Consider the following 57,671-nt stretch of genomic DNA (forward strand, 5'->3'; position numbering starts at 1 on the left):
GAGGAGGCCAGGACCACGCTCGGTGTCGACGCGCCGCGCACCTGGCAGCTCTCCGCGGAGCGCCTGGCCGGTGCTCTCACGATCAGGATCGGCGTGGCCGGGGCCGGCGGCTCGGCCTCGCTGGAGGCGGACGGGCTGGGCACGGTGGTGCGGCGCAGCCCGGCCCGTTGAGGGCGCGCGGCAGCGGTGGTCGTGGTGCTGCGGGCTGGTGGAGCGGCGGGCCGGGGTGGTGCGGGCGGGTGGAGCGACGGGGTCGGAACGGCAGGAGGGACGGGCGATGGGGTGGCACGGGTACCTGGCGGTGTGGTGCGGGGTGCTGGGCGCGGTGGCGCTGGTGGGGTACGGCAGGTCGCTGGCCGGGATGACGCGCGCGCAGCGGGCGGTGCGGGTCCCGGGACGGATCGAACAGGTGCGGGTGCCCCGGAACGGCGGCTCCCGGCGCGGGGGAATCCCGGTGGTGGTGTCCTACCGCGAGCCGTCCAGCGGCGCGCGGGTCGTGGTGACGAACGACGGGGAGCACGGCGAGCAGGGTGAGACGATCACCGCCGCGTGGACGGGCCGGGAGATCGGGGTGTGCTACCCGCGCGGCAGGCCGCACGACTACCGGTTCACCGCGGACCCGCAGGCGGGCGGTCGCGGGCTGGGCCTGCCGAACACGGCGCTGTTCCTGCTGTACGCCGGCCTGGTGGTCGCCGCCGCGGTCGACCGCGGCTGGCCGTGGGCGTTGATCGGCGTCTGCGGGCCGTGGGCCCTCGTCGGCGTCTGCTACCTGCCGGGGAACGTGCGCGACACCAGGCACCGCCGTGAGCGGCTGGCATCGATGATCGCCGCCGAAGGCCGGATCGTCGCGGTACTGCGGGACGTCACCACCGACGCCGAGGGCAGTACCTCCACCACGGTCACACCGGTGGTGGCGTTCACGACCCGCGAGGGCGCGGCCGTCACCGCGCACTGCGACGCGGGGGTGCCGGATCCGGCCGACTCGTACGGGCGGCACCTGACGGTCCACTACCCCGCCGACGACCCCGCCGGATTCGTCCTCGACCACGCGGCCCAGCAGCGTTCGGTACGCTCCGACATCGCGGTCAACGTGGTGTTCCTGGTTCTCGTCGCGGCAGCGGCCGTCACGGGCGTCCTCCTGCTCTGACCCGGGGTCGGGACCGGGTCGTCCGACAGCTCCGCAGGAGTCGGCTCCCTCGGAGCCGGTTCAGCAAGGCCGGTCTCGACCGTGAGCGAGCCGGAACCGGGCCCGCTCAGGCAGCCCTGCGGGGCATCACCCGGCAGGTGAAGACCAGGTTGACCACGATGACGGCCACTGCGGGGATGTCGCCGATCATCAGCAGGAAGAGCGGGAACAGGTGCGCCAGCACCGCGAGGGCGCAGCGGGCGTCGCGGCCCCGGGCGGCCCACGGGGCCACCATGAGCAGGGCCACGACGACGGGGCCGCCGATGGCCGACGCGGAGAGGGCGAACAGCGTCAACAGTGACTCGCTGGAGGTCCAGGTGCCGCCGTAGGCCGCCGTGATGGCCAGGCCGACCAGGTCGAGGAGCAGGACGGTGGGCGCCAGGAACCGGAGTACGTAACGGGTGGCGGCGCGCAGGAACCAGCGCAGGGCCGCCCCGCCGTGGTCCGCCCAGCCGCGCGCGCCGATGGCGAACGGGAGGAGCAGGAGCGGCAGCCCGCACAGGAGGTACATCGCCGGGTCCCCACCGGGGTAGCCGTCGTCGAGTTCGAACACCAGGAGGTAGGCCGCGGGCAGGAGAGCGAGCAGGGTGACGGTGAGGGAGTACGCGGTGTCGCACGGAACACCGCGCACCTTTCCCCCAGTCTGTCCCCCGCCCGTCGCAGTTGTCACCGGTCCGGAGTTCCGCTTCATTCCCACGCCCCCTCCACGAGATTGAACGCGTTCAAAGTAGGGCCCGGTGCCTCCGTCGGTCAATCTCCTGGACCGTGCCGATAGGCCGTCGGGCCCGGCGCCCGGGACAGGAAACAACCGTCGACGGCCTGAATCTCGACGGTCGAGGGGGGCAGAACGGGACGCCGCCCCGGTCGCGGGGCGGCGCCGGCCGTGTCGTGGTTCCTCCGCCGCCCGCACCCGGCCTGCGCCCCGGTGTCAGGACCGTACGCGGGTGCGCCTCTCGGCCCGGTCCACCGTCCCCTCCCCCGGAGCTTCGGGCCCCAGCCGTCGGCGCAGCAGCACGGCGGCCAGTGCCGCCAACGCGAACGCCGCTCCCACCCAGGGGAGTTGGCGCGCCCCGGCGGTTGCGACCGCCAGGCCGCCGGCGGCGCTGCCGATCGTGATGCCGAGGTTGGAGAAGGAGATGAAGAGGCTGTTGCCGAACTCCGGGGCGTCCCGGGCGTCCCGGGCCAGCCAGGTCTGGCTGACGACGAGTCCGCCCGAGTGGACCGCGCCCCACAGGAGCACGGCGAGGACGGTGGGACCGGCCCACGGGGCGACGGTGCGAAGGAGGACGTAGAGCAGCGCGTAGAGGACGGGGAAGGCGGTCACCGTCCGGACCGGGTCGCGTTCCAGCAGTCGGCCGAAGAGGAGGTTGCCGAGGACCATCACGACCCCGAAGGCCATCAGCAGGGCACCGATCGTCGATCCGCCGAGGTGCGTGACGCGTTCCAGGTACTCGGCGAAGTAGCCGTAGACCGAGAACATCGCCGCGAAGACGAACACCACGGCCGACAGGGACAACCACAGCCGGGGGCGGTTCAGAATGCCCAACTGGTCCCCGTAGGAGAGACGTTGCCCGGCGGGCATGGACGGGAAGAGGGCCAGGATCCCGACCAGGGCGAGCAGGTTGGCGCCGGCGCCGAACCAGAACGCGGCCGCGAGGGAGAAGTGTTCGGCGAGATAGGAGGTTGCCGGCACACCGAACGCGAAGCCCAGCGTCACCCCGGCGAAGACGGTGGTGGCGGCCCTGGTGGCCTTCTCCGGCGGCACGAGCCGGGTGGCGGCGGTCAGCGCCACCGCGAAGAACACCGGATGGAAGAGCGCCGGCACGATCCGGAAGACGAGCATCACCGGGAAACTGTCGGTGAGCGCGTAGACGGCGTTGGAGGCCGCGAACACCGCGAGCGCCGCCGCCAGGACGGCCTTGCGCCGAACCCCGGAGGCCAGCAGTGTCGCGAACGGGCCGGCCGCGGCGACCACGAGCGCGAACACCCCCACCAGCCACCCGGCTGTCGCCGTCGGCACGCCGAGTTCCTCGGAGATCCGGGGCAGGACGCCGACGACGCCCATCTCCGTGGTGATGATGCCGAACACCCCCAGGGAGAGGGTCAGGACAACAGGACCGGTCTTTCCCATGACTGCCTTCCGCCGTCGGCCGGGCGCGGGCACGGCTGCGCCGCCCCGTCGGACCGAGCTACAAATCTAGATAGTTAGATGGGTTTGCGCGCGAAAAGGGCGCACCCCTCCCCCGCGCCGACCCGGGAACGAGCGTCAGAGCTCGTCGCGCACGTACGCCGCGAAGGCGGCGATCGTCTCCTCGTTGCGCCGGTAGAACGTCCACTTGCCGACCCGCTCCGACACCAGCAGCCCGGCGTCCCGCAGAATCTGCAGGTAGCCGGAGACCACCGACTGGGCCAACCCGGAACGCTCCCGGATCTCCGTCACGCACACGCCGATGTGGAAGCCGACACCGCGCTCGCGGTAGTACTCCTCGTCCCAGTAGAGCTCCGGCGTCTTCAGCCAGCGCAGGAACTCCGCCCGCGCGGGATTGGCGAGCGCCTTGTGGACGGCCAGTGGATCCACCGCACACCCCTTTCGCGAGCCGGACCTCCCGGGACGTATCTAATATTCTCGATACGAAGAAACGTGTCAACCCGGAACCCCGGTTCGCGGCCGTCGCACCGCGCCCCCGCTCAACCGCCGGGGCGCGGCCGGAGTGCCCGCGCGACGCCCCAGCCCGTGGCCGCCAGGCCGGCCAGGGCGATCGGGCGCGACCACTCCCCCGCCCCGGTCGGCGCGAACGCGACGGACAGGACCAGCCCGGACGCGGCGAGGGCGGCCAGCACGTGCGCGGGCCGGGCGCGGTCGCGCTGCGGGCCGAGGACGTCGACCAGCAGCAGATAGCCGATCAGGAGCGCGGCCACCGCCGCGATCCGCCCGAACGGGGGCTCGCCCAGCGCGGCCAGCAGGACGCTCCCGGCCGCCAGCACGGTACTGCGTGACCCGGCGAGCCGGCCGGGCCAGCTGTGCGGGCGGTGCGGCGGCTCCTCGAGCGGCGGGGCGGCCCAGAGGGCGAAGGCCGCGGCGGCCACCACGGTGGCGGGCCCGAAGCGGTCCGCCGCACCGTCGGCGGCGCCGGCCCCGGCGGCGGTGAGCGCGAGGGCGACACCGGTACAGCGCAGCGCGGCCCGCTCGGCCCACCGCGACCACGGGGCCGCAGGGGCGGTCGGGGCGGTCGGGGCCGCGGCAGGAATCGGGGCCGCCACAGGAACCGGGGCCGAGGTCGGGACGGGGTCGGGCGTGGTCATCGGGCTCCTCCTCCGATCCGGCGGCGCAGCAGTGGTGCGAGCGCCAGGTCGAGCGCCTCGCCCGGGGTGTAGCGGGCCACCGGGATGCCCCGGGCGCGCAGTGCCGACCGCATCGCCTCGCGTTCGGCGTGCCAGAGGCGCAGGGCCACGGCGTCGATCTCGTCACCGGGCTCCACCGCGGGCTCGCCGGCCGGGATCTCCACCACGACCAGCGGGTTTCCGAGGTCGCGGACCCGGCCGAGCACGTCCAGGATCCGCTGGTCGGCGAGCGGGGTGAACGCGTACACCAGCGCGTGCCGGGGCAGTGCCGCCACCGGGAGCCGGGGTGCGAGGAGCCCGCGGTAGCCGCGGTCCTGACGGACCTCCAGCACACTCTCCACCATCCGGTAGGACTGCCGCTCCCCGCTGCCCGCGGTGAGCCAGCGCAGCTTCCCGCCGACCGCGATCAGACCGACCCGGTCGTGCCGGCGCAGGTAGGCACGAGTCAGCCCGGTGGCCGCGCGCAGTGTCTCGTCGAGGCTGGAGCGGCCGGTGGCCGCGTCCCGGAAGTCGGCCAGCGTGTCCATCAGGACGACCGCGTCGGCGGCCCGCTCCGCCGCGAACTGGTTGATCTGGACGGCGTCGCGGCGGGTGGTCGACGGCCAGTGGATGCGCCGCTGGCGCTCACCGGGCACGTACGGGCGCACGCCCACCACCTCGACACCGGTGCCCTCGTGCGCGGTGGTGTGCTCGCCGATGCGTTCGGGCAAGCGCACCGGGATCGGGGTGAGGCGGGCCGCGCTCGGCTCCGGGAAGACGTCCATCGTGCCGAGGTCGGTGCGAACCGTCCGGCGGGTCAGACCGCCGGCGTCGTAGACGTCGATGTCGACGCTGCCCAGGGTCCAGCGGCCCCACCGTTCGGCCCGGAGCACGAGGTCGACCTCGTTGGTGCCTACGGTCACCGCCGTCAGGGTGACGCCCGGGCCGAGGGCGGCGGTCGGGTCGAGCCGGCCGATCCGTCCGTCGTGGCGGACGGTGATCCGTACGGTGATCGGCTCGCCCTCCAGGCAGCGGCGGGGCGTGACGGTGTTCTCGGCGTCCAGCCGGGACGGCCGGTCGTTGCCCGTGGCCGCCAGGGCGAGCAGGACGGCCGGGCCCGCCGCCAGCGCGAGCAGCCAGGGACGACCGGTGGCCAGTGCGGCGACGGCCGCGACGGTGGCCACCGTGAGCAGGCGCAGGGCCCGCTCGCCGGGCCGCCAGTGCGGGGAGGGCGGCGTGGTGGGCAGGCCGGCCAGTGTGGCTCTGGTGCTGCGGGCGACCAGGCGCGCGGCGGCCCGCTCCGGGCCCCGCGGGCCTGTCCGAGGACCTGGACGACGGCCTGGACGACGGCCGGTGCGCGCGCCGCTCGGGGTACCGGTGGGGGTGCCGGTGGGGCCGGTCGGGCTGCCGACCGGGCCGGCGAGCCGGCGGACCGGACGCGCGCCGAGCGCGGCGCTCTGGGCGACGAGCCGGCGGGCCCGCTCCGCGCGCCAGTGGTCGGCGGCGGGCTCGGGGCTCACCGGGCGGCGCCCGGGGCGTCCACCGGACCGCTCTCCGGACGGCTCTCCGAGCCGCCGGCCGCGCGCGGCAGGGTCCGCGGTGCCGGAACGGTGGCCACCAGGCGCGCCAGGACCTCGTCCGCCTCGACCTGGCGCACCCACAACTCCGGTGTCAGGGTGATCCGGTGGGCCAGCGCCGGGGCGGCGAGCGCCTTCACGTCCTCCGGCGTCAGGTAGTCGCGCCCCTCCAGCATCGCGCGGGCCCGCGCCAGTTGGACCAGCGCGAGACCGCCCCGCGGCGAGGCGCCGACCTGGATCTGCGCGTCGTTGCGGGTGGCGTGGACCAGCGCGATCACGTACTCGACCAGGTCGTCGTCGACCTCGACCCGCTCCAACGCCGCCCGCATCGCGAGCAGTTCGGCCGGGCTGCTGACGGTCTCCAGGTCCGGCTCGGGCGTCGCGCGGTCCAGGCGGGCCCGGAGCATCGAGGCCTCCAGGCCGGTGGAGAGGTAGCCCATCCGCACCCGGAGCAGGAAGCGGTCGAGCTGCGCCTCGGGCAGGGAGTAGGTGCCCTCGTACTCGATCGGGTTGGCGGTGGCGATCACCAGGAAGGGCTGCGGCAGCCGGCGGGTGGCGCCGTCGACGGAGACCTGGCCCTCGGCCATCGCCTCCAGCAGCGCGGCCTGGGTCTTCGGCGGGGTCCGGTTGATCTCGTCGGCCAGCAGGAGCTGGGTGAAGAGCGGCCCGGGGCGGAACACCATCTCGCCGCTGCGCCGGTCGTAGAACGGCGCGCCGGTGACGTCCGAGGGCAGCAGGTCGGGGGTGAACTGGATCCGGCGGAAGTCCAGGCCGAGGGCGGTGGCGAAGGAGCGTGCCAGCAGCGTCTTGCCGAGCCCCGGTAGATCCTCGATCAGCGTGTGGCCGCCGGCCAGCACGCCGAGCATCACCAGACGGACGGCCTCGGACTTGCCGACCACGGCGCGTTCGATCTCCTCCACCACCGCGCGGGCGCGGCGGCCGGCCTCCTGCGGCGTCAGCACGGCGGCCTCGGCGGGGCGGCCCGGGCCCGCCTCGGCCACCCGGGCCTGCTCGGTGTCCGGGGCGGGGGCCTGGGGAACGGCGGTCATGGCTCTCCTGGAGGACGCGTCGGTCGGCCGATTCGTCGGAACCGGCGGTGAGTTCGGGAAGTGCGGTAAGCGCGGAACATGCGGGAAGTGCGGGAAACGAGCGAAGTACGGGGAGCGGTGGACACCCCGCGGCGCCGCTAGCCGGACGTCGGCGACGTCGGGCCGGGCGGTTGCAGGGCCTCGAGCCGGTCGACGAGCGCAAGGAGAACGGCCGCCGGCACGGCCCCGTCCCGGTCCGCGGCCTCCGGATCGATCCACGGCCACAGCCGGGGCCCGATCAGTTCGACGGCCCGGTCGCGGTCGGCGGCGAGCGAGACACCGTGGGTCTCGGACAGGCGTGCCGCGTACAGCCGCCGAAGGCGACCGCGCAACGGCCCGGCGTCGCCCTGCGGGTCGAGACCCTCGCGGACGGTCCAGCGCCAGTCACCGAGGCCCGGCTCGCGGGAGTCCATCACCCGCTGCCGACTGCGCAGACCGATGTCGAGGAAACCCGCGCCGGCCACGTACCGGGCGGTGACCAGGGCGCCGACCGCCAGCAGGACCGCTCCCGCAGCTGCCGCGGGAGCTCCGCCGACCAGCGCGAACAGCACCTCGGCCAGCACCGCCGTCCCGGCCAGCTCGATCAGGCTGTGCCGGACGGAGCCGGGCGCGGCGAGACCGTGACCGGTCGGGGGGGTCGGGTCGGCCGGGTCGGCGGACGCGGTGGGGCCGGCTGTGCGCCGGTTCGGGCGGACGCTCATCGGTGGCCTCCGTCGGCCCGGTCGACGGCGCCGGACGCCCCCACCGCCACCGTCACCGGCTCCGGCGGCGGGGCGGTCTGCTCCGCCAGTCGCCCGGCCAGGGCATCCAGGGCGGTCCGCGCCCGGCTCACATGGCTCTCGTCCATCGGGTGGGTGGAGTACCTGGCCTCCCGGAACAGTGCGGTCAGAGCCCGCGCGTGGACCGGGTCGACGCGGTCGTCGGCCATCGCGCGCTCCAGCAGCTCGGTCGGGCTGTCAGGAGCTCGGAGGGACAGCCCGGAGGCGGCCAGCGAGGTCTCCATCGCGGCGTAGCAGGCGATCACCGCCGCCCGCGCGTCGGCGCCGCTGAGGGCTCGTCGCCCCGTCACCACCGCGGCCGCCAAGGCGTCCTCGGTCCGGGCCGGCGCGGCGGGCAGCGGCGTCGGCGGTCGCCGCCGGACGATCCGTAGCCGCAGCAGCAGGACGACGCCGACGACCACCGCGATCACCAGCACGGCCAGGAGCGCGCCGAACAGCACCTGGATCACGCCCGACAGTGAGCTGCCGGGCACCGGTTCGCCGGGCTCGGGCGGCGACACCGTGGGCAGCGGGGGCAGATCGAGGTCCGGCAGTGGCCGCGCCCGGTGCGGCCCGTCCGGTCCGGTGTCCGCCCGGTTGTGGAAGAGGAACATCAGCACCGGCACCGCCACGGCGGCCCCGGGCAGCAGGACGGCGGCGGCCTCCCGCAGGCGCTCGGCCCACGGCGTGGGCCCGACCAGGTGGCGGACCTCCGCACGGAAGCGCAGCGCGAACCGGCCGACCGCGATCAGCCAGCCGAGCGCGAGCAATAGGACGAACCCGAGGGCCTGGACCGGCACCTTGGCGAGCGGCGCACCGAGCAGTCCGCCGTCCGGCCGCAGCGCCGAGGCCGCGAGCAGCAGGCCCGCCAAGGTCACCAGGACGCCCGCGATCCGGCCGCCCGACCTGCGGGCGGGCTCCCCCGCGCTGTCGTCCGGTGCGTCGCGGCCGTCGTGCCGAGGCCCGATCGGCTGCGCTTCGTCGTTCATGCGGCCACCCCTGGTTCCCCCGCAGCGCGGATAGCACCGCGCGAGCTGCAGCGTCGCACACCAACAATCGGATTGTCACCCCGCATTGCGGTCCACCGCCGTGCTCCCTGACCGAAGGGCGGCGTGCGCCCCGCGCGGCCTGCGGTCACAGTCCCCCGTTGACCGCCGCCACCCGGGCCGCACCGGCACTGACGTTCCACTTCGCGAGGATCGCGTCGTACGTGCCATTGCGCATCAGCTCGTCCAGCCCCTTCGCCACCGCGTCACGCAGCGCGGTGTCGGACTTGTTCACCGCGATCCCGTACGGGCTGGACTGCGACAGCGCGCCCGTGACCTCCAGGCTGTTGCCGTTGTCGGTGGTCCTGGCCGCGTAGGCAGCCACCGGGAGGTCGTTGAAGTCCGCCACCGCCTTGCCGGCCGCCACCTCGGCGAGGGCCACGGTGTCGTCGTCGAAGCGGTGGACCTGCAAGGGCTTGCCCGTCCGTTCGCACGCGCCGACCTGGCGGGTGACGATCTCGTCCTGGGTCGTACCGCGCTGCACGGCGACCGTGCGGCCGCAGAGGTCGTCCAGCGTCCGGATGCCCTTCGGGTTGCCCTTCTGCACGATGATCGAGGTCCAGGCGATGAAGTAGTCCACGAAGTCCACGCCCGGCTTGCCCGTCGGCATGCCGTTGTCGCCGAGCGCGTTGCGGCGCGCGGGTGTGTCGCTGATGCCCGACATCGCCAGGTCGAACTGCTTGCCGTCGATACCGGGTATCAGCTTGTCGAACGGCGTGTCGACGATCTCGATCCGCAGGCCGAGGACCTTCCCCAGGGCGTCGGCCAGGTCCGGGTCGAGACCGGCGGGCTTGCCGTCCGAGCCGCGGAACGCGACCGGCGGGTAGTTCAGGTCGGACCCGATCCGCAGGACCCCGGCGGCGCGCTGCGCGCTCGGGACCGCCGCCCGGGCCTTGTCCTCGACGCTCACCGGGGCCTGCGACCCGCCGCAGGCGGTGAGCAGCAGGGCCGACGCGGTGGTGAGGGCCGCCGGCAGGGCTCGGCGGTGGGGGAACGAGCCGGGGAGATGGACCACGATGGCGCTCCTGTGTGGGGCAGGGTGGCGCGACCGGCATCCACGAGGGAGCGGCAGCGACCGGGAGGCGGAATCCTGCCATCCGTTTCCGGTTCGACAGTCGGTGGGCATGTCACGATCTGCTATCGGGTTCACGCGCTCCCCCGAGTCCGCGCTGCCCCTCCTCGGAACGGGCCGGACAGGAGGAGGCCTGGCGGGGCGGGGCAAGGCCAGAGGGCCGCGAAGCGGCTCGGCGACGCGCGGCGAAGCCGGGCGCACGAGCGCGGGCAGGGCGGTACGAGGGACCCGTACGACGGGCCCGCACGTCGCCCCGCGACCGTCCACGTGGTGGACTCGATCGTGCCCGAATCCGGTGGTGGCGGCGCCGTCGGGCCCGAACCGATCGAGACCCGTGCACGGCTCGGAGGAGCGCGGGGCAGGGTGCGCCAGGCCCGGGGCGCGCTCGCCACCATGGCACTGCCAGGTCGCAGGCCCGCGGGACGGCTGCGGGCCCCCGTCGCGTCCTTCGCACCCGTCGCCGGTCCGTCCCGTTGGCGCCCTCCGTCGACCTGTCAACGGCACCCGCATATGCTGATCCGTGCTCGAACGGGTCAACGACCGTCCGTCCGGGCCGCGGGCCGGGATGCCGGAGGGGGCAGGCCTGCGGGAGACGCATACGCAGGGGGACAAGGACATGCGGGACGCAGGGGAACCCGACGGGTACCAGGGGTACGCCGGGCACACCGAGCTCGACGGGTACGACATCGAGTACGGGGACAGGAACGGGGACGAGGACGAGGCGGGCGCACCGCGCCGCTCCGGCGCCCGGAAGGCCGTCCTGACCGCCGTCGGAGGAGTGTTCGCCGCGCTGCTGGCGGTCGGCGGGTACGGCCTCTACAACATCGTGACCGCCGTACAGGGCGGATCGTCGAACGGCGGCAGCGGCGGCGGCGCCCAGGCGTCCGAGAGCGCGGCGAAGACCCCGCAGGCGCCGCCGACCACCGAGGAGGCCGCTGCGGTGGCCACGGACTTTCTGGCGGCGTGGGGCCGCGGGGACGTCACGGCCGCATCGGCGCTGACCGACCGGCCCGAGACGGCCCGCACGGCGCTGGCCGCCTTCCAGGAGAACGTGCCGGCCCGCACGCTCGCGCTGGCCGCCACGGGCCCGGCGACCACCGGCACGAACGGGGAACCGGTGGTCGGGTTCCGGGCGAAGGCCGAGTTCGAGGGCGCGACCGGTGCCTGGGAGTACGACAGCACGCTCGGCGTCGTCCGGGGCGGGAGCGGCAGGGCCGTCGTGCACTGGGCGCCGACCGTGCTCCACCCGCGCCTCGCCCAGGGCGGGACGATAGCCGTGAAGGCTCTGCCCGACCCGGTCTCCAAGCCGACCGACCGCAACGGCAAGTCGCTCGAGGGCTTCCCCTCGCTGGCCGCCGTGCTGCCCAGGATCACGCCGGCCGACGGCGGGACCGTCGTCAGTGGTCGGGCCGTGGTGCTCTCCGCGGCCGGGACGGAGCCCGAGCAGTTGTACGTGCTCACCCCGCCGAGCGCGCCGCAGGTCAAGCTGACGCTGGACGCCGAGCTCCAGCGGGTGGCCGAGGAGGCGGTCAAGCAGCAGGCCGCGGGCGGCAAGCCGGCCTCCCTGGTGGCGATCCAGCCGAGCACCGGCCACATCCTGGCGATGGCCTACTCGCCGACCGGACACAACCGCGCCGTCTCGGCCGGCCAGGCTCCCGGCTCCACGATGAAGGTGATCACCTCGGCGGCCCTGCTGGAGGCCGGGGTGACCCCGGACACCGTGGTGCCCTGCAAGGACACCACCAACTCGCCTCGGCAGTGGCACAACGACGAACGCGGTGACTTCCCGTCGTACACGCTCGCCGACGACTTCAGCCACTCCTGCAACACCGGCTTCATCGACAAGGGCCTGGAGAAGCTGCAGCCCGGAACGCTCACCAAGGTGGCCCGCGAGCAGTTCGGCCTCGGCCTGGAGTGGCACATCGGCATCGACAGCCGGGACGCCACGATCCCGGTGCCGCGCACCAATGACGAGGCCGCCGCGGCGTACATCGGCCAGGGCACGATCCAGGTCAACTCGCTGGCGATGGCCTCGGTCGCCGCCACCGTGCAGAGCGGAAAGTTCCGCCAGCCCGTCCTGCGGGACGACGCCAAGCGCGTCACCGCCCCGGGCTCACTGCCCGCCGGCGTCGCCAGGGACCTGCGCGCCATGATGGCCAGGACCGCCACCCAGGGCACCGCCCGCACGCCGATGGCCGGCCTCACCGGCCAGATCGGCGCGAAGACCGGCACCGCGGAATCCGGCGGAACAGCCACCAACAGCTGGTTCATCGCCTACCGCGGGGACCTCGCCGTCGCCGCCGAGGTCGACGGCGGCGGCCACGGCTTCGCCGCGGCCGGCGTGGCCGCGGCCCAGGTCCTCAAGGCCGGCGGCAAGGGCTGACGGCCTCCAGCGCGCCGTCGGGCCGGAATCGGGGCCGCCCCCTGGACAGCCTGGACGGGTTGTTCGGCCTGCCGCGGGCCGGCAACGCCCGCGCCGCCGGCCGGTGGCACGCGCGCGCGGACCGCGTCGCCGAGAGGTTCGGGAGCACCGGTCCAGCCCCGCTGGCCGCTGGACCGCCGCCGACACCGGCCTCGGGTGTGCCCGCTGCCCGGACCGGCTCGCCGAGCACCCGGCCGTGTACCTCGACCGGGACGCCGACGAGGCTCTCGCCGCCGGCCGGCCGACCGCCACCCTGCAGGCGCGCGACCGGCCGGGGGTTACGGGGCATTGGCGTGGAAGGGGTGGGAGGAGGCATGGTGGCACCATGTCCGAACGTCGCGACCGTCGTCGTCTTCACGCCCGTGCCCGAGCTCTCGGGGTATCCGTCGACCAGGTCGGCCGTCGAAACTCCCCGCGTCGGCACGGGCTGCCGGTCGCGGAGCCCGCGTGGCCGCGCACCGCGGTGCCGGACCGGGACGAAGCCCCTGTCATCGTCCGGGCGACGCCTCCGGAACCGGCGGTGTGCTGCACGGTCTCGCTCGAGCGGCAGCTCACGGACGGCGGGACCGTGGTGATGCTGACCCGCCACACGGCCGACTGCCCGATCTGGTCGGCCCGCTGACCGCACGCCCGGCCGACGGGTCGGCCACAGGATGGAGGACGATGTGACCACCGAGCGGGACGAGCCGGCCGACAAGGGCGCGACCGGCGCCGCGCAGACCTTCGCGGCGCTGCCGGAACGGACCGGCGACGACACCTCGACGTTCCACCGGGCCCTGGCCGAGGTCTCCAGGATCCCGGGGCTGGAGCCGGTGCCCGAGCCGGCCGACGGCGACACCTGGACCTGGGCCAACACCGTCCGACGGGCGCTCCGCGAAGCCGGGGAGCGGGGGCTGGTGCTCTCCGAGGCGTCCTTCGAGGCCCTGCTGGAGGCTGCCGTCCAGGATCCGAACCCGAGCTTCAACCGGTGGTTCGTCGAGCCCGCGCTGAACGCCTACGGCTACCGGCGGGTCCGCGCCGGCCTGCTCGATCGCCTGCGCGGTGGCACCGCCGCCCAGCGCGCCGGGGCGGCCCGGGCCTGGTACTGGACGGCGCTCCCCCTCGAACCCGACGGGGCCTCGGCGGAGCACCCCGGTGCCCTGGAGCCGGACGGGGCCACCGACCGGTCCGTCCCGGTCCGCGAATGGAACGAGGCCGCCCTGCGGGAGTTCGTCAGCAACGAGGACCTCGACGTACGGCGCTGCATCCTCCCGGGCCTCCCGCTGCGCACGTCGGCCTACTCACCGGAGGTGCACCACCTGGTGGAGGCCGCGACGGCGATCGCCCGGGCGCACCCGGACGGCTACATCAGGCACCGGGTGGAGATCCAGGTCAGTACCTGACGGCCGGCCAGAAGGACGGGTCCTCACCGTGGGACGACCTGGTACGGCCGCAAGGCCACGAAGCCAGGAGTTGTCCGGCCGATCACGTGAGCGCCTCGGCTGGTGATCGACGGGATTCTGCCGCGGGTGCGGATTCGGGCGACGGCCTCGGCCTTTCGCATCCGAGGCGGCCCCACGATGATGCAGGACATGGATCTTGTTGAAGACGTTGTGGCCGTGGTGGCGCGCCTGCGGGAGGAACATCAGAACGAGCCGTGGGACCGCAGGTGGAACGGCCTCGAGGTGGCGGGCGTCGATCTGGTGTCGCTCGACACCAGGCTGGGCGGCTGTACCTACACATGGGTCGCCAACGGCGGTTCCCTCCACGAGCGGGGAATGGCGACCGTGGAACTCCTCCTCGGCCAGCTCGAGACGATCCTTCCCGAGCTCACCGAGAACGACGGCCCGTATGTGTGGCATCGGTTGCACCTGATGGCTCAGCTCATCATGGCTCACAACACCCGACCGGCCGAGGCGAGTTCTTGAGGACCCGCCCACCCGATCATGCGGCTGTCGGGCTCCCGGGTCGTTGTTCCGGGCATGGGGCGGGGTGATCCCACGGATGCCGAGCGGGAACGGCTGCGGCCGTTCCCGCCGGTCAGCGACAGGCGTTGTGGCCGTGGCGGGACCACCGGCAGGTGATCGACGGGATTCTGGCCCGGGTGCGGACCGGTGTTCACCGGCGTGCCCTGCCCGAGCGGTTCGGTCCGTGGAAGACGGTCCATGAGCGCCGTCGGCTGCGGTCGGCCGACGGGACCCGGGAGCGTCTGCTCCAGCAGGTCCGGACGGAGGCGGACGCAGCCGGGGACCATCGCTGTCAGGGCCGCAGCAATGCGGGCGGCCGTCGTTCGGGCGGTTGCCCGCGCCCCCGTGGGTGCTGCCGCGCCCCCTACCTCTGCGGGGGCGGGTCGGTCAGGATGGCCGGGTTGGTGTCCCCGGCACGAAAGAGGAACCGGTCGATGGGATCGCACGAGAAGCCGCCGCCGGAGCTGGGCAAGGGCGAGGCTCCGCCGGGGAATGCCGACGGGCAGGTGCCGAAGTCGGATCCGGGCAGCGACGGGAAGCACCGCGGCAAGCCGAAGAAGGACTGACCGGTGGACCTGGCGAAGCGGCGCGCGGTCCTAAACGACGCCATGGCCGCGCGCGGGGACTGGCCGGAGCGCTCCCCGTGGCTGCGGGAGGCCGTGGCCGCGCTGCCGAGGGAGATGTTCGCGCCGGAGCGGCTGTGGCGGTGGGACGGGCAGCGGTACCGGGCCGCCGACCGGCACGCGGACGCGGAGGGCTGGGCCGCCGTGCTGTACGCCGGGCCGGACGCGGCCGCGGTGACCCAGGTGACCGGCGGGCTGCCGTCCTCCAGCATCTCCGCGCCGGGCGTGGTGGTCGACATGCTGGACTCGCTGCGGCTGGAACCCGGTCACCGGGTGTGGGACATCGGCGGCGGGCAGGGCTGGAACGCGGCCCTGGCCGCGTGGCGGGCCGGTCCCGGGCGGGTGGTGTCCACCGAGATCGACACGGGTCTCGCCGACTTCGCCCGCCGAAGGCTGGCGGCCGCCGGCCTGGAGGTCGAGGTGCTCACCGGGGACGCCACCACCACCGGCCCCGGTGGCAGAGCGTTCGATCGGGTGATCGCCACCTACGCGGTCGAACGGGTGCCGTGGACGTGGGTGGAGGCGTGCCGGCCGGGCGGACGGATCGTCTACCCGTGGGGACAGCTCGGGCACGTCGCCCTCACCGTGGCCGACGACGGCCGCTCGGCGTCCGGCTGGGTCCAGGGGTTGGCGCAGTTCATGGCGGACCGCACCGGCCCGGTGCCGCCGACGGCCGACCGGGCCGGGTACACCGCGGTGCGCGGGGGCGGCCCGGCCGCGACCGAGCGGCGGATCGGGCGCGACCTCGCGCCGCTCGAAGGGGATTGGAACCTTCGCTTCGCCCTGCGGGTCGCGGTGCCGGACGCGACGGTCACGACCGGCCGCGACGAGGACGGCCTCAACGCCTGGGTCCACGACGGCCGCACGTCGTGGGCGTCGTTCTCCGCGGTCGGGGACGGCACGACCGTGCTGTACCAGGGCGGGGAGCGGCGGATCGGCGACGAACTGACGACCGCCTGGAGGGTGTGGGAGGGACTCGGCCGGCCCGAGCCGTACGACTTCGGCGTCACCGTCACCCCCGACCGCCAATGGGTGTGGCTGAACACCCCGGACACCGACGGGCCCCGGTGGCCGATCGGCGGCGCGACGCCCGCCGCGTCGCGCTGAAGCAGCCCGGCGGCAGCAGCCCGGCGGCCGTCCACCCCGACCGCGTCCGCGTCGGCCCCGGTGGCGGCCGAGGTCGTGAACAGTTCGGTGACCCGTCTCGAGGAGGTTCGACGGCGCCTCGGCGAGCTTCGGCCGAGCCCTGCGGCCGAGCGCTTCAGTCAGCGGGTCGAGTGTTCGGTGTCGATCGCGGTGTCGGGTCGCCGACGCGGCTGTCGAACGATGGCGTGGGCGCCGGTGGCACCGAGACCGTCCGCCTCCAGTCCGTCCGGCCCGGGGTCCCGCCACGCAGGCCGTCCGGGGCCGGCCAGGTGGCCACCAGATCGTGGTGACCGGCGAAACGTGAGCCTGGGACTGTGTCGTGCATCGGTTCGCCGTTCAGCCAGCAGATCTGCCAGGTCTCCCTTTCGGCGTCGAGCAGGCAGCAGACCCCGCCGCTCGCGGCGGTGAGTCCGGTGAACACCTCCCGGATGCTCGCGGACCGCTCGAACGCCAGGCTCATACCTGTCGTGGCCGCGGTGAAGCTCAGTGACACGTAGCCGGGGTGCCACCAGGACGTGAAGTGGACCGCGAGGTAGATGTGTCCGACCGCCAGCCTCCCGTTTTCGTCGCGTTCCCCGCGACTGGTCCCGGAGAACTCGCGCATGGCGTCGTCGTCGACGCCGATCATGATCACGGTGTCGAGGTGCAGTGTGCTGCCGTCCGAGCAGTCGACCGGCTCGTTCCTGAACTGCGAGGTGAACGGAAGGACCACCTGATCGCCCCCGGGCAGGGTTACCGTGATCGGCGGCGTTCGATGCGTCCTCGGCGCCAGCCCGGCGAGCGCGGTCAGTGCTCGGGCAACGTTCCGGGCAGGAAGGACGATCTCGTAGCCGTAGTCGATCCCCATGCACTCCACCCCTCTCCGCAGAGCGAACCGGATCCTCCCACAGCAGACCCGTCCGGGCCCGGGAATTCTTCACCACGAGGACAGGGCCGGCTGCGTGAGTCCCGACGCCGTCGAAGGGGGCCGCCTCTCGTCGGACTCCGATGAGGCGGGTGCGGACAGAGCCGCCCGGGCCAGGGCGCGGCGGGGGCCCGGGCCGAGGCCCGGTGCTCGGTCCCCGCCCGGCCGGGGCGGGCAGTCCGGCTGCCCCTTCAGGCAGAAAGGCGGCCGAACGGAAACCGGCCGGGCCGAGTCGGCGGGTCGTCGTGCAAGATGGGGCCCCCGGGATCGGATTGGTACAGACCACAGCACGTTCGCTGCGACAGGACCCCACCCCCGGGCAGTAGTTGGCGTGGCACACGGACCTCAATGCGGAGGGTGCCGAGGGGAGCTGTGGATGGGACTGGCGGGGGTGTGGCGTCGGCTCGGCCGGCACGGTCTGGTGCTGGCGGCCGTCGCCGTGAGCGTGCTGGTGGCGACGGCGGTGCTGTCCGCGGTGGCCGGGCTGGCGCAGTCGGCCGCGACCGCCGGGGTGCGGCAGCGGCTCGCCGCCGACGCCGGCCGCTCGGTCGAGGTGACCGCGCGCTGGTCGGCACCGGGCCTGTCCGCCGCCGACCGCGCGGTGCACTCGGCCCTGGTCCGGACGATGGCCGGCACCCCGTTCCGCACCGTGACCGCACAGCGCGGCGTCAGCGCCGTCGACCTTCCGGTGCCGCCCGGCGGGCGTCGCTGGGCCACCGACACCGCGCTCCCCTCGCTGCTGGCGGTGCTGCCGGACCCCGGCCGCTACGCCCGACTGCGCAGCGGCAGTTGGCCGGACGCGCCCGAGGCCGCCCCGGCCGCCGACGGCGGGCTGCGGGTCGCCCTGCCCGAGGCCGCCGCCGACCGGCTCGGCCTGGACAGCGGCGGCAGCACGGTCGTCCGCACACCCGGGACCGGCGAGCCGCTCAGACTCACCGTGACCGGTGTCTACCGGGAGGACCCGGACGCCGCCGCGTTCTGGGCCGGCCTCGGTGGCGCCGACGCCGCGAACCAGCCCCTGGTACTGATCGACGGCGCGCGGCTGGCCGCGTTGCCCGGGTTCGGCGACCGCATGCTCGCGGTCTGGCTGGCCCTGCCCGACACCGGGCGGTCGAGCCTCGCCGAACTCGCCGCGCTGCGTGACCGGGTGGCCGCCTTCGCCCGCTCGGACACCGCCCGCTCGGTCTACCGCGGCGCCGAACCGGCACTGGCGGACACCGCGGTGCGCAGCGCACTGCCCGGTGCGGTCGACGGCCAGGTGGTGCCGGTCCTGACGGCGAGGGCGGAGATCTCCGTACCGCTCGGCCTGCTCGCGCTGCTCGCCGCCGTGGTCCTCGTGCTGACCGCCCGTCGGCTGGCCGACGCCGTCGCCGGCGAGCACGCGCTCCGGAGCTCCCGGGGCGCGGGCGCGGCGCGGCTGCTCGCGGCTACGGCCGGCGAGTGGGCGTTGGCCGCGGTGCCGGCGGCGGTCGGCGGGCTGCTGCTGGCCGAGCCGCTGCTGGCCGCCGTGCTGCGCGTCGTCGGGGCGCACGGCCTGGCGGCGGGCGACGGCCCGAGCGCCCGGTGGGCCGCGGGTTTCGCGCTCCTGGTGCACGGCGCGGCGCTGCTGCTGCCGCTCGCCCGGCAGGCGGTGGACCCGGGGGCGCAGCGGGCGCTGCGCGCGCGCAGCCCGCGCCGCCTCGGTCTGCAGCGGGCCGGGGCGGACCTGGTGCTGGTCGCGGTGGCGGCTTTCGGCTTCTTCCAACTCCGCCACTACGAGGGCGTGGCGGTGGGGAACGCCGATGCCGGGTTCGACTCCTGGGTCGACCCGACGCTGGTGCTCGCCCCGGTGGTCATGGCGGTGGCCGGTGGGGTCCTGCTGCTGCGGGTGCTGCCGGCGGTGGGGCGGCTGCTGGAGCGGGCGGCCGGTCGGGCCCGTGGGCTGGTGCTGCCGTTGGGTGCGTGGCGGCTGAGCCGTGACACCGGGCGCCAGTCGGTACCGGTGCTGGTGACGTTGCTGGCGGTGGCCTGCAGCAGCCTGGCCGCCGGTGTGCTGGGCGCGCTGCCGAGCAGCGACCGCGACCGGGCGGTCTTCGCGGTCGGCGCCGACCTGCGGCTGACCGGGGTGTCCGGCGTGCCCGGGCAGCGGCACGCGACGCTGGCGGCCCTGCCGGGCGTGACGGGGCTCAGCCCGGTGGCGGAGCAGTCGGCCTTCGTGGGTACCACCCTGGTGCGGACGGTCGCCGTCGACAGCGCGGCCGCCTCCGCGGCGGGGCTGCCGCGCCTGCGCCCGGACCAGGCCGACCGCCCGGTCGCGGAGCTGCTGGCCCCCCTGACCGCCGTGCCCGCCCAGGGGCTCGCGCTGCCGGGCGAGCCGGTCGCGCTGGAGGCGACCGTCCGGGCGAGCACCGACCTGCCCGTCCCGGCACCCGGCCTGCTCCTGCAGCTGTGGATCCAGGACGCGGACGGGCTGACCGAGCAGCTGACGGTCCCGCTGGAGGCCGACGGCCGGCAGCACTCCCTGACCTTCCCGCTCGCCGGCGGCGGTCGGCGCGCCGGCCCGCTGACGCTCAGCCGGCTCGGTGTGCACTTCCCCGGCACGGTGGCCCTGCGCTCCACCCTCGACCTGCGCGTGCCGGGGATCACGGCCGTCGGCGCCGCCGGCGAGCGGACCGACCTCGCGCTGCCGCCGGGGCAGGGCTGGGCCCGGTCCGGCAAGGTCCTCGCCGCCCCGTCCGCGCTCGGCTGCCCCGGCACCGAACGCGGCCGCACGGAGGAGGTCCCCGACCAGGCCGAGGCCTGCAGCTGGCAGGGCGACGGCTCCGACCTGCTGCACACGGTGATGCGCTCCCACGAGCCACCGGTCCCGCCCGACCCGGCGGGCGGTGACGCCGTCCTCGCGGTGCAGCCCGTGACCGGCGGCGCGCCCGTGCTCCGCACCCTTCCGGGGGGCGCGATCCTGCCGACGCCCCCCACCCTGCCCGTGGTCGCCGACCGTGCGCTGCTCGACGCGGTGAACGTCAGGGTCGGCGACACCCTTCCGCTCAACTGGGAGCGTGACGGGCGGAGTACCCAGCAGGTCCTGATCACCGGGGAGGTCGACGTGCTGCCCGGCTACGCCCGGGGTCAGGGCCACCTGTTGCTGGACCTGCGCGCGCTCGCCGTCAACCGTGCGCTCACCGGCGCGGCCCCGCCCGTCGCCACCCACTGGTGGCTGGCCAGCTCGGACCCGGCGTCCACGTGGGCCGCCGTCGGCGGCCACGTCGAGTTCGGCCGGCCGCAGAGCGCCCTGCGGATCGCCGCCGCGCTGGCGGACGACCCGTTCCGGGCCGGACTGCGCTGCGCCTGGCTGCTGGTCCTGGTCACCGCGCCGCTCTTCGCGGTGACCGCGCTGACCCTGCACGCGGTGGGCACGGTCCGCTCCCGCCGCCGGGAGTTCGCGGTGCTGCGCGCGCTGGGTGTGCGGCGCGCGGAGCTGACCGCGCTGCTGCGCGCCGAACAGGTGGCGGTGACCGTGCTGCCGGTGCTGCTCGGCGGGCTGCTGGGCCTGCTGCTGGCGGCCCTGCTGCTGGCGCTCACCGTGCTGGACGACTACGCGCGCCCGGTCTTCCCGGCCATGGCCGCCGCCCCGGGCCGGCCCGCCGCCGTGCTCACGGCGCTGGCCGGCGGGCTGCTGCTCACGCTTGCCGTGCTGGTCCTCACCCGGCTGCTGGCCCGGGTCGACCTGGTCCGGGCCCTGCGCGCGGGGGACGACGGATGAGCCGGGCGGAGGACCGGCGTTGCGTGGTCGGGCGGCGGGCGGACAGGTACACCGGTGGGCACGCCGGTGCGCGCGAGGACGGACGCTTCGACGGGGGGAGCCCCACATGCTGACACTGCGCCTGATCCGGCGCGAGGCGCGGATCGCCTGGCCGGTCTCCGTCGTACTCGCGCTGCTCGCCGCACTGCTCACGGCGGTCCCGCTGAGCTGGCCGCCGCGCTTCGACCGGCTGGCGGCCGGCGCGCTCGCGGACCGGGTGGTCCGCGCCCAGCGGGACGTGCCGCTGGTCTCCGCCGCCACCACCACCGTCCCGCTGGACGGGCTGGTGCCCCCGGACACCGGCTCGCTCGACCGGGACCTGGACCAGCTCGGCGAGCGGGTGCGCACCGCGGCGGGTCCGGGGCTGGCCGCCGCGCTCGGCAGGCCGCAGGCCCGCGTCACCACCCTCGGCGTCACGGCACGCGGCCCCGAACTGCCCACTCCCTACGGCAAAGCGCCGCGTTTCAGTCTGGTCCACGCCCAGCCCGACGGCGCGGGCGGCACGGTCGAGTACCTCCAGGGCCGCGCGCCGCGGCAGCCCGCGGCCGACCCGGCCGTCCCGCCCGGAGCGGCGGCCCCGATCGAGGTCGCCGTCTCCGAGGGCACCCGGGAGCGGCTCGGCCTGGCGGTCGGTCGGCGGTTCGACCTGTTGGACCGCGGGTGGGTCGCGCCGGTCCTCGTGGTCGGGGTCTTCCGGACCGACCGCGGCGCGGGCCGGCTCTGGCAGCAGTCCCCGATGCTGGTCTCCCCGTGGACCGTGGCGGTGGACCCCGGCCAGGAGCTGAGCGGCCAACTGCTGACCAGTGCCGACGGGATCGAGACGATCGCGAAGCACGGCCTCGCGCTCAAGGTGGCCTGGGAGCTGCCGACGGCCGTCGACCGGTCCGGCCCGGCCGCCTCCCCGGCCGGGATCGCCGCCATGCAGTCCGCCCTGCGCGGACTGCGCGCCGCCGGGCCGGACCGGCTGTGCGGGTCCGGCCTCGCGGACACGTGCATGCTGGCCGGCCAGATCGTGCCCTCGATCAACGTCACCGAACGACTCGCCCCGGAGCTGGACGCCTTCGCCGTCCAGCGTGGGCGCACCGAGCAGTTGCAGGGCTTCGCGCTCGCCGGACTGCTCGCCCTGGTGGTGGCCACCGCGGTCGCCGCCGCCCGGCTCGGGGCCCGCCGCCGGGCCGGCGCCGTCGCGCTGCAGCTCACCCGCGGGGCGGGACTGCCCGGGATCGCGGGCCGGCTGCTGGCGGAGGCCGGGGTGGCGGTCGGCGCCGGGGTCGCGGCGGGCTGGGCGGTCGGCCGCGCGCTCGCACCGCAGGGCGCCGCCCTCGGCTCGCCGGTGCCCGCCCTGGTCGCCGCCCTGCTGGTCTGGTGCGCGCCGGCCGCGGTGCTGCTCGTCTCCGCCGGACGGACCCGGCCCGCGCCGCGCTCGCGCCGAGTCGTCCTGGAGGCCCTGGTGGTGCTCCTGGCCGTCGGCGGGCTGGTCGCGCTGCGTACCCGCGGTGCCTACGCGGGCACCGGCACGGACCCCCAACTCGCCCTCGCACCGGTCCTGCTGGCGCTGGTCACGGTGGGGATCCTGCTCCGGCTGCTGCCCCTACTGGTGCGCCGGGCGACCCGCTCGGCGCGGCGCTCGCGCGGCCTGGTCCCGCTGGTGGCGCTCGCCCGGGCCGGGGCGCAGAGCGGCGCGGCCGCGCTCTCCCTGCTGGTCCTGGTCCTGGCCATGGGCTACGGGGTCTACGGGGGGCTGATACCGCGCACCCTCGCGGACGGGCAGGCGCAGATCGCCGAGTGGCGCACCGGCGGGGCGCCCGTCGCCCTGGTCGGGCCGAGGGACCGGCTGTCCGGCGACCTGCCGCCGCTCCCCGCCGTGGGGCACCGGGTGGCGGTCACCGGCGCGAGCGGGGAACTCACCGCGCAGGACGACGGCACCACCTTCCCGGGCGCCCGGTTCGTCGGACTGGACGCCGCCGCACTGGGCGCCGCCGATCCGTCCTCCCCCGTGGCCCGTGCCCTGCTGGCCGCCGACGGGGTCGACGCGGCGGTCGGGCGGACCGGCGCCGGCGGCGACGTCCCCGTGCTCACCGCGCTGGCCGACCCCGCACTCGCCGCCCGGTTCCCCGACGGCACCTTCGAGCTGACCGCGCTGGGGACGGGCCGCGCCCTGGTCCACGTGGTCGGCGCGCTGCCCGAGCAGGCGCTGCGCGACCCGGTCCTCGGACCGGTGCTCGGCGGCGGTCCCCGGTCCGGCGCCCTGCTGGTGTTCACCGGCCCGTCCGCGGAGCGCCTGCCCGTCCAGAAGAACCACGCGTCCGCCCTCCTGCTCTACCCGGCCGCCGGCGGACCGCCGCTGGACCCGGCCGCGGTGCGGGCCGCCGCCGGCGTGCAGCTCGCTCCCACCGGCCTGCCCGGACCGCAGGTCGAACTCCGCGACCGGGGCGAGGAACTCGGCGCGCTGCGGTCGGACGGGCTGGCACGCTCGGCCCGGCTCGCCTTCGGGGCCACCACCGCGCTCGGCCTGCTGCTCGCGCTCGGCACGTTCGCCCTGGACCTGCTGCTCAGCGCCACCGAACGCGCCCGGACGACGTCCTACCTGCGGACCCTGGGGATCGGCAGCCGGGCGGTGCTCGGCCTGCAACTGCTCCAGCAGCTGCCGCTGGTGCTGGCGGCGGCGGTCGGCGGCACCTCGCTCGGCCTGCTGCTGCCCGCCGCGCTCGGTCCCGGCCTGCGGCTGGGCGCACTCACCGGCGGGCCGTTCGAGCCCGCCGTACACATCGACTGGACGATCACCGCGGGCGTCGGCGTCGCGCTGGTCGTGCTGATGACGGCGGCCGCCGTCCTGGAGGCGGCGATCAGCCGCCGGCGCGGACTGGGCGCCGTACTGCGACTCGGGGAGGCACTGTGACCGTCCGACCGACCGAACGACCCGCGGCCGGGACCGGAGGACCCGGGTCCGGTCCCGACCGGCTGCCCGCGTCCGGCGCAGACCGGCCGATGGTGGCGTGCCACAGCCTGGTGCGGATCTACCGCACCGGCACCCGCGCCCGTGACGGGGTCGAGGTGCAGGCCCTGCAGGGGCTCGACCTGACCGTGCGGGAGGGCGAGCTGACGGCCCTGGTCGGCGCCTCCGGTTCCGGCAAGTCCACCCTGCTCGGCATCCTGGCCGGCCTGGACACCCCCAGCGCCGGCACCGTCGAGGTGGCCGGCACCGACCTGGGCGGGCTCAAGCGCCGCGAGCGGACCGCCTACCGGCGCCGGACCGTCGGGGTGATCCAGCAGCAGACCGCGCGCAACCTGCTGCCCTACCTGACGGCACGCGAGAACGTGCAGCTGCCGATGGGCTACATCGGCGTGCCGCGCCGCGCACGCGCCGCCCGGGCGACGGAACTGCTCGACCTGATGGGCATCGCCCCGGCCGCCGACCGCACCCCCGCCGGGCTCTCCGGCGGCGAGCAGCAGCGGGTGGCGATCGCCGTCGCCCTGGCCAACGAACCCCGGCTGCTGCTCGCGGACGAACCCACCGGCGAGCTGGACACGGCCACCTCGGAGGAGATCTTCGGCGCCCTGCGCACCGCCAACACCGAGCTGGGCACCACCGTGCTGATCGTCACCCACGACGCCCTGGTGGCCGACCAGGTCCGCCGCACGGTGCGGATCCGCGACGGGCGCACCTCCACCGAGGTGCTGCGCCACACCGCCGACACCGGCCCTGACGGTGCGCCCACCGCCCAGGAGTACACCGTGCTGGACCGCGTCGGCCGGCTTCAACTGCCCCGCGAGTTCACCGAGTCGCTGGGCCTGGCACACCGCGTGCGGCTGGTCCTGGAGCGGGACCACGTCTCCGTGTGGCCCGACCTCGGCCACCCGCCGGCGGGCACCGGGGCCGGCACCGAGGCGGACGGGGGCGAGGCGGACGAGGAGGGGCGCGCTCGGAGCTGAGACGGCGACGCGGCCGGCCGGCGCAGCGGGCGGGTGCCGCTCCGCCGGATCCGACGAGGCCCGACGTGGCCCGACGGGTGCGGCCTCGCCTACATCGGCCCGACGTCGGCGTGGGAGCGGGTGGCGTCGGTGGTGCGCCGCGCGGTCAGCAGGACCGCCGCGAGGGTGCCGGCCTCGGTGATCCGGCCGTCGCCGCACATCTCCACCGCCTGCTCCAGGGGCACCCAGTGCAGTTCCATGTCGGCCTCGCCCGCGTCCCTGTGGTGCTCGCCGATGGTCAGGCGGCGCGCGAGGTAGAGGTGTTCGCGGGTGCGCGCGCCGGCCGGCATCCGCCACATCGTCGTCAGCAGCTCGACCTCGGCGGCGCGGATGCCGGCCTCCTCGGCCAGTTCCCGTTGCGCGGCCGCCAGCGGGTCCTCGCCGGGCTCGCATCCGCCGCCCGGGCACATCAGCAGCCGCTGACCGCAGACGTAGACGCTCTCCTCCACCAGGGCGATCCGGCCCCGGTCGTCGAGGGCGACGACACGCACCCCGTCGACGGACTCCGTGTACTCGTACGTCCCCGTGCTCCGGTCGGCGCGCCGGACCCTGTCGCGGCGCACCACCACCCGGAGACCTGTGTACTCGAGGGTCGACGAGACCGTTGTCCAACCGTCGATCATGCCGGCCCCTCCTTCTGGCTCTGCTGCTCCGGCAGAAGGCCCGGGGCCGTCCGGCCGGCGGGACCGGTACGGAGCGTCGGGTCGGAGAGCCTGTACCGCAACTGGCCGGCGATCCGCCGGCTCTCCTCGGCCGGGACCTCCAGCAGGCCGGCGCTTTGCCACTGCAGGGCGGCCGTCTGCTGTTCCTCGTACGGCACGCCGGGGGGCAGCGCCGCCAGGTGGATGTGGACATGGCTGTTGCCGCTGTTCGAGCCGAGGCTCTGCACATAGATCCGCTCGGTCGGCACGACCTGCCGGAGGGCCGAGCCGGCGCGGTGGACGAGCCGCCAGAGCGCCGCGGCCTCCGCTTCGGCGAAGTCGCCGATCACGTCCTCCCGGTGCTCGACCGGGGCGACCAGCAACTTGCCGAGCAGGGTGGGGTACCGGTCGAGGAACACCACGTGGAATGCGTCGCGGTGGACGATCTCGTGCCGGAACTCCGGGTCCCCCGCCAGCATGCGGCAGATGAAGCACGGCCCGGTCCGGGACCGGAGCGTGTACGCCTGCTCGTCGAACCCGGTCCGCTTCACCGTCCGCCCTCCGGTTTCATCCGGCCGGTGATGGAGTCCTCCAGGCGCCGCACGGTCGTCGTGAAGGCAGCCTCGAGGTCGACGCCGTACAGCTCGGCGAGCACGACGACGGACCACAGGCAGTCCGCCAACTCGTGTGCGAGGCCGGGGCCCGCAGGCGGTGGGCGGACGCCGTCGGCGGCCTGGGTCAGCTTGACCAGGTCTCCGACGTCGCCGACGAAGCCGAGGACGAAGTCGTGTCGCGACCAGGTATGTCCGCGTGTGGTCAGATTGAGCTCGTCGTAGAGGCCGTGAACGTGCATGGCCTGCCTGGTGATCTCACTGAGGTCCACCGGTGGGACTCCTCTCCGAGGGGCATGGTGGGCGGTGCGGGGCGGTGCAAGGACCGGCTCATCGCGGACATGTCAATCACGGCTTCGGCCACCTCTCCGGACCCCTCCGCCGGCTCGAGCGCCCGCCCGAGTACGGCCTGCTCGTCCGGCACACCGGGCAACTCGAGCTTTTTGCAGGGGACTTGCTCGTTCCCCGAGGATCGCTCATGGAGATGGATCCTGCCTCTGTTCGATCGGCTCGCTCAACCCGGGCGGTTCCGGGCGAGTCGCTGCCCAAGGGTGGATTTCGATTACGGTGCCGCGCCCACGCCGCCGTCCGAGGGCACAGCCGGCCCGGTACGGACCCGCGTCTACCGGCGGGCGGGTGCGGGCCTCCCCGCACGGGGCGGATCGCGTGCAGGTCGGGACCGCCCGGCCCGGACGCGGCGTCCCGCTGCGGGCCCGGCGGGCGAGGCTTGCGGCGCGGGGCGGACATGACGGAGGATCACCCGGACCCGCCATGATCGACTTCTGGTCGCCCGTGGCACTCGGCCTGTTTTCTCTTCCCACGGGGGTACCGATGACCACGCACGCGGACGGCAAGCACGACGACGGTGTCGAGGAGGGCGGGCGTCGGCCCGGCCGCCGGGCGCTGCTCGCCGGCATGACCGGGGCGGGGGCGCTCGCGGGCAGCATCGCGCTGGGCACCCGCGGCGCCTCGGCGGCGAGTGCCGCGGCCACCGCCGGCCCGGCGGACTACGTGGTCGACGTCGTCGCCAAGGGCGCCGACCCGACCGGCCGCACGCCCAGCGACGACGCGTTCCGCAGGGCCGCCCTGGAACTGCTCGGGGGCGCTCCGAAGACCGGCTACACCCCCAAGAAGGTGCTGCTCGTCCCGCCGGGCACCTACCTGCTGACCCAGCCCGACTCGCTGCTGCCCATCACCCACGGCACCGACAACCCGGGCGTGATCGACGGCATCTCCATCAGCGGGTACGGCAAGCGGCTCTCGCGCATCGTCTACGCGCCGGCCACCCCCGACACGGTCTTCTGGACCAACGACGGCCGCTACAAGAACATCCGCCTCAGCGGCCTGACCTTCGAGGGCCGCGACGCCACCGCCACCTTCAACCTCGCGCTCTCCGGCGTGGGCAAGGGCGTCCAGGACACCTGGTACACCGACGTCGAGTGGCACGGCACCTGGAAGGCCGGCATCGTCCTGGACGGACCGGCCGGCACCTCCAACCTCAACAGCGAGATGGGCTGGGACCACTGTCAGATCAGCGGCTCCTACGCCGACGCCTTCCTGGTGATGGGTGGCAAGCCCACCGAGAACCAGCAGGACCAGTTCCTGAACTACTGGTTCCGTGACTGCAAGGTCGAGTTCCAGTCCGGCATCTTCGTGCGCAACGAGCGCGGCGGGTCGATGAACTTCATCGGCGGTTCGTACATCATCGTGGACGAGAACTCGACCGGCACCTTCTTCAAGCTCAACGCCAACAGCCCGCGCAACGACTCCGTGATGCGGCTGTACGCGCAGGGCATCCGCTTCGAGGTCCGCGGCAAGGACCACAAGGTGATCGACTCGGCCTGGTACAAGGGCACCATCACGTTCGTCTCCTGCGACGACACCGCGAACTCCTTCAAGGCGTTCGCCACCGACGCCACCGCGCACGTCTACCGCTTCAACGCCGTCAACCCCTCGCGCGGGCCGATGATCCGCTACCAGGACTGCGCGCTGCTCGGCTCCCACCACGTGACGACGTCCACCGCCACCACCGCCGGCAAGCTGCTCTACGACGGCTGCCGCTTCGCCGACGCTTCGACCGCCGCCACCGCCCTGCGCTGGAGCGGGCCCTCCCCCTGGTACGAGTTCCGCGACTGCCTCGGCGAGGGCGTCCGCATCCCCGACACCAAGGCCCCGTGACCGTATCTCCCGGACCCCGTCCGACGCGGCGGCGTGCGGAGCGGCCGACACCGCTTCCGACCCACCGCACCGCCGCCCCGTCGGACGGGTCTCGCCGAAACATGCGTCACATCCCGTCGTATCCGATAGACATGGCCTGTCCGAGGCGATCGAGTCGGCGTGACGACACGTCCGACCGCCTTCCCGAGTCCGAGGGAACTCCCGTGGCCGACACCAGCACCCCGCCCACCGAGCCGCTGCACTACGCGGTGGACCTCACCCCGGCCGATGTCCGGGCCATCCATGCCTTCCTCCGCGAGCAGATCCTTCCGATGGAAGGGGACGGCGCGTTCGGCAGCGCGGAGCAGCGCGCCGCGCGGGCGCTGTCCAGTCTCGTGCGCACCGCGACCGCCCGTGCCGAGGCGACGCTCCAGCGTCTGATCGAGAACCCCGACGACCGGCACCGGACGGACAATCTCAACAACCTCCGCCAGAGCTGGCAGTCCCTGGTGGAGGCCGCCGAGGAGTGGGCCGACACGCCCGGTTTCGACCGCCGCCGCTGGCGCGAGGTCGACGCAGACCCCGCCGCCGCGGCTCTGCGCCACCGGCTGGTCGCCAAGCAGCGGGCCGAATCCTCCGCCGACGCGAAGGCCTGACCCGCCACCGCCGTGCCGCCCCCGCCCCTCCCCCGGCCGAACGGGGGCGGCACAGGGCGGTGGACGGGCCCCGCCGGGAGACCGGGAGGGACCGCGGCAGCGCCGGACGGCTCGGACACCCTGGGCCGCCCCGTGGCGCGGGGCCGCCCCGGGAGCACCGGGGAGCAGGAACTATCGTGGGCGGACTCGAACAAGGAGCCGCACCATGGCCGCCGCCCGCCCCCGCATCCTCTTCGTCTCCGACCTCGCCTACCCCGCCCGCGGACGGCGGTACTGCGACGAGGACATCCTGCTGACCTCGCGGCTGCGGGCGGAGTTCGACCTCGCGGTGTGCCACCCCCTGGACGCGGCCGCGCTGATGGACGGCTTCGACGCCGTCGTGGTGCGCAACAGCGGCCCGGTCCTGCACTACCAGCGGGCGTACGACGCGTTCCGGGCGCAGGCCCTCGCCCGCGGCACCCGGGTCTACAACCCGCTCACCGGGCGCGGCGACATGGCCGGCAAGCAGTACCTGACCGAGCTGACCGCCGCCGGGTACCCGGTGATCCCGACGATCGACCGCGCCGAGGACCTGGCGCGGCTTCCCGAGAGCGCGCAGTACGCGGTGAAGCCGAAGGCGGGCGCGGACTCCATCGGCCTGGTCTTCCTGGACCGGGCCGGGCTCGACGCCGTGGACCTCGGCGGGATGCTGGTCCAGCCCCGGATCGACTTCCGCCACGAGGTGTCGTTCTACTACGTGGACGACACCTTCCAGTACGCCCTGTACGCACCTGATCCCGAGCGCCGCTGGGAGCTGGAGCCGTACCGCGCGAGCGCCGACGACCTCGCGTTCGCGAACCGGTTCGTGCGGTGGAACACCCTCGACCACGGCATCCAGCGCGTCGACGCCTGCCGCACCCGCGCGGGCGAGCTGCTGCTGGTCGAGCTGGAGGACCTCAACCCGTACCTCTCACTGGAACTGCTGGACAGGACGGAACAGGACGCCTTCGTGCACGCGATGGCCGGCTCGCTGCACCGGTACCTGGCCACCGACTCCGCCTGACCGGGCCGGACGAGAAGCCCGGGTGACAATGCGCCGCCCCGTCCGCCATGATCATCCGGCGCACTGCCGAGCTCGCGGGGGGAAGTCCTGTGGTCGCCGATTCCGTACCGATGTCCGTTCACCATGACGACGCGTCGGGGCTGTGGACCCTGACGGCTCCTCCCCGGACGCTGGGTGCCCCGGTCGTGCTCGCCGACCGGGTCTGTCTCCCGGTCGACGGCCGGGTCACCGCGCTCGACCGCAGCACGGGACGGGTGCTCTGGCAGACCCCGCACCGGGTCGAGTTCCACAGCGACTTCGTGAGCGCCGTCTTCGCGGCCGGCGAGCACCTCGTGGTGCCCAGCTCCTGTACCTACATGACCAAGGGCGACATGATCTCGTTGGCCGTGCTGAGCACCGCGACCGGAGATCCGAGCTGGTCCCGGGAAGCCGAGTTGATCTCCGGCTACGCGGCCCACGACCGGACGCTGGTGTTCTGGCGGCTCGACGCGGAGGAGCGGGGGAGGATCACCGCAGTGGACCTCTCCACCGGCGGCCTGCGCTGGCGGCACGATCTCGACGCGCTCAACGCGGTACTGCTCGCCGGCGACCGGGTCGTCGCCTCCTCGGCGGCCGGAGGAAGGCGGGAGGTGCTCGGCTACGACCTGGGGAGCGGCGAGCAGCTGTGGCGGACCGAGGCGCACGGACTGCCGGAGTCGCTACGACTCTCGGGCAAGGACCCCTCGGCCGAGCCGGTCGCCCTGGCCTGGAACTGGCTCGGCAGCCATCTGCGGTGGTTCTCCCCCGCCACCGGCGGGAAACTCGGCTCGCTCCGGCCCCGTCCCGGGATCAGCTTCTACGGCAGTGACGACCCGCTGACGCGCGCCGACGGCGAGAGCCTGTGGCTCACGACCAACGACAGACGCCGTATCGACCTCCTGCGTCCGTTCGCCGCCCGGCCGCGCACCCGGACCTTCACCCCGCTGCCCCGCCGGCTGGCCTACAGCTCTCCCGAACTCGTCGAGGCGGCCGGCCGGCTCTACGCGCTGGCCCGCCCGGCCTTCGAGCACGAGGAGGCCCCCTGGGAGGAGCGGCGCGGCACCCTGGTGGTCACGGCACGGGTGGACCGTCCCGGTCGCTACCGCCGGCTCACTCCCGTGCGCTGGCCCGGAGCGGTCCCGCGCAGCGAACGGCACATCATGTGGGCGGACCTGGCCGCGGGACGCAACCATGTCTACGTCCAGGGCTGGCACCGCGACGGGACGGGACGGACCCTCGCGGTCCGCGGCAACCGGGTGCTCTGGCAGCGCGAGGGCAGATCGTCCGTAGCGGTACCGCTCGACGACCGGGTTCTGCTCGTCGAGCAGGGTGCCGAGCGCGACCACCTGTACTTGGTCGACGGCGAGACGGGCGCCTTCGCCGATCCTGCCGTCGAACGGACCTGACGGCCCGCCCACGGCCTGGAGGCAGGGCGGCCGGCCACCGACCGGAACCGTGTTCCGACCCACCTGCCGGGCCGGGACGTCCCGCGGGATCCGGCGGCGCGGCTGCGGTCAGCCGGTGACGGTCCAGGTGTCCGTACCGCTGATCCGGCTCAGGCCGGTGGTGGAGCAGGCCGTCAGGTCGAGGTCGGCGAAGGTGATGGTCCGGGTCACGGAGCTCCCGGCCGAGGTGCCCGCGGGGTGGTGCCGACGCACTTGACGGGGGTGGTGGCGGACGCGGGCGCCGCCACGGCCACCAGCGCGCCACAGGCGAGCGCGGTCGCGCAGACGGCCGCCGGGATCTTCTTCGTGCCCGTGTTTCCTCCGGGAAGTGGACGGTGCACCGGTTCTGCCTTCGTACGACCGTGCGGGTCTCGGAGGCGGGGGAACGCTACAGCGGCGAAGGCACGCAGCAGGGTCCGGTGCGATGACGGTGGAGTGCCCCGGCGAGCGGGTCGGGGGCGACGGTCGGGGTTCGCCCTGGTCCGGGGCCGGGGCGGCCCGGAAGCGCGGCCACCAGAGCCTCCCTGATGCCGGCGCACAACCCGTGGGTGGGCCGGAGCCCACCGTAGCCGGCCAGGACGAGGGCACCGACGTCCTCGTGCCCGACCAGCCCGGAGGCCCGCTCCCGCCACCGCCGGGCCTCCCGCTGCTCGCCGCGGCCCTCGCAGTGCAGGGCGAGGGCGTGGACCGCCGGGACGCAACCCGCCCCGGCGGCGAGCTGCCACCACGTCCGCGGGGCGTCCGCCAGCGACCGGCGCGGCGCCGGACCGAGGCCGACCCCGGAGAGCGCCAAGTGGCAGAGCGCGCCGAGGACGAGCGCACCGTGCGGCTCGATCGCCGGAGCTCCGCCGAGCCCGGCGATCCAGTCCGGCGCCCGGGTGTCCTCCACCACGAGATGGCAGAGCGCCAGCAGTTCGAACCTGGCACGGTCCAGGGCCACCGCCCCCGACACCGCCCCTGCGGCGGTCCGTCCCGGAAGCGCGCCGCGCTCCGCGAGGCGGGCCGCGACCCTGGCCGGCGCGCCGTCCAGACCGGCGGACGCCCGGCTCCGGCCCGGGGGCTCCGGCAACCGGGCGCCGGCGAGCGGTGCCCAGATCCGCCGGGCGGCGGCGTCGGGGCCGGCGTCGGGTGTCCGCCGGTCGGCATCGGCACGGGTGTCCCCGTCGGCGCGGATCTCGATCACTGCTCCTCCGCCGTTCCGGCGGTCCGTTCGTCCAGCCCCAGCGCCGTGGCCAGTCGGCGTCGGGCGTCGCGGCGCAGGCTGTAGAGCCCGCTCCTGGTGACGCCCATGATCCGCGCGGCGGTCACGATCGGGTAGCCGAGCACGTAGGTCAGCACCACCGCGTCGTGCTGGCGCTCCGGCAGTTCGGCGATCGCGGCGAACAGGCCGATCCCGCTCTCCAGGGCCCGGAACGCCTCGCGGGCACCGTCCATGGCGAACGCGAAGGCGGCGGAGGTGAAGGCCGACGGCCGGTTCCGGCGCAGCAGCGCCGCGTCGACGGTCGACCGGAGCACGCCCCAGCAGAACTCGCCGAGGTTCTCCTGGCGCAGGACCAGCTCCCAGTTGGCGGCGAGGTCCGCGAAGACCTCGTCAACCAGGTCGTCGGCGGCGTCCGCGTCACCGAGGTGCAGCCGGGCGTACTCCCAGTACGCCTCGCCGTGCATCACCATCAGGGCGACCAGGTCGTCGGGCAGTGTGGTGTCCGGGCCGGGGTGCCCGGTTCCGGCCCGGGGCGTCGGCCCGGGCCGGTCATCGTGGGGATCGACGCCTGCCCCCGGGGCCTCCTCGTGCGCGCCCGTGCGACCGCCGCCGTCGATGCCGACCATGTGTCGTCCGCCCTCCCGCTCCGGCCCCCGTACCGTCGGTCGGTGGGGAATCGCGGAGCCCGCTCGGAACCAGGAAATCGGCGGCGCGGTCCGGTTCTGCGGGGCAGGCCCCGATCGATCGAATCCGTCGGAGAAATACGCGCTCCTGACCGGATCGGGAGCGCGAGGCACCTCACCTTGATCGTCTGCGGGCCGGACCGGGCAGGGCGAGACGGGGCAGGGCGAGCGGAGCAGGGCGGGCGGGGCGGGGGCAGGTCACGCCGGGCCGGGCACCGCTCAGGACGGCTCCCGCACCGCCGCCACAGCCTTCTCCCGGGCGTGTGCGGGCAGGCCGTTGGCGAGGTCCTCGACCAGCAGCCGCCAGGCGATCGCCTCGGCCGCGGTCCGCAGCTGCGGGCTGCGGGGCCGCCCGGCGTCGGCCTCGAGGCGGTCGTTGAGCCAGTCCGACCAGGCGCGGGCGAGCGCGCGCACCTCGTGCGTGCCGGTGGTGGTGAGGGCCAGCCGGTCGCCGTCGCGGGTGAGGTGCCCCTCGCCGGCCATGCGGTCGAACACCGGCTCCAGGACCTCCGGCGGGACGCGCTTGCGGGCGCCGATCAGCGCCAGCGACGCCTGGCCGACCGCCTTGGTGTGTCCGGCGACCTCCATCAGCGCCCAGGCGCCGGCGAGGTCGACCCGGGTGTCGGCGCCGTCGACGATGGAACGGACCGTGTCGAGGTCGGCCCCGCGCACGATCCGGCCGACCGCCGACTCCAGCTGCTGGTCCGAGTCGCCGCTGGTCGGCTGGGCGAACCCCTCGCCGAGGTCCGTGGAGCCCGCCCGGGCGGTGTCCCGCAGTTGCACCTGCTTGAGGAACAGCGCGACCACGAAGCCCAGCAGGGCCACCGGCACGGTCCACAGGAACACGGTGTGCAGGGCGTCCGCGTAGCCCTGCACGATCGGCGCCGCCTGGTCGGCGGGCAGGCCGTGCAGGCCCTGCGGGCTCGCGGCCGCCCGGGTGAGCGCCACGGGGTCGGCGCCGGTCGTCCGGGCGGACTCGGCCACTCCCTGGGCCAGCTCGGTCCTGAGGCTGTTGGCGTAGACGGTCCCGAACACGGCGGTGCCGAAGGAGCTGCCGATGGTACGGAAGAAGGTCACCCCGGAGGTCGCGGTGCCGAGGTCCGCGTAGTCGACGGTGTTCTGCACGGCGATGGTGAGCACCTGCATGCTCAGCCCGATGCCGACGCCGAGGACGAACATGTAGCACGAGGCGAGCACGGTACCGGTGCCCGGCTCCAGGCGGGACAGCAGGTAGAGGCCCAGGGCCATCACCAGGGTCCCGGCGATCGGGAAGAGCCGGTACTTCCCGGTCTTGCTGACGATGTTGCCGCTCGCGACGGAGGCGAGCAGCAGGCCGATCACCATCGGCAGCATCCGTACGCCGGAGACGGTCGCCGAGTCCCCGTCGACGTACTGCAGGAAGGTCGGCAGGAAGGTCAGCGCGCCGAGCATCGCGAAGCCGACGATGAAGCTGAGGACGGAGCAGACCGCGAACACCGGGGTTCGGAAGAGCCGCATCGGCAGCATCGGCTGGACGGCCCGGGTCTCCGCCCAGCAGAACAGGCCGAGGGCCACGGCGCCGCCGACGAACAGGCCGATGATCACCCCGGAGGTCCAGGGGTACTCGTTGCCGCCCCAGCTGGTCGCCAGGATCACCGCGCTCGCGCCGACCGTGACCAGGGCGATGCCCAGGTAGTCGACGACCGGCCGGACGGCCGCCCGCACCGACGGGATGGTCCGGGCGGCGGCGGCCACCACCACGACGGCGATCGGCACGTTGACGTAGAAGGCCCAGCGCCAGGACAGGTGGTCGGTGAACAGCCCGCCGAGCAGCGGCCCGATCACCGTCGCCACGCCGAACACCGCGCCGATCGCGCCCTGGTACTTGCCCCGCTCGCGCAACGGGATGACGTCGGCGATCAGCGCCATCGCCGTCACCATCAGGCCGCCCGCTCCGATCCCCTGGAGCGCGCGCCAGGCGATCAGCAGCGTCATGTTCGTCGCCAGGCCGCAGAGGAACGAGCCGGTGATGAACACGATCGCGGAGATCTGGAACAGCACCTTGCGCCCGTAGAGGTCGCCGAACTTGCCGGCCAGCACGGTGGCCACCGTCTCGGCGAGCAGGTAGGACGTGACCACCCAGGACATGTGCGCCGCGCCGCCGAGGTCCGCCACGATGGTGGGCAGCGCGGTGCCGACGATGGTCTGGTCCAGCGCGGCCAGCAGCATGCCGAGCACGATGGTGGCGAAGACGACGTTCCGCTGCCGGACATCCAGCACCGGCGGGGCGGACGGCGGGTTCTCGGTGTCGACGGTCATGCGGACAGCCTCGCCGCAAGCCCGCGGGCCCCGCGATCGGGCTCCGTCGTCCGGGTGAACGGGGCGGCTCGGCGGGGCCCGCCGCCTGGACCGGTGGGGGCGGTGCGGCCGGTGGGGCCGGGCGGCACGAGGGCCGGGCACCGGAGCCGGCTGACGGACCGGCGGAAACGCCTGTGCGGCGCTCCCCGCGCTCAGCCGCGGGGCAGCCCGGCGATCTGCTGCGCGAGTCGGGCTGCCTGAGCGTCGTGCTCGGCCTTGAGCGCCGCGAACGCCTGCGGCTGCTGGGCGATCGCGGCCTTCTGGTAGTCGGCTTCGACGGCGAACCGGATCCCGACCAGACAGGCAGTTCACCAGCCTCCGCCGACGCCCCCGCTCGTCCGGCCGTGCGCCGGGTCACCGCACGACGACGGGGGCGAGTGCGGCGGCGGCGAGCAGGGCCGGGGTGCCGGTTCCGTCGGCGAGGACGGTCCACAGGTCGCTGCCGTCGTCGCCCGGGAGGGCGTAGGCGAGGGTGCGGTCGTCGAGCCACAGGGCCTGGTCGTCGACGGTGCGCTGCTCAGCGGTGGCGGTCTCGGTCATGGTCGCCAGGTCGAGGACGTACAGCCGCCAGGGGGCGTCGTCGGGCAGTCCGCGGACCCGCTTCTTGTAGGCGACGCGGGAGCCGTCGGGCGACAGGGACGGGCATTCGACATTGCCGTGCACGGTGGTGAGGGTGCGGGCGACGGCGTCGCCGGCGACCAGCCAGGTGTGCCCGCCGGTGGCGAGGGTGGCGTAGAAGTGCTCGTCGTCGGCGAAGGTGACGCCCCAGACGTTGGTGTCGGCGGCGCGGTGGGGGTGGCCGTCCAGGGTGACGGCGTAGCTCTCCAGGTCGTCCTGGGGCGTCCAGGTGCGGGAGTCGAGGATCGAGGTGCGGGTGGAGAAGTCGGTGCCGGCGTAGGAGTCACCGCCGACGAAGACCGTCCAGGCGACGAGGTGGCCCGACGGCGACACCCGGGCGCGGGTGGGGATGCCGGCCAGGTCGTAGTGGCGCCGCTCGTTCAGGTCGGCGTCGAGGACGACCGCGCGGTAGGTGTCCTGCAGGACGCCGTGGACGGCCTGCAGGCAGATCCCGGTGCCGGCGGCGGCGTGGAAGCGCAGGCAGGCGGGCACCGCGACCGTCCGGGTGGCGGTGGGGTCGGCGAGCGGGACCGCGGCGAGGTGGTCGCGCCGGGAGCCCCAGGTCAGGCTGCGGAAGACCAGCAACGGCTCGTTGCCGTGCGGCCCGAGGGTGACGGCCCCCGCCCTTGCCGGCGGCCCGTCCCCCGCCCGGTCGCCGCCCCGGGCCGGGTCCCCGGCACGCAGGACGGTCCGGACACCGGCCCCGAGGAGCAGGGAGGCGGCGACCAGCAGGACGAGGAGACGGCGGCCGAAGGTCATGGGTGGGGCCTCTTCCGGTCATCGGGGGACGGGGATCAGTGGGGGCGGGGATCAGTGGGGGGCGGGGCGGTCGGCGGCCGCCCGCTCCGGGTCGCCGGTGACGCGGCCCAGCAGGCGGACGGCGACGGTGACGGCGACGGTGAGGACGGCGGCCATCACGGCCAGGGCGGTGGTGTCGCCCCACCGGGTCCACAGCGCGCCGACCGCGAGCGAGCAGAGGAAGCGCCCTGCGGCCTGGCCGGTGCCGACCAGGGCGAGGCCGGCGCCGCGCCGCTCCTCGGGGACGGCGCCCGCCGCGACGGCGGCCAGGGTGCCGTCGGTGGCGGCGTAGAAGAGTCCGTGCAGGAGCAGGACCGCGGCGGCGAGCGGGAGGCCGCCGCCGGGGCGAGCGAGCAGCAGTCCGTAGCCGGTGAGCAGTGCCGCGTGCCCGAGCACGAACGCGCGCCGACGTCCGATCCGGTCGGCGAGCGCGCCGAGCGGGACGGCGAGCAGCAGGTACACGGCGGCGGTGCCGAGCGGCAGCAGCGGGAACCAGCCCGCGGGGAGGTGGAGGCGGCCCTGCAGCAGCAGGTAGAGGAAGGAGTCGCTGACGGTGGCGAGTCCGAGCAGGGCGGCGCAGGCGGTGGTCCGGCGCAGGGCGGGCAGACGGAGCAGCGCGCCCAGCCGCAGGCGCGGTCCGCGGGCCTGCGGGGCGGGGCCGCGGCCGGGGACGAGGAGGACCAGGACGAGCACGCCGAGGGCGGCGACGTACGAGCTGACGGTGAAGACGGCGCGGTAGCCGCCGGGGGCGGTGCGCAGGACGAGGAAGGCGAGCAGGGGGCCGCTGAGCGCGCCGACGGTGTCCATCGCCCGGTGGACGCCGAAGGCGCGGCCGCGCCGTTCGGGCGGAGTGGCGAGCGAGATCATGGCGTCGCGGGGTGCGGTGCGCAGGCCCTTGCCGAGCCGGTCGGCGGCGAGGACGAGGCCGATCAGCGGCGCGGTGCGGACCAGCAGCAGGGCCGGTCGGCAGAGCGCGGAGAGGCCGTAGCCGGCAGCGGCGACGGCCTTGTGGCGGCCGCCGCCCCGGTCGCCGAGGAGGCCGCCGAGCAGGCGCAGGGAGGCAGAGGCGCCGTTGAAGGCGCCGTCGAGCACACCGAAGCCGAGCGGGGAGACGCCGAGGGCCGCGACCAGGTAGAGCGGCAGGACGGCGGTGACCATCTCGGAGGAGACGTCGGTGATCAGGCTGACCGTGCCGAGGGCGAGGACGGTGGGGGCGATCCGCGCGGACCGCCCCGGCCCGGGGGCCGGGGCGGCGGCGGACGCCGCGGGGTTTCGGCTGTCCGCGAGGTACACGGTCAGTTCCAGACGCCGGCGATGTCGGTGGCGTCGGCGGCCTTGCCGGCGTGCTTGCCGGTCCCGGCGAGGTCCTCCAGGGTGCGGAGCATGTCGTAGTGGTTGTACTTGGTGGTCGGTGCGCTGCCGGCCTTGACGGGCTGTCCGTACAGCACGGTGGGGATCTGGTTGCCGCTCTGCTTGTCGTCCTCGTCGTAGGTGACGATCAGCAGGCTGTTGTGGGTCTTGGCCCAGTTCGCGTACGCGCCGAGGTTGTTCTTGATCCAGCTGTCGCCGGTGCCCACGCCGCAGTCGTGCATGTCGGAGCAGAGGTTGGGGGTGACGAAGGAGACCGCGGGCAGTCCGGTGAAGTCGCTCGGGAACTGCGCGAACGTGTGGCCGGTGTTGGTGGGCACGTTCTTGAACGCGAACCAGGGGTTGTGCTTCTGGGCGTACTTGCCGCTCTTGCAGGTGGTGGAGCCCTCACTGGGAAGCGACTCGTTGTAGCTGCCCCAGGTCCTGCCGGCCGCGATCACCTCGGAGGCGAGGTTCGGGGCGGTCATCGAGCCGACCTTGTAGCAGCTGTCGTCGGTGACGCCCTGGGTGCTGCCGGAGAAGACGGCGAAGTAGTTGGGCTGGCTCGGATGGGTGATGCCGTACGAGGCCTTGAGGACGGCGCCGCCCGTGGCGAGCGAGTTCAGGTACGGCGCGTCGCTGCTGCCGATGATCTGCCTGTAGGCGTGGTTCTCCATCATGACCACGACCACGTGGTCCGGCTTCGGCATCGTGGTCGACGCCGAGGCCGGGCCGATGCCGACCAGGGTGGTGGCGAGGCCGCCCGCCACGGCCGTCGGTACGACGACGGCGACGGCGAGGGTGATCTTCTTGCGGCTGCGGCGGTGGCGGCCGGTGGTGGGGTCGGACACGGTTTCCTCCTGGGTCGAGCGGTGGTCGGGGGTCACTTGGTGGGGTTGTCGCCCAGGCTCTTGACGTAGAGGAGCCGGTTGGGGGTGTTGGTGCCGGCGCTGCCGATCGTGCCGGTGGTGGCGGCCTTGACCAGCGCGTCCTGGACCTGGGCGGGGGTGGCCGTGGGATGGGCCGACAGGTGGATCGCCGCGGCGCCGGTGACGTGCGGCGCGGCCATCGAGGTACCGGTCAGGTTGTGGCTGTCGTTGTCCCCGGTGTTCCAGGCCGACGTGATGCCGGTGCCGGGGGCGAACAGGTCGGTGCACGAGCCCCAGTCGGAGTCCGAGCGCCGCTGGTCGTCGGAGGTGGAGTTGTTCACGACGACGGCCTCGGCGATGTCGCCGGGCGAGTTCCTGCACGCGTCGGCGTTGCTGTTGCCGGAGGACACCACCCAGGTGACGCCGGAGGCGATGGAGTTGCGGATCGCCTTGTCCTCGGTGGAGCTGACGCCGCCGTTGATGCTCATGTTGACCACGGCCGGCTTGACGGCGTGCTTGGTGATCCAGTCGGCGGCGGAGACGATGGAGGAGGTGGGAACGGAGTCGTTGCAGGGGGTGACCCGCACGGAGACCAGTTTCACGCCCTTGGCCACGCCGTAGTCCTTGCCGCCGACCGTGCCCGCGACGTGGGTCCCGTGGCCGAGGCAGTCGGCGCCGTTGCGGCCGTCGCCGACCAGGTCCACCCCGATGGCGGCCCGTCCGCCGAACTGGCTGTGCGTGGTGCGCAGTCCGCTGTCGACCAGGTAGACGGTGACGTTGGAGCCGGTGTTCGGCGCGCTGTAGCCGTTGTCCAGCGGCAGGTTGCGCTGGTCGATCCGGTCCAGGCCCCAGCTGGCCACCGACGCCGCCTGCGCGCCCTCCGGCGCGACGTCCAGGTGCTGGGTGCTGTCCTGCTCCACCGAGGCGACCGCCCGGTCGGACGCCACCCGGTGCGCCTGGGCCGGGGTCATCTCGGCGGCGAAGCCGTGCAGCGCGGTGTCGAAGACGGTGCGGACGGTGCCGCCGTAGGTGTGCGCCAGCCGGTCGGCGACGGACGCGACGGCGGTGTCCGGGGCCGTCGCGCCCGGTGCGGTGTCGTCCGCGAGCACCACCAGGTAGCGGCCGGCTATGGGGCCGCCGGGCGGCCGGGCCTCCTCCGCGGCCCGTTGGGCGGCGCTCGCCGGGTCGACGACCAGGGCGGCGGCCGCGGCGGCGACGGTGGCGGCGACGGCCACGGTGATGGGTTTCGTCCTGCGGGTACGGCGGCGTGCGCGGTACAGGGACACGGTGATTCCTCGGGGGGAGTGTGCGGCGGGAGTCCGCCGGCTCGGGGATCGGGAGCGGGGTACCGGCGGCGGCTTCCGGGCCGTCGGCCGGGGCTTCGCCGCGGAGGTGGGCGATCACTCCACTCCGGCGGCGGGCCGGTGAACAGAAGTACCGTCAGGAACACGCCACCAGAAGCCACTTTTCGCCAGTGGCGCGGTTTGGCCAGGGAGGTCGCGCGCGGCGGCTCCCGGACCGTTCCGGGCCTGCGCGGGGCCTGCGCGGGGCCTGCGCGGGGCCCGGCTCGGGTCGTGCTCGGGTCGTGCTCGGGTCGTGCTCGGGACATCGTGGAGAGGAGGCTCCGGGCATGGCGAAGGAGCGGTTCCCGGAGCCCCGGGAACCGCTCGTGGCCGGGTCAGATCCAGCCGTTGCGGGCGGCGTGCAGCGCCATCTGGAAGCGAGTGACCGAACCCGCACGGGAGTTGAGCTGCTCCAGGTGGCGGGAGAGGGTGCGGCGGCTGACACCCAGCAACTCGGCGATGGTGTCGTCGGTGACACCGGTGGCGAGCAGTTCGACGATCCGCCGGTGGATCGGGCTGAGCGCCGACGGCACCCGCTCCCCCAGGTGCATCGGCAGCGCCGCCCGCCACGAGGTCTCGAACAGCCCGGTGAGCGCGGACAGCAGGCTGGACGGGTGGACCAGCAGCATCGAGTCGTTGACCTCGGCCTCGACGAACGACATCGACACGATGGCCAGCCGCCGGTCGAAGACCGTCAGCTTCACCGGCACGGTCGGCAGGATCCGGGCCCGCTCCCCCGCGGCGATGGACGGCTGGATGTTCACCGCGTAGTACGCCGCGTTCTGCACCGCCGATCTGGAGTACACGACCCGGTACTCCACGCCCTGCCCCAGGTTCTCGATCTCGATCGGATTGGGGGAGCCGTGGGTGTGGTAGGGCGGCGAGTCGAAACGCAGCACCTCGCTCTCGGCCGCCTCCTCGATGGTCTCGATCCGCTCGATGATCGAGTCGCCGGTGACCACCTCGACCAGGTTGTCGGTGGGATGCGGGCTCACCGAACGCCGGTACCCGCGGTAGGCGTTGGCGGCCGCCTGCTGGGCCTCGCGCAGCTCCGCGCCGCGGCTGTGCGCCAGGAACTCCAGCGCGACGGTGGGCTCCACCGGTACGTGCCGGCGGAACCCGCCGACGTCCGAGACGGTGACCAGTCCGATCCGGCGCAGGTGCGCGAGGTGCGCCTGGCTGTCGGGCCCCGGCTCGTCGGGCGGGTGTCCGGTGTCCCCGGATCCGGTGGCGAGCAGCGCCACGTAGACCTCCGCCTCGCGGCGGGTCAGCCCCAGGCGGCACAGGTGTGTCGGCAGGTCCTCGTCGGACATCGGCGTTCCTCCCCGTGAGGGCGGCCCGCTCCGGACGGACCGGAGACAGCACGGGACCCGCCGGGTCCCGCCGATGCGTGCCGGGGGCCGCTTTCGGCGCATCGTGGCACATACCGGCGAGTAGGTGTCAGACCCGCACACTCCCCACCGGGATCGACCGCGCGACCGGCCCGGGCGCCCCACGCCCGTCCTCGCCAGTGGCCGCCGTGTGCCACCGGACACGCCCGGCCGACGGTAGACCGGTGGCCACCACCACGGCAGCTCTCCAGGAGTCCCCCTTGATCAGCGTGTTCGACCTCTTCCGCGTCGGCATCGGACCGTCCAGCTCCCACACCGTGGGCCCGATGCGCGCCGCCCGCCGGTTCGTCAGCGGACTCGAGGGGGACGGCCTGCTGGCCCGCGTCGCCGCCGTCGAGGTCGAGCTGTTCGGCTCACTGGCCGCCACCTGCACCGGCCACGGCACCGACAAGGCCGTCCTGCTGGGACTCGCCGGCGAGGAACCCGGGACCGTCGACATCGCCACCGCCGACGAACGCTTCCGCCGCTGCACCGCCGAGGGCCGAGTCCCGCTGCCGGGCGCGCACACCGTCCGCCACACCCTGCTCCTGCACCCCGACCGGACCCTGCCCGCCCACCCCAACGCGCTGACCCTCACCGCCCTCGACCGGGGCGGCGCCGTCCTGGACAGCCGCACCTTCCACTCCGTCGGCGGCGGCTTCCTGCTCGGCGAGGACACCGGCGAACCGGTTGACGTCCCCCACCCGTTCGACGACGCCGACCAACTCCTCCGGCTCGCCGGGGACGGCCGGATCAGCGACCTGATGCTCGCCAACGAATGCGCCCGACGGCCCGAGAGCGAGGTCCGCGCCCGACTCCTGCACCTGTGGGACGTCATGCGCGGCTGTGTCGAACGCGGTTGCCGCACCGAAGGCGTCCTGCCCGGCGGCCTGAACGTCCCCCGCCGCGCCCCCGCGCTCCACCGCCGCCTCACCCGGCACCGCGACACCGCCGACCCGCTGCACGCCATGGACTGGGTCGCGCTCCACGCCCTGGCCGTCAACGAGGAGAACGCCGCCGGCGGCCGCGTCGTCACCGCCCCCACCAACGGCGCCGCGGGCATCGTTCCCGCCGTCCTGCACCATTACCACCGGTGCGTCCCCGGCGCCGACGACGACCACACCGTCCGCTTCCTGCTCACCGCCGCCGCCATCGGCAGCATCGTCAAGCGCAACGCCTCCATCTCCGGCGCCGAGGTCGGCTGCCAGGGCGAGATCGGCACCGCCGCCGCCATGGCCGCCGCCGGACTGACCGAACTCCTCGGCGGCACCCCCGGCCAGGTCGAGAACGCCGCCGAGATCGCCCTCGAACACCACCTCGGCCTGACCTGCGACCCGGTCGCCGGACTGGTCCAGATCCCCTGCATCGAACGCAACGCCATCGGCAGCCTCAAGGCCATCACCGCCGCCCGGCTCTCCCTCCACGGCGACGGCACCCACCTGGTCCCGCTCGACGCAGCGATCCGCGCCATGCGCGACACCGGCGCCGACATGAGCACCAAGTACAAGGAGACCGCCCGCGGCGGCCTCGCCCTCAGCTTCCCCCAGTGCTGACCATCGGCCGTCCTGTCGCGCTGCCGCGGCCGGCACCGACCGGGCGGGGCAGAACGGGGACTGAGACCGCTCTGCCGACGCCTCGGCACGGCACGCGCCGTTCGGATCGTCCTGCCGGCCGCCGCACCCTTCGGCGTGCTGCCCCCGGCAGCCGGCCCCGGACCGCGGGTCGCCCTGTACGCGGTCGGCCCGGTCGTCCTGGTGGCCGGGGCAGTGCTCCGCAACGTCGTCCTCGGGAGCTTTCGCCAGACCTGCGACCCGCCCGCGCTGCTCGGCCGGGTCGTGGCCACCTCGGTGTTCGCCAACCGGGCAACCATCCCGATCCGTGCCGTCGCGGGCGGCACGCTCGGCGCGACGCTCGGGCTCCGGGCCACCATGTGGATCACGGCAGTTCCCGGACCGGGGCCCGCCCGGGCGGCTCCGGGGCGGAACAGGTGCGGGGGCCGTGCTGGTGTGCACGGCCCCCGCACCCGGGGTGTGGGGCGCCCCGTTCCCGCCCTCGTCGTCCCGGATCTGCACATGGTGGTGAGCTGTGCGGTGTGCTCTGTCACCTGTACGCGATGCTGAGCTGCATTGTCGGTGAGGAATTGAACCTCTGCGTTGCTCTTCACGCGCCAGGGGCCGGATGGACCGCCGACCCGCGGTGTGTGCACGCCTCCGTGACGACTACCTGCTTCCCACACCCGGCTTGTGGGGATCAGTCCTCGATCAGGTCGATCTCCCAGTTGGTGCGCTGGATCAGGGTGTCCACCTCGCGGATCTCCTTCGCCAGGAGGTCTGCCTCGGCGCGGAGCTCGGCGACCGGCAGGGCGGAGAGGATCCTGAGTTCCGAGCGCAGTTGCCGTACGGCTCCGCGCTGGTCGCGTCCGGAGGCGGCGTCGGCGGCCGCGGTGGTCACCGAGTGGCGCAGCCGCAGGACGTCGCGGCGGGCGAGGGCGTCGGTCAGAGTGCCGCCGCCCTCGACGACCGCGGTGGAGTTGGTCCGGTTGATCTGACGGATCAGCCGCTCGAGCTCGTCCAGCACCTCGCTGGCCTGGGCCAGGACCTCCGCCGCGTTCTCGGCCGGCTCCTCGCCCTCCTGGTAGCGGGCGCCGGCGACGACACGTGCCCGCAACTGCTCCACCCGCCGCACCGCGGCCGCGCGCTGCGCGAGCGCTTCAGCCAGTTTCACCGCGTCATCACCTCTGTGTCCTACTGATCGTCCGGCAAGTATGCACGTCAGTCCCTCACGGCACGGCTCGCGGGGTGGGGTCCGGACGTGGTGCGGGAGGACCGCTCACTCGTGGAGCGTCTCCTTTCTGCCGGGGCCGTCGGGGACGCGGTCGTCGAGGAGGGCTTTGCCGAGGGGGGTGAGGGTGTGGCGGACGCGAGGGCCGGTGCGTTCGGTGGTGAGGAGGCCGGCGGCGCGCAGGACGGTGGTGTGGTGGCTCGCGGTGGCGGGCGAGGTGCCGGTGCGGCGGGCGAGTTCGGCGGTGCCCGCCGGGTCGGCCGCCGCGCGCAGGGTGCGGGCGCGGGTGGTGCCGAGCAGGGCGACGAGCGCGCCGTCCGGCCCGTCCGGGGCGGCCTGGGACCAGATCTCGCGGTAGGTGGTGAGGTCCGGGGCGAGCGGGTAGTGCAGGACGAGCGGGTGGTCGAGGCCGCGGTTGTCGGTGAGGGCCAGCGGCTCGGGCCAGAAGAAGGTGGGGACGAGCATCACGCCCGCGCCGCGCAGCCGCAGGTCGGCGTCGACGGGAGAGGGCAGCGTCAGCACCGGTGACTGCCACCGGATGCCGGGGTCGAGGCTGCCGAACAGTCCGTCCAGGCCGAGGTCGGCGACGAGGGTGGCCCGCCGGGCGCGGTCGGTGTGCGCGGCGGCCAGCAGCTGCGACCAGTACGGCGCGACGGCGAAGGCGTGGTAGTCGCGGAGCCGGCGGTCGACCAGTTCGCGCCACTCGCGGTCGCCCCGGTGCAGTTCGTGGACCCAGCGGGGCGCCCGGGGGCGCGTCCCGCTGAGGGTGGGCTGCTCGGCGGTCCACCGGCGGCCGGGCAGTGACCAGGTCTGCTCCAGGCTCTCCGGCAGGGTGTGGCTGCCGGCGTGCAGCAACGCTTCCGCGGCTTCCGCCGCCCCGACCGGCGTCGCCAGGTCGAACAGCACCCGCTGTTCCGGACGGATGCTCCTGCGGGTCCGGCTGCGCCACCCCTCCAACGCCACGCCGCCGACCTCGCGGGCCTGCACCAGCGACAGGCTCAGCATCGACTCGGCGAGCGGGTCGGGTGCGCGCGCGATCCGAACCCTGGTCAGGTCCTCGTGGGTGAAGTGGATCCGCAGCAATTCCGCCCCCTCCGTCGAACACCGGCAGGGGTGTTGCGGCGCCCCGGCCCCGCCCCCCTGCGGTCCTGGGACCACCGTAGGCGGGACGGCGCGGCAGGACCGGGGCGTTGCCCGGCGATGGCCGGATCGTTAGGGCCGGCGGACGTTCTCGGCGAGCGGCCGGGCGAGCCGGAGCTGGGTGTGCGCGACGATGATCAGCCATGTCCACCGGTCCGCCGTCTGGCCCTGACCGGAGACCGCGGGCGGGCCCCGGCTTATCCCGTTGACCGGCGCCGCGCGGGTGCCGCTAGCATGCCCCCACGATCTAACGATCTTCATATTTCATGGGGGGACCTCACAGTCATGCGCGCTTCCCGCGCTGCGGCCTTCGCCGCGCTCATGCTCGCCGCAGGAACCGTTCTGCCGGCCGCGCCCACCGCCGCGGCCGCCACCAACCAGGTCGGTCCGGCCAGCACCTGGTTCTCGATCTCGAACTACCGGATCCTGGACACCCGGGAGGGCAAGAACGCCCCCGTGGGCACGGTCGGTCCCGACAGCGTCACCCGGCTCGACATCACGAAGATCCTCCACGGCATCACCCCGAACGCCGTGGTGATGAACGTGACCGCGGTCGACGCGACCGCGAACAGCTTCATCACCGCCTTCCCCGGCGGCCGGCCGATGCCGACGGTCTCCAACCTCAACGCCACCCCGAACCACAAGGTCACCACCAACCGGGTGACGGTGCAGGTCGGCGCCGACGGCGTGGTGAACCTCTACAACCACGTCGGCAACGTCCACCTGGTCGCCGACCTCCAGGGCTACTACACCGACCGGTACTCCGGCTCCGAGGGCAACGCCTTCGTCGTCGGTGAGCCCACCCGGCTGCTGGACACCCGCACCACCGTCGGCGGCCACCCGGGCAAGCTCGTCGGCGGCGCCGCGGGCGTCATCAACCTGGACACCTCCCCGGTGCAGGGCCCGACCGACAACCTGGTCGTCCAGGCCACCGTCACGGAGCCGACCGAGAGCGCCCACCTCAGCATGTACCCCGCGGGGCAGAGCCCCTGGAGCACCTCCGACCTCAACTTCGACCCGGGGCAGACGGTCACCAACGTCTCCTACGCCTACACCACCGGCGACCACCGGCTCGCGCTCTACACCAACAGCGGCCAGGCCCACGTCGTGGTGGACTTCATCGGCAGCTTCCAGCGGCGCACCGCCGACTCCGGCACCGCCGGCCTGTTCATCCCGACCGACCCGGCCCGCGTGCTCGACACCCGCGAGGGGCTGGGCGCCCCGGCCGCCAAGGCCGGCCCCGGCTCCACCACCCGGGTGAAGGTCACCGGCCTGAACGGCGTGCCGGAGACCGTCGCCGCCGTCGTCCTCAACCTGACCGGCACCAACGCCGGCGAGGACGGCCACGTCACCGCCTACCGGGCCGGAGCCGCGCGTCCGTCGACGTCCAGCCTCAACTACACCGGGAACGAGGACACCGGCGCCATGACGGTCGTCCCGGTGAGCACCGACGGCTACATCGAGCTCTACAACCCGCACGGCAGCGTGGACCTCGTCGCCGACGTCCAGGGCTACTACAGCAGCTGATCCGGACGCCGCGGGGAGGACAGCGCGCCTCCCCGCGGCGGCTCGGCTCCAGTCGGCCAACGGCCAGGAGCGGACGGTCTCGTAGTGTGCGAAGCCGCCGTCGGGCTCTCTCTTCACCAGGTGCGGCCCGGCGGCGTCCCACTCCGGTCCGCGGTACTCCGCGAGCGCCGCGGCCAGGCCCTCCAGCTCCGCCGCCGCACCCCGCTGGACGGCCCGCCGGTGCCCCCGGGAGAAGCCGGCCCGGGCGAGGGTCAGGTGCGGGTCGAAGGTGAACGCATCCACCGCGAGGCCTCGTCCCTGGTGGGGAAGAGGAACGTCGTGGGGTACGGGGCAATCCGATGCCCGCCCGACCCAGGCTCCAGGCCGCCGGTGTCCATCACCTTCAGCGCCCTCCGGCGGCGGGCTGACGCGTGTACCCGCCGGGCCAGGGGCCCGGCGGGTATGTGGTGGGTGCAGGTGGCGTGGTGGTGCGGGGGCTCGTGGGGCCTACCAGTCGGTGCCGATGCCCGTGCGGGTGCCGAAGGTGTTCTGGCCGGTGCCCGGGTAGAGGTACATGTTTCCGGCGGCGCCCCGGGGGGCCTGGACGGCGGCGATGTCCGTGCGGCCGTCGGCGTTGAAGTCGCCGCCGACCAGGTCGCGCATGACGTTCCAGCCCGTTCCGGCGCTCACCGGGGCCGCGAACCAGCCCGTGCCGGTGCCCGGGTAGACGTACAGCTTCCCGTCTCCGGTGCCCACTGCGGCGATGTCCGACTTCCCGTCACCGTTGAAATCACCGGCGGAGAAGTTGTCCAAGGTGTTCCAACCGGTACCGGCCGACCACGGCGCACCGAACACACCCGTGCCGGTACCGGGGTAGACGTACAGGCTCCCGTCGCCCGCGCCGACCGCGGCCAGGTCGGTCTTGCCGTCGCCGTTGAAGTCGCCCGGCGTCACGTTGCCGACCGAGTCCCAGCCGGTCCCGATCAGGGTCCGCTGGCCGAAGGTGCCGAGGCCGTTGCCCGGGTACAGGAACATCTTCCCCGTCGACGCCTCCACCGCGGCCAGGTCCGGCTTGCCGTCGCCGTTGAAGTCGGCCGACGCGAAGCCCGTCATCCCCACCGGGGCGGCGGGGGCCTGGCCGAGGGCGTCGACGATCCGCTGCGCGTCGGCCACCTGGTACTGGTAGCGATCGGGGTAGGCCGAGCGCTGGACGGCCTGGCAGACCTCGCCGATCGGCTTGCTCGTCCAGGAGTTGTTCGGATACGTGGAGAGCAGCGCGTTGATGAACTTGCGGTCGTCATCGCCGGGTCGAGGCGCTGCGCGGTGCTGCCCCACGACGCCCGCTGCTGGAACAGGCCGACACTGTCGTGGTCCTCCATATTCGGGTTGTTCCGCAGGGTGGACTCCACGATCGCCGTGGTGATCGCGATGACCTCGGCCTGCTGCGGCACACCGATGGCCCGCACGGTGTTGACGACGGCCCGGGCGCAGGACACCCTGTACGCGGTCATCGCGTTCCGCAGGGTACCGGTGAGCTGCTGGTTCAACTGGGCTGCGGCAGCGCTGTCGGCGGAGGTGATCGTGCCGCACGACACATCGGGCAGGGCCGCGTGGGCCGGGCTCGTGGCGGCCACCGTTCCACTGGCCAGGACCGCGCTCACCGCGAGGATCTGCAGGGACCTGCGCAGGGTCTTCTTCATGGAAAACGCTTCCTTCGTTCGCAGGCTTGGTCAGCCGGGTCGGATGCGCCGTCGCCGGGGAATGGGGCGGCGACAGACGTCGAAAGTGCTGCGGGAACAGCCGCCCGCCGTGAGCCGTGCAGGAGGGCGGCGGTCCCTCGGAACGGGCGTAGCGGAACAGGCGCAGAGAGAACGGACCCTGAGTTCGGGTCAGCCCCGAGCGACGTGCGGCGGCGGCGTGGTGGCCCCGGTGGGGGGAACGGCGACCGCGGTGGCCTTGGCGAGACGGGTGCGAGGCATAATCCGGAGTCCTTTGCGAGAGCGACGGAACGTGCGGATCGATCGGGGTTCCCGCTTCGGCGTCCCGCGGTGACGCCTCGCCGGTCCTGCCCGCCGGCGGGATCCCCGGCCGGCGATCACTAATCGCGCTGCTGCCCGGGCCGGTTGAAAGGGCTCTCGGCTGGACGGAATCGTCCCTGGACCGTTCCGTCCAACCGGTCGTATCTGCAGAGCAGTTGGCGGGGAAACGGCCCGACCGGCGAACCCCCTGCCTTCCTCGGCGCAGGCGTTCCCATACCGCGGCCGAACCGCTGTCGAACCCGTCGCGCCTAACGTCCCGTCCGTCGGGGCGACGACCGTTCCGGAGGTCCGACGCAACCGGGAGGCTCGTCGAGCGACCCGTCGCGCCGCAGCGGTGCGCCCTGCCGTAGCAGGAACTTCGGAAGCAGGAACCTCGGGCCGGTGACGGCCTCGGGGTCACCGCGCCGGTGCGGCCCCGCCGCGACGCGACGGCTGCCGGAGCCGGGCGGGCGAACGACCACGTGGAGGAGATCGTCTTGTTCGACGCGCTGTCCGATGCTCTCGCCGACGAGCAGTTCTTCGCTCCGCTGGGCACGATGGCCGACCCCGGCCGGCGCTTCGTGCCCGCCCGGGTCGCGGTCGGCTGGCGCGGGAGCGAGCGGGGCATCTGGACCGCGTGGAGCGCTCGCGGGGTGCGCCGGGCCGAGCAGGGCTGGAAGATCCACGTATCGGCGCGCCCGGAGCGGGCCCAGCACGTCCTCGACGCGGTGGCGGACATCTGCTTCGCCGAGGAGGTGCCGTTCAAGCACGTGTCGGCGCACTTCTTCTTCCTCGCCCTCCACCACAAGCACGGCGCCCGGTCCCAGGCCGGCAAGTTCTGCGCCGTGTACCCGCCGGACACCTCCGTCGCCGCGCGGCTGCTGGACCTGCTCGCCGAGGCCCTGCACGGCGAGGACGGCGCCTACGTCCTCAGCGACCGCCGCTACCGGGACTCCCGGACCGTCCACTACCGCTACGGCGCGTTCGGCCCCCGCAGCCGGCTGCTGCCCGACGGCACCGCGCAGGCGCTGCTGACCGACGGGCACGGGCACGACGTGCCGGACCGGCGGCTGCCGTACTTCGTGCTGCCCGAGGGCGTCAGCGACCCGTTCGTCGCCGAGGAGCCGGCCCCGCACCGCGGCACGATCCGCATCCGCGACTACGAGATCGTCAAGGTGCTGCAGCCGAGCAACGCCGGCGGCGCCTACCGGGCGCGGGACACCCGCACCGGGCAGCTCGTCCTCGTCAAGGAGGCGCGCCCGCACAACGGCTACACCTGGGACGGCGTCAGCGCCCAGGAGCGGCTGCGCCGGGAGTTCGACACCCTGACCGCCGTGCACGCGGCGACGGAGGGTGTGTGCCCGCGGCCGCTGGAGCGGTTCACGGAATGGGAGCACGACTTCCTCGTCATGGAGTACGTCGAGGGGCTGCCGCTGGTGACGTGGATCAACCGCTCGTCGCCCGTCCTGCTGGCCGACCGGCCCGCCGCGGACTTCGACCGCTACCACGCCGCCTGCCGGCGCATCCTCGCCTCGCTCGACGAGGCCCTGGATCAACTCCACGCGCTGGGGCTGCGGTTCGGCGACGTCAGCCCCGGGAACGTCATCGTCACGCCCGCCGGGGACGCCAGGCTCGTCGACTTCGAGTCCGCGACCGCGCTGGAGGCCCGCCCGGCCCGGATGGGCACCCCGGGCTTCGCGCCGCCCCCGGCCGTGACCGCCGGGCACCGCGCCGACCCGCTCCTCGCGGACCGCTACGGCCTGTCGGCCCTCGCGCTCACCCTGCTGGCGCCCTTCCACAACGCCCCTCAACTGACGGCGGCCAACTTCGCCCTGCTGCGACGCGACCTGGCGGCCGGGGCACCGGTTCCGCACGACCTGTGGCAGCGGGCCACCGCCTTCCGGCAACCCGCCGAGCAGCAGGAGTCGACGCTGCCCGACCCCGGCCAGGTGGACGCCGACCCGCTGGGCTGCCTGACCCTGCTGGCCGAGCGGACGGCTGCGGGACTGCTCGCCCTCGCCGACACTGAACGGCCCGACTGGGCCTTCCCTCCGTCGCCCCAGGCGTTCCGCACCAACACGGTGTGCGTGGCCTACGGAACGGCGGGTGTGGTGCACGCCCTGTGCCGGGCCGGCCTCCCCGTCCCGGAAGAGGTCCGCAAGCGCCTGCGCGAGGACGCGCTCGACGCGGCCGACACGCTGCCCCCCGGGCTCGCCGTCGGCGCGGCCGGCGTCGGACGGGTACTGGCCCGCACGGGACATCTCGACGAGGCGGTCGACCTGCTGCACGCGGCCGAGCGCCACCCGCTGACGGCCACCACGACCACGCTGGCCGACGGACGGGCCGGGGTCGGTCTGGCCTGGCTCGCCCTGCACCGCCTCACCCGCGACCCGCGCCACCTGGAACGCGCGGCGGCCGCCGGCGACGCGATCCTGCGGCACGGCACGGACCTGGCTCCGACCCTCGGCGCCCACGACGCCCGCGGCCTGTTCCACGGCCGCTCCGGACTCGCGCTCTTCCTGCACCACCTCGCCGGCGAGACGGGGGAACAGCGCTACCTGTCAGCGGGACGCGCGCTGCTGCACGAGGAGCTGGACCGCGCGGTGGCGCTTCCCGACGGCTCCCTCTCCTTCGCCGACAACGCCGTGAACCGGCGCGTCATGCCGTACCTGGCGACCGGGTCGGCCGGCATCGGAACCGTCCTGGTGCGCTACGCCGCCACCGCGGACGAGCGCTTCCGCGCGGCCCTGCCCCGCGTCCTCGCCGACGCCCGCAAGGTCAGCGCGATCCAGGCCGGCCTGCACGACGGCTTCGCCGGGCTGGTCTACCTGCTCGCCGAACACGCCGACCTCACCCAGCAGGACGCCGACCGCCAGGACGCGCTGCGGCTCGCGACCGGGCTCCTCAAGTACGCCGTCCCGCACGGCGACGGCGTCCGCTGGCTCGGCACGGGCTCGCTGCGCTTCAGCGCCGACGTGGCCAGCGGCAGCGCCGGAATCCTGCTGGCACTGCACCGAGCCCTCCACGGCCCGGGTGACGACTGGTTCACCCTGGATCCCATCCACCCCCGAGACACACAGGACAACGGAGGCAAGCACCCATGACCGAGATCCTCGCCCTGCAGCAGTTGGAGCCCCAGAGCGACCAGACGGAGGAGGCGTACCCCTTCCCCTGCTTCAGCATCTACGCCAGCTCGTTCGTCGACAACGACACGTTCTAGCCTTCGCATTCGGGCGGCCACGGCCCGCCCGGCACCGGCCGGGCGGGCCGGGGCGCGGTGCCGCGCCCCCGCAGGTCCTCGCCACCGCGTGCGCCCGGGGTCGTGACCGCCGCCCGGCGGCCGCGACCCCGGGTGTGCCGGTCAGAAGCTGACGATCTGCAGGAAGGTCCCGGGGTTGTCGTTGTAGTTGGTACCGGTGACGTAGAAGGTATGGCCGTCGGGGCCGACGGTCAGGGTGGCGCCGTGTTCGAGGTCGAACTCGGCGAAGTCCTCCTTGGGCACGGGCCGGTTGGTGGCCGTGCTGTACGCGGCCACGGTCGGGCTCGGCAGGTTGGTCTGGATCAGGACGTACAGCCGGGTGCCGCGCGGGTTCATCGCGAGGCCGGCGATCTGGCGGAAGCCCGTGTTGAGGTCGATCGTGGCGGCGAGGGTGTCGGTGGTCAGGTCGATCACCTGGATCCGCCCCTCGGGCTTGGTCTGCGCGTACACCGTGGCCCCGTTCGGGGCGAGGACCAGGTCGTCGATGAACCCGGGCGAGGTGATGGTGCCGACGACGGCCGGGTGCGCCCCGGTGAGGTCGAGGCGGATCAGGCCCTCGGGGCTGGAGAGGTACCCGGTGGCGCCGCCCGGCCGCAGCACGAGGTCCCGGGGGTTCAACGTCGGCAGCGGCGTCTCACCGGTGAACGTGCGGGAGGCGGTGGAGAAGGTGAGCAGGCGCCCGGGCAGGAAGGCCGGGTTCGGCGGCGCGTCCAGGAACGGGCCGCCCTGGCCGACGTACGCCGTCGCCCCGTCCGGCGACACCGCCAGACTGTACGGCGAGCCGACCCGCCAGCCGTCCGGGTGGGGCTGCTCGGGCAGCGGCACGCTCGCCCGCACGGTGTTGGTGGTGGTGTCGAAGATGTTCAGGGTTCCCGCGCCGGTCAGATAGATGAGCCGGCCGTCCGGGGAGAAGGTCTTGGTGCCGCTCCAGTGCTCCGTGCCGATCGGGACATCGGCCAGTACGGCGCCGCTGCGGGTGTCGACGACACCGAGCCGATTGCCCGTCTGTGTCTCCTCGCCGATGTAGGCGCGCCGCCCGTCGCCGCTGATCAGGGCTCGCTGCGCCCAGTCGGTGCCGGGCAGTGGCACCAGTCGCTCCACACCGCCGACGGGGGGCTTGCCGCCCCCGGGTGACGGTGCGGCAGTGGCGCCGGTGGCGGTGGCGACGCCGGGGCCGACGAGAACGCCTGCCGCCACGAGCGCGGCCGCAAGCAGGGAAGCGGCCCAACGGGCCACCGGTGGACGTGAGTTCATGGAGCCAGCCTCTCTCCCGTGCCGGATGTGCGGACCTGCCACGAGGCTAGGGCATGAACATGTCGTTCCGGTTCGACGGACGCCCGCCGGGGCCCCGGTTCCCCGGACGGCGATTATCGGCCAGGGGTTTCGCGCCTTTGTCTGATGACCTGTCATTGACACATGCTTGACCATCGCTTTAATGTCGCAGTGGCGGCGACGAACGCGCCGCCGGATTACCGGTATATCTCGGAGGTCCGAATGGAACAGCTCATCAAGAAGATGACCCAGGACGACAAGTGGAAGGGCTGGGTCGCCGCCAACTCCGGAAGCACCGCCAAGGACGGCTGCATCAGTGCGGCCCCCAAGTCCGGGTGCATCAGCGTGGCCAAGGCCGGCTGTATCTCCTGACGCACCGAGCGGCACCTGACGGCACAGATCTGCCCTGAGCTGCGCCGACGAGGTTCGGGCCGGCCGGAACCCCCGGCCGGCCCGGGCCTGCGGCGCGCCCTCGCCGACGCGTACCGCCCGCGTCGCCCGTGCCGGCACGCCGTCCGATCCCCTGCCCCGGGGCCGGAGAACCGGAGCCCCGGACACCGACCGGAGGTGACATTTGAACGGCCAGCCGACCGCCGACGTGGTCGACCGGATCAAGGACATTCCCCTCTACCGCACCTCGATCGAGCAGGGTCATTTCCCGATTCTGGAAAAACCCGAGATCGCCCGCGGATTTCCCGACAACTGGATGACCCCGCAGCTGTCGGCCGCCCTCGCCGCCGGTGAGGCGGAGTTCGTGCTCTCCACCGGCACCAACCACGCCCGCATGCAGATCATCCGACCGCCCTACTTCCTACTGAAGTCCTACTACCGCCTGTGGAGCGAGCACCCCGACCTCGCCGACACCTGGCGGGAGGCCTGCAACCGGGTCTCCCTCACCACCGTCCTGGCCACCGAGCACGTCGCCCGCGTCAACGCCCGCAAGCGGGGCGAGGAACCGGCGGCCGAACCGGACCTGCGGGACCGCCGGCTGGACGACCGCACCTTCTACCTCAACCTGCGGCTGGACCCGGACCACTGGCAGCGGGCCGACGTCGAACGCATGCTCGCCGAGATCCGGGACGCCGCCCGTGCGCACCCGCGCGGCCGCTACCTCCTCGACTGCTCCTCCTCCCACCTCGCCCACCTGGTGCGCAAGGCCCGCGCCTGGGGCCTGTGGGAGGGGTTCCCGCCGCCGGCGGCCGTCGTCCACGCCTACGAGTACACGCCCGCGAACGTGGCCCGGTACCTGCGCGAGCACTTCGACTGCCCGATCGTCGACCTGTTCGGCAGCACCGAACTCGGCTACCTCTACTACAGCGACCGCGACGGCCACTACCGGCCCTACCTGCACGACATGAGCGTCGAACTTCAGCCCGTCGCCCCCGGCAGCACCATCCACAGCCTCATCGTCACCAGCGTGCGCAATCCCTGCATGCCGCTGGTCCGCTACCGCTCGGGCGACTGCGTCCGCACCGCCGACGGCAGCACGGACCCGGAGCGCATCACCCGCTTCTGCGGCCGCGAGAAGGAGTTGCTCGCCACCCCGCACGGCCCCCGCGCCCAGGGCGACCTCGACGAAGCCGTCAGCGCCGTCACCTCGCGGGTCTTCCTCACCCGCCTGCACCTCGAGGAGCCGGACGGGGCCGTCCTGCGCTGCACCACCTTCGACGCCGCCCCGCTCACCCCGGCCGAGAGCGAGGCCCTGGCCGACGCCGCCGGCGAACTCACCGGCCGGCGCTGCCGCGTGGAACACCACGACCACCTGCCTGTCGGCGCCTCCGGCAAGTACGCCTGGCTCGCCGCGTCCCCGTTCGCTGGAGGTTCCCGATGACCACCCGGTCCGAGCCGCAGGGCCGTGTCACGGTCACAGACCTCGAAGAACTGCTCGGCGAGGACCTCCACGCCGAGGTGGTCGCCTACACCGTCACCCGCACCGGCTGCGCACCCGCCGACGCCGAACGCCAGGTCACCGAGTGCCTGCGCTACCTCTACCTCGTCTCCCGGCACCGCGAGGAACTCGCCGGCCTCTTCCTTCCCGTCGAGCAGCACATCGACGAGATCTGGCACTACCTCATCCTGCAGACCCGCGAGTACCGCGCGCTGTGCGAGGAGCGCCTGCCCGGCCGGTTCTTCGTCCACCACCGCGGCATCCCGTACGAGTCCTACCAGGAGGAACCCGGCCGCCGGCAGGCCGCCGAGGAGGCGCTGCGCTGGATCCCGCTCTACTGCCGCGCCTTCGGCCCCTTCGACGAGGGTGCGCTCCCCCACTGGACCATCGTCCGCTACCTCCACGAGCAGTTGGACATGTCGCTGGAGGAGATCTCTGCGCTGAGCCCCCTGGCGTCCCCGTGAGCGCCACCCCGGTGGGCGGCGTCGCCCGCCGCCCACCGGGGCGTCCAGGGCCGCCGGAAGCACCGGAGGCGCCAGAGGCCCCCGAACAGCGGCGGATCCTGGCCGTCCTGGTCGCATCTCAGCTGGTCAGCGGCGCCGGACTCACCGCCGGCATCGTCGTCGGTGCCCTGCTGGCCGAGCAGATGCTCGGCTCCACCGGACTCGCCGGTATCCCCACCGCCCTGTTCACCGGCGGATCCATGCTCGGCGCCCTCGTCGTCGGCCGGCTGTGCCAGCGGCGCGGACGCCGCCCCGGCCTCGGCGCCGGCTACGCGATCGGCGCCCTGGGCAGCGTCGGCGTGGTCGCCGCCGTGGCCCTGGACCAGGTCGCGCTGCTGCTGCCCTCGCTCCTGGTCTACGGCGCCGGCACCGCCACCAACCTCCTCGCCCGCTACGCCGGAGCGGACCTCGCCGCACCGCACCGCCGCGCCCGCGCCCTGAGCCGCGTCCTGCTCGCCGCCACCCTCGGCGCGGTCGCCGGCCCCAACCTCGTCCCGCTCACCGGCGACATCGCCCATGCTTGGGGCATCCCCCCGCTGGCCGGACCGTTCCTGCTCGCCGCCCTCGGCTACACGGTGGCCGCCGTCCTGCTCACCGCGCTGCTGCGGCCCGACCCGCTCCACCTGGCCCGGGCCCGGCTCCCCCTCCCGGAGACCGACACGCCCGCCGACGCGGACGCCGGTGGCGGCTCCGACACCGGCGACAAGTCCGACCCGGTGCAGAAGCGCGCGGGCCGGCCACGAGGGCCGGGTGTCGCCACCGGCCTGTGGATCATGCTGCTCGGCCAGCTGCCCAAGGTCGCCCTCATGACGATGACGCCCGTCCACCTGGCCGCCAACGGCCACGGCACCGGCACGATCGGCCTGGTCGTCTCGCTCCACATCGCCGCGATGTTCCTGCCCTCCCCACTCACCGGCCTCCTGACGGACCGCCTCGGCGCCCTCCCCGTCGCCGCCGCCTCCGGCGTCCTCCTCTGCGCGGCCGCCCTGCTGGCCGCCACCGCGCCGGGCGACTCCGTGCCGCTCATCGCCCTCGCCCTCACCCTCGCCGGCATCGCCTGGAACCTCGGCCTGGTCAGCGGAACGGCCGTGATCACGGCCGCTCTGTCACCGGGGCGCGGCGCGAACACCCAGGGGCTGGCCGACGTCGGCCTCGCCGTCGCGGGCAGCACCGGCGCCCTGCTCTCGGGCCCGGCCGTCACGGCCGGCGGCTACGCCACCCTGGCCCTCGCCTGCGCGCTGGCAGCCCTCCTGGTCACGCCGCTGGCTCTGCGGGCGGCCCGGACCCGGGCGTGATCCGGAGGGAGCCGCACCGGCCGGGCACTCCGTC

46 protein-coding genes and 1 pseudogene (1 of these 47 running past the window's edge) are annotated in these 57,671 nt (G+C 74.2%); 22 read left to right on the forward strand and 25 right to left on the reverse strand.

Translation table 11 applies throughout. From position 1 onward, the window contains the following. Together IF01_RS0118030 and IF01_RS0118035 are read left to right on the forward strand one after the other, a co-directional pair. Positions 1 to 171, forward strand: the final stretch of a protein-coding gene (locus IF01_RS0118030) for a hypothetical protein (protein ID WP_030394458.1). It extends 939 nt beyond the left edge of the window; the window shows 171 of its 1,110 coding nt (coding positions 940-1,110); its start codon lies off the left edge, out of view; the stop codon is at positions 169 to 171. A gap of 106 nt (positions 172 to 277) precedes the next feature. Next, entirely contained in the window at positions 278 to 1,147 is an 870-nt protein-coding gene (locus IF01_RS0118035; protein ID WP_030394459.1) for a DUF3592 domain-containing protein, read from the forward strand. A gap of 106 nt (positions 1,148 to 1,253) precedes the next feature. Here IF01_RS0118035 and IF01_RS0118040 read toward each other — a convergent pair whose 3' ends face one another. The 9 genes from IF01_RS0118040 to IF01_RS0118080 form a co-directional block, all read right to left on the reverse strand. Beyond that, positions 1,254 to 1,817 (reverse strand): hypothetical protein, encoded by a 564-nt coding sequence (locus IF01_RS0118040; protein WP_030394460.1) that lies wholly within the window; start codon positions 1,815 to 1,817, stop codon positions 1,254 to 1,256. Between the two features lie 297 nt (positions 1,818 to 2,114). Next, positions 2,115 to 3,317 carry an MFS transporter gene (locus IF01_RS0118045; RefSeq protein ID WP_063764235.1) on the reverse strand — a complete coding sequence of 401 codons (1,203 nt, stop codon included), beginning with the start codon at positions 3,315 to 3,317 and terminating at the stop codon, positions 2,115 to 2,117. A gap of 135 nt (positions 3,318 to 3,452) precedes the next feature. After that, positions 3,453 to 3,764: an ArsR/SmtB family transcription factor gene (locus IF01_RS0118050; protein WP_030394462.1), complete on the reverse strand. Its 312-nt coding sequence runs from the start codon at positions 3,762 to 3,764 to the stop codon at positions 3,453 to 3,455. A 110-nt stretch (positions 3,765 to 3,874) separates the two neighbouring features. After that, on the reverse strand, positions 3,875 to 4,489 hold the full coding sequence (locus IF01_RS44005) for a hypothetical protein (RefSeq protein WP_051755585.1): 615 nt from the start codon (positions 4,487 to 4,489) through the stop codon (positions 3,875 to 3,877). Beyond that, entirely contained in the window at positions 4,486 to 6,027 is a 1,542-nt protein-coding gene (locus IF01_RS0118060) for a DUF58 domain-containing protein (protein ID WP_244215542.1), read from the reverse strand. Before IF01_RS0118060 ends, IF01_RS44005 begins: the two co-directional genes overlap by 4 nt. Continuing rightward, positions 6,024 to 7,133, reverse strand: coding sequence for an AAA family ATPase (locus IF01_RS0118065; protein ID WP_078880062.1), 1,110 nt, complete (start codon positions 7,131 to 7,133; stop codon positions 6,024 to 6,026). The genes IF01_RS0118060 and IF01_RS0118065 overlap by 4 nt, the downstream gene beginning before the upstream one ends. A gap of 137 nt (positions 7,134 to 7,270) precedes the next feature. Continuing rightward, positions 7,271 to 7,873 (reverse strand): hypothetical protein, encoded by a 603-nt coding sequence (locus tag IF01_RS0118070; protein WP_208624325.1) that lies wholly within the window; start codon positions 7,871 to 7,873, stop codon positions 7,271 to 7,273. Continuing rightward, positions 7,870 to 8,919 (reverse strand): DUF4129 domain-containing protein, encoded by a 1,050-nt coding sequence (locus IF01_RS0118075; protein WP_051755587.1) that lies wholly within the window; start codon positions 8,917 to 8,919, stop codon positions 7,870 to 7,872. Before IF01_RS0118075 ends, IF01_RS0118070 begins: the two co-directional genes overlap by 4 nt. A gap of 145 nt (positions 8,920 to 9,064) precedes the next feature. Further along, positions 9,065 to 9,991: an ABC transporter substrate-binding protein gene (locus IF01_RS0118080; protein WP_051755589.1), complete on the reverse strand. Its 927-nt coding sequence runs from the start codon at positions 9,989 to 9,991 to the stop codon at positions 9,065 to 9,067. A 673-nt stretch (positions 9,992 to 10,664) separates the two neighbouring features. Here IF01_RS0118080 and IF01_RS0118085 point away from each other — a divergent pair. From IF01_RS0118085 to IF01_RS0118110, 6 genes and pseudogenes are all read left to right on the forward strand, one after another. Beyond that, positions 10,665 to 12,431, forward strand: coding sequence for a penicillin-binding transpeptidase domain-containing protein (locus IF01_RS0118085; protein WP_051755591.1), 1,767 nt, complete (start codon positions 10,665 to 10,667; stop codon positions 12,429 to 12,431). Positions 12,432 to 13,135: 704 nt separating this feature from the next. Then, complete coding sequence (locus tag IF01_RS0118095) at positions 13,136 to 13,852, forward strand: hypothetical protein (RefSeq protein WP_244215543.1); 717 nt, start codon at positions 13,136 to 13,138, stop codon at positions 13,850 to 13,852. Between the two features lie 102 nt (positions 13,853 to 13,954). Further along, entirely contained in the window at positions 13,955 to 14,377 is a 423-nt protein-coding gene (locus tag IF01_RS41915) for a hypothetical protein (protein ID WP_037780122.1), read from the forward strand. Positions 14,378 to 14,508: 131 nt separating this feature from the next. After that, positions 14,509 to 14,697: pseudogene (locus IF01_RS50035) on the forward strand (transposase); the annotation flags it as partial. Positions 14,698 to 14,850: 153 nt separating this feature from the next. Further along, positions 14,851 to 14,982 carry a hypothetical protein gene (locus tag IF01_RS51035; protein ID WP_255360216.1) on the forward strand — a complete coding sequence of 44 codons (132 nt, stop codon included), beginning with the start codon at positions 14,851 to 14,853 and terminating at the stop codon, positions 14,980 to 14,982. A gap of 3 nt (positions 14,983 to 14,985) precedes the next feature. Next, a complete protein-coding gene (locus IF01_RS0118110; RefSeq protein ID WP_051755593.1) occupies positions 14,986 to 16,146 on the forward strand; it encodes a methyltransferase domain-containing protein in 1,161 nt (386 codons plus the stop codon). Between the two features lie 154 nt (positions 16,147 to 16,300). On the opposite strand, the gene IF01_RS0118115 is transcribed toward IF01_RS0118110, so the two are convergent. Further along, positions 16,301 to 17,032: a hypothetical protein gene (locus tag IF01_RS0118115; RefSeq protein WP_244215544.1), complete on the reverse strand. Its 732-nt coding sequence runs from the start codon at positions 17,030 to 17,032 to the stop codon at positions 16,301 to 16,303. A 433-nt stretch (positions 17,033 to 17,465) separates the two neighbouring features. On the opposite strand from IF01_RS0118115, the gene IF01_RS0118120 reads away from it, so the two are divergent. From IF01_RS0118120 to IF01_RS0118130, 3 genes are all read left to right on the forward strand, one after another. Continuing rightward, entirely contained in the window at positions 17,466 to 20,828 is a 3,363-nt protein-coding gene (locus IF01_RS0118120) for an FtsX-like permease family protein (RefSeq protein ID WP_030394473.1), read from the forward strand. Positions 20,829 to 20,934: 106 nt separating this feature from the next. Beyond that, positions 20,935 to 23,766 carry a hypothetical protein gene (locus IF01_RS0118125; protein ID WP_030394474.1) on the forward strand — a complete coding sequence of 944 codons (2,832 nt, stop codon included), beginning with the start codon at positions 20,935 to 20,937 and terminating at the stop codon, positions 23,764 to 23,766. An 89-nt stretch (positions 23,767 to 23,855) separates the two neighbouring features. Continuing rightward, positions 23,856 to 24,800: an ABC transporter ATP-binding protein gene (locus IF01_RS0118130; RefSeq protein ID WP_051755629.1), complete on the forward strand. Its 945-nt coding sequence runs from the start codon at positions 23,856 to 23,858 to the stop codon at positions 24,798 to 24,800. A gap of 89 nt (positions 24,801 to 24,889) precedes the next feature. Here the strand turns inward: IF01_RS0118130 and IF01_RS0118135 are convergent, their stop codons facing one another. From IF01_RS0118135 to IF01_RS0118145, 3 genes are read right to left on the reverse strand one after another with little or no spacing between them, the layout of a single operon-like run. Beyond that, positions 24,890 to 25,462, reverse strand: coding sequence for an NUDIX domain-containing protein (locus IF01_RS0118135; RefSeq protein ID WP_051755595.1), 573 nt, complete (start codon positions 25,460 to 25,462; stop codon positions 24,890 to 24,892). After that, a complete protein-coding gene (locus tag IF01_RS0118140; RefSeq protein ID WP_063764237.1) occupies positions 25,459 to 26,031 on the reverse strand; it encodes an HIT family protein in 573 nt (190 codons plus the stop codon). The genes IF01_RS0118135 and IF01_RS0118140 overlap by 4 nt, the downstream gene beginning before the upstream one ends. After that, on the reverse strand, positions 26,028 to 26,363 hold the full coding sequence (locus IF01_RS0118145) for a MazG nucleotide pyrophosphohydrolase domain-containing protein (protein ID WP_030394478.1): 336 nt from the start codon (positions 26,361 to 26,363) through the stop codon (positions 26,028 to 26,030). The genes IF01_RS0118140 and IF01_RS0118145 overlap by 4 nt, the downstream gene beginning before the upstream one ends. 559 nt (positions 26,364 to 26,922) lie before the next feature. Between IF01_RS0118145 and IF01_RS0118150 the strand changes: the two genes are divergently transcribed. From IF01_RS0118150 to IF01_RS0118165, 4 genes are all read left to right on the forward strand, one after another. Next, positions 26,923 to 28,269, forward strand: coding sequence for a hypothetical protein (locus IF01_RS0118150; RefSeq protein ID WP_233290158.1), 1,347 nt, complete (start codon positions 26,923 to 26,925; stop codon positions 28,267 to 28,269). Positions 28,270 to 28,472: 203 nt separating this feature from the next. After that, the gene (locus IF01_RS46885; RefSeq protein WP_030394480.1) at positions 28,473 to 28,904 is read left to right on the forward strand and encodes a hypothetical protein; all 432 of its coding nucleotides are present in this window, start codon (positions 28,473 to 28,475) and stop codon (positions 28,902 to 28,904) included. A 205-nt stretch (positions 28,905 to 29,109) separates the two neighbouring features. Beyond that, positions 29,110 to 29,946 (forward strand): ATP-grasp domain-containing protein, encoded by an 837-nt coding sequence (locus IF01_RS0118160; protein WP_030394481.1) that lies wholly within the window; start codon positions 29,110 to 29,112, stop codon positions 29,944 to 29,946. 110 nt (positions 29,947 to 30,056) lie between these two features. Continuing rightward, positions 30,057 to 31,370 (forward strand): outer membrane protein assembly factor BamB family protein, encoded by a 1,314-nt coding sequence (locus IF01_RS0118165; RefSeq protein ID WP_167349753.1) that lies wholly within the window; start codon positions 30,057 to 30,059, stop codon positions 31,368 to 31,370. Positions 31,371 to 31,797: 427 nt separating this feature from the next. On the opposite strand, the gene IF01_RS0118175 is transcribed toward IF01_RS0118165, so the two are convergent. The 8 genes from IF01_RS0118175 to IF01_RS0118210 all read right to left on the reverse strand — a co-directional run bounded on the left by IF01_RS0118175 (position 31,798) and on the right by IF01_RS0118210 (position 41,918). Next, a complete protein-coding gene (locus IF01_RS0118175) occupies positions 31,798 to 32,592 on the reverse strand; it encodes a hypothetical protein (RefSeq protein WP_030394483.1) in 795 nt (264 codons plus the stop codon). Beyond that, a complete protein-coding gene (locus IF01_RS0118180; RefSeq protein WP_051755598.1) occupies positions 32,589 to 33,236 on the reverse strand; it encodes a sigma-70 family RNA polymerase sigma factor in 648 nt (215 codons plus the stop codon). Before IF01_RS0118180 ends, IF01_RS0118175 begins: the two co-directional genes overlap by 4 nt. Before the next feature lie 276 nt (positions 33,237 to 33,512). After that, positions 33,513 to 35,591, reverse strand: a complete 2,079-nt coding sequence (locus IF01_RS0118185; RefSeq protein WP_030394485.1) for an MDR family MFS transporter — start codon at positions 35,589 to 35,591, stop codon at positions 33,513 to 33,515. A 393-nt stretch (positions 35,592 to 35,984) separates the two neighbouring features. After that, positions 35,985 to 37,007, reverse strand: coding sequence for a TolB-like translocation protein (locus IF01_RS0118190; RefSeq protein ID WP_030394486.1), 1,023 nt, complete (start codon positions 37,005 to 37,007; stop codon positions 35,985 to 35,987). A 51-nt stretch (positions 37,008 to 37,058) separates the two neighbouring features. Beyond that, positions 37,059 to 38,339: an MFS transporter gene (locus IF01_RS0118195; protein WP_030394487.1), complete on the reverse strand. Its 1,281-nt coding sequence runs from the start codon at positions 38,337 to 38,339 to the stop codon at positions 37,059 to 37,061. A gap of 2 nt (positions 38,340 to 38,341) precedes the next feature. After that, positions 38,342 to 39,244 (reverse strand): alkaline phosphatase family protein, encoded by a 903-nt coding sequence (locus IF01_RS0118200; RefSeq protein ID WP_030394488.1) that lies wholly within the window; start codon positions 39,242 to 39,244, stop codon positions 38,342 to 38,344. Between the two features lie 32 nt (positions 39,245 to 39,276). After that, complete coding sequence (locus IF01_RS0118205; RefSeq protein ID WP_037780124.1) at positions 39,277 to 40,548, reverse strand: S8 family peptidase; 1,272 nt, start codon at positions 40,546 to 40,548, stop codon at positions 39,277 to 39,279. Positions 40,549 to 40,940: 392 nt separating this feature from the next. After that, entirely contained in the window at positions 40,941 to 41,918 is a 978-nt protein-coding gene (locus tag IF01_RS0118210; protein ID WP_030394490.1) for a helix-turn-helix domain-containing protein, read from the reverse strand. Between the two features lie 242 nt (positions 41,919 to 42,160). Between IF01_RS0118210 and IF01_RS0118215 the strand changes: the two genes are divergently transcribed. Continuing rightward, entirely contained in the window at positions 42,161 to 43,528 is a 1,368-nt protein-coding gene (locus tag IF01_RS0118215) for an L-serine ammonia-lyase (protein ID WP_279617265.1), read from the forward strand. Between the two features lie 697 nt (positions 43,529 to 44,225). Here the strand turns inward: IF01_RS0118215 and IF01_RS0118220 are convergent. Both IF01_RS0118220 and IF01_RS0118225 read right to left on the reverse strand, forming a co-directional pair. Next, complete coding sequence (locus IF01_RS0118220) at positions 44,226 to 44,699, reverse strand: DIP1984 family protein (protein ID WP_030394492.1); 474 nt, start codon at positions 44,697 to 44,699, stop codon at positions 44,226 to 44,228. Between the two features lie 105 nt (positions 44,700 to 44,804). Further along, on the reverse strand, positions 44,805 to 45,839 hold the full coding sequence (locus IF01_RS0118225) for an ArsR/SmtB family transcription factor (protein WP_051755600.1): 1,035 nt from the start codon (positions 45,837 to 45,839) through the stop codon (positions 44,805 to 44,807). Positions 45,840 to 46,181: 342 nt separating this feature from the next. On the opposite strand from IF01_RS0118225, the gene IF01_RS0118235 reads away from it, so the two are divergent. Further along, positions 46,182 to 47,423 (forward strand): hypothetical protein, encoded by a 1,242-nt coding sequence (locus IF01_RS0118235; RefSeq protein ID WP_030394495.1) that lies wholly within the window; start codon positions 46,182 to 46,184, stop codon positions 47,421 to 47,423. A gap of 486 nt (positions 47,424 to 47,909) precedes the next feature. Here IF01_RS0118235 and IF01_RS48340 read toward each other — a convergent pair whose 3' ends face one another. Beyond that, positions 47,910 to 48,737, reverse strand: coding sequence for an FG-GAP repeat domain-containing protein (locus tag IF01_RS48340; protein WP_051755602.1), 828 nt, complete (start codon positions 48,735 to 48,737; stop codon positions 47,910 to 47,912). A gap of 1,180 nt (positions 48,738 to 49,917) precedes the next feature. On the opposite strand from IF01_RS48340, the gene lanKC reads away from it, so the two are divergent. Further along, positions 49,918 to 52,524 carry a class III lanthionine synthetase LanKC gene (lanKC, locus tag IF01_RS0118255; protein ID WP_157855267.1) on the forward strand — a complete coding sequence of 869 codons (2,607 nt, stop codon included), beginning with the start codon at positions 49,918 to 49,920 and terminating at the stop codon, positions 52,522 to 52,524. A gap of 257 nt (positions 52,525 to 52,781) precedes the next feature. Here lanKC and IF01_RS0118265 read toward each other — a convergent pair whose 3' ends face one another. Continuing rightward, on the reverse strand, positions 52,782 to 53,933 hold the full coding sequence (locus IF01_RS0118265; RefSeq protein ID WP_157855268.1) for a YncE family protein: 1,152 nt from the start codon (positions 53,931 to 53,933) through the stop codon (positions 52,782 to 52,784). A 240-nt stretch (positions 53,934 to 54,173) separates the two neighbouring features. On the opposite strand from IF01_RS0118265, the gene IF01_RS48980 reads away from it, so the two are divergent. The 4 genes from IF01_RS48980 to IF01_RS0118285 all read left to right on the forward strand — a co-directional run bounded on the left by IF01_RS48980 (position 54,174) and on the right by IF01_RS0118285 (position 57,637). Next, positions 54,174 to 54,323 (forward strand): hypothetical protein, encoded by a 150-nt coding sequence (locus tag IF01_RS48980; RefSeq protein WP_167349754.1) that lies wholly within the window; start codon positions 54,174 to 54,176, stop codon positions 54,321 to 54,323. A gap of 202 nt (positions 54,324 to 54,525) precedes the next feature. After that, positions 54,526 to 55,782 (forward strand): phenylacetate--CoA ligase family protein, encoded by a 1,257-nt coding sequence (locus tag IF01_RS0118275; protein WP_030394500.1) that lies wholly within the window; start codon positions 54,526 to 54,528, stop codon positions 55,780 to 55,782. Next, a complete protein-coding gene (locus IF01_RS0118280) occupies positions 55,779 to 56,303 on the forward strand; it encodes a glycine-rich domain-containing protein (RefSeq protein ID WP_030394501.1) in 525 nt (174 codons plus the stop codon). Before IF01_RS0118275 ends, IF01_RS0118280 begins: the two co-directional genes overlap by 4 nt. After that, positions 56,300 to 57,637 (forward strand): MFS transporter, encoded by a 1,338-nt coding sequence (locus IF01_RS0118285; protein ID WP_375340985.1) that lies wholly within the window; start codon positions 56,300 to 56,302, stop codon positions 57,635 to 57,637. Before IF01_RS0118280 ends, IF01_RS0118285 begins: the two co-directional genes overlap by 4 nt. Positions 57,638 to 57,671 lie beyond the last annotated feature (34 nt).

The sequence above is a fragment of the Kitasatospora purpeofusca genome (genome assembly GCF_000718025.1).
Taxonomy (GTDB): Bacteria; Actinomycetota; Actinomycetes; order Streptomycetales; family Streptomycetaceae; genus Kitasatospora; species Kitasatospora purpeofusca.

Excerpts from the sequence above, each read along its gene's own strand:
- IF01_RS0118165 (WP_167349753.1), top strand. The coding sequence starts at position 30,057 with ATGTCCGTTCACCATGACGACGCGTCGGGGCTGTGGACCCTGACGGCT.
- IF01_RS0118045 (WP_063764235.1), bottom strand. The coding sequence starts at position 3,317 with ATGGGAAAGACCGGTCCTGTTGTCCTGACCCTCTCCCTGGGGGTGTTC.
- IF01_RS48980 (WP_167349754.1), top strand. The coding sequence starts at position 54,174 with ATGGAACAGCTCATCAAGAAGATGACCCAGGACGACAAGTGGAAGGGC.
- IF01_RS0118125 (WP_030394474.1), top strand. The coding sequence starts at position 20,935 with ATGCTGACACTGCGCCTGATCCGGCGCGAGGCGCGGATCGCCTGGCCG.
- IF01_RS0118085 (WP_051755591.1), top strand. The coding sequence starts at position 10,665 with ATGCGGGACGCAGGGGAACCCGACGGGTACCAGGGGTACGCCGGGCAC.
- IF01_RS0118210 (WP_030394490.1), bottom strand. The coding sequence starts at position 41,918 with ATGTCCGACGAGGACCTGCCGACACACCTGTGCCGCCTGGGGCTGACC.
- IF01_RS0118180 (WP_051755598.1), bottom strand. The coding sequence starts at position 33,236 with ATGGTCGGCATCGACGGCGGCGGTCGCACGGGCGCGCACGAGGAGGCC.
- IF01_RS0118190 (WP_030394486.1), bottom strand. The coding sequence starts at position 37,007 with ATGACCTTCGGCCGCCGTCTCCTCGTCCTGCTGGTCGCCGCCTCCCTG.
- IF01_RS0118070 (WP_208624325.1), bottom strand. The coding sequence starts at position 7,873 with ATGAGCGTCCGCCCGAACCGGCGCACAGCCGGCCCCACCGCGTCCGCC.
- IF01_RS0118150 (WP_233290158.1), top strand. The coding sequence starts at position 26,923 with ATGACCACGCACGCGGACGGCAAGCACGACGACGGTGTCGAGGAGGGC.
- IF01_RS0118185 (WP_030394485.1), bottom strand. The coding sequence starts at position 35,591 with ATGACCGTCGACACCGAGAACCCGCCGTCCGCCCCGCCGGTGCTGGAT.
- IF01_RS0118065 (WP_078880062.1), bottom strand. The coding sequence starts at position 7,133 with ATGACCGCCGTTCCCCAGGCCCCCGCCCCGGACACCGAGCAGGCCCGG.
- IF01_RS0118280 (WP_030394501.1), top strand. The coding sequence starts at position 55,779 with ATGACCACCCGGTCCGAGCCGCAGGGCCGTGTCACGGTCACAGACCTC.
- IF01_RS0118120 (WP_030394473.1), top strand. The coding sequence starts at position 17,466 with ATGGGACTGGCGGGGGTGTGGCGTCGGCTCGGCCGGCACGGTCTGGTG.
- IF01_RS0118160 (WP_030394481.1), top strand. The coding sequence starts at position 29,110 with ATGGCCGCCGCCCGCCCCCGCATCCTCTTCGTCTCCGACCTCGCCTAC.
- IF01_RS0118235 (WP_030394495.1), top strand. The coding sequence starts at position 46,182 with ATGCGCGCTTCCCGCGCTGCGGCCTTCGCCGCGCTCATGCTCGCCGCA.
- IF01_RS0118035 (WP_030394459.1), top strand. The coding sequence starts at position 278 with ATGGGGTGGCACGGGTACCTGGCGGTGTGGTGCGGGGTGCTGGGCGCG.
- IF01_RS0118265 (WP_157855268.1), bottom strand. The coding sequence starts at position 53,933 with ATGAACTCACGTCCACCGGTGGCCCGTTGGGCCGCTTCCCTGCTTGCG.
- IF01_RS0118115 (WP_244215544.1), bottom strand. The coding sequence starts at position 17,032 with ATGGGGATCGACTACGGCTACGAGATCGTCCTTCCTGCCCGGAACGTT.
- IF01_RS44005 (WP_051755585.1), bottom strand. The coding sequence starts at position 4,489 with ATGACCACGCCCGACCCCGTCCCGACCTCGGCCCCGGTTCCTGTGGCG.
- IF01_RS0118135 (WP_051755595.1), bottom strand. The coding sequence starts at position 25,462 with ATGATCGACGGTTGGACAACGGTCTCGTCGACCCTCGAGTACACAGGT.
- IF01_RS51035 (WP_255360216.1), top strand. The coding sequence starts at position 14,851 with ATGGGATCGCACGAGAAGCCGCCGCCGGAGCTGGGCAAGGGCGAGGCT.
- IF01_RS0118130 (WP_051755629.1), top strand. The coding sequence starts at position 23,856 with ATGGTGGCGTGCCACAGCCTGGTGCGGATCTACCGCACCGGCACCCGC.
- IF01_RS0118075 (WP_051755587.1), bottom strand. The coding sequence starts at position 8,919 with ATGAACGACGAAGCGCAGCCGATCGGGCCTCGGCACGACGGCCGCGAC.